The sequence below is a fragment of the Pseudomonas sp. GW821-FHT11G12 genome (genome assembly GCF_058808055.1).
The window spans coordinates 1-54,644 of the sequence record NZ_JBXARH010000008.1; the positions used below are offsets into that span (position 1 = coordinate 1).

The 54,644-nt window shown below is 57.0% G+C and carries 63 protein-coding genes and 4 tRNA genes; 56 read left to right on the forward strand and 11 right to left on the reverse strand.

The features are described from left to right. Positions 1-150: 150 nt before the first annotated feature. The 50 genes from birA (at position 151) to bfr (ending at position 36,707) form a co-directional block, all read left to right on the forward strand. Positions 151-1,104: a bifunctional biotin--[acetyl-CoA-carboxylase] ligase/biotin operon repressor BirA gene (gene birA, locus AC1RR7_RS21470; RefSeq protein ID WP_493066426.1), complete on the forward strand. Its 954-nt coding sequence runs from the start codon at positions 151-153 to the stop codon at positions 1,102-1,104. Next, complete coding sequence (locus tag AC1RR7_RS21475; protein ID WP_493158401.1) at positions 1,094-1,843, forward strand: pantothenate kinase; 750 nt, start codon at positions 1,094-1,096, stop codon at positions 1,841-1,843. Before birA ends, AC1RR7_RS21475 begins: the two co-directional genes overlap by 11 nt. Before the next feature lie 7 nt (positions 1,844-1,850). Beyond that, positions 1,851-2,276 (forward strand): hypothetical protein, encoded by a 426-nt coding sequence (locus tag AC1RR7_RS21480; RefSeq protein WP_096823090.1) that lies wholly within the window; start codon positions 1,851-1,853, stop codon positions 2,274-2,276. A 143-nt stretch (positions 2,277-2,419) separates the two neighbouring features. Further along, a tRNA-Tyr gene (locus tag AC1RR7_RS21485) sits at positions 2,420-2,504 on the forward strand. A gap of 25 nt (positions 2,505-2,529) precedes the next feature. Beyond that, positions 2,530-2,603 (forward strand) — tRNA-Gly (locus AC1RR7_RS21490). 26 nt (positions 2,604-2,629) lie between these two features. Beyond that, a tRNA-Thr gene (locus AC1RR7_RS21495) sits at positions 2,630-2,705 on the forward strand. Positions 2,706-2,789: 84 nt separating this feature from the next. Then, positions 2,790-3,983, forward strand: coding sequence for an elongation factor Tu (gene tuf, locus AC1RR7_RS21500; protein WP_024014521.1), 1,194 nt, complete (start codon positions 2,790-2,792; stop codon positions 3,981-3,983). Between the two features lie 53 nt (positions 3,984-4,036). Next, a tRNA-Trp gene (locus AC1RR7_RS21505) sits at positions 4,037-4,112 on the forward strand. Between the two features lie 45 nt (positions 4,113-4,157). Continuing rightward, positions 4,158-4,526: a preprotein translocase subunit SecE gene (secE, locus tag AC1RR7_RS21510; RefSeq protein WP_011063783.1), complete on the forward strand. Its 369-nt coding sequence runs from the start codon at positions 4,158-4,160 to the stop codon at positions 4,524-4,526. Between the two features lie 9 nt (positions 4,527-4,535). Continuing rightward, positions 4,536-5,069, forward strand: a complete 534-nt coding sequence (gene nusG, locus AC1RR7_RS21515) for a transcription termination/antitermination protein NusG (protein WP_007957598.1) — start codon at positions 4,536-4,538, stop codon at positions 5,067-5,069. A 117-nt stretch (positions 5,070-5,186) separates the two neighbouring features. Continuing rightward, positions 5,187-5,618: a 50S ribosomal protein L11 gene (gene rplK, locus AC1RR7_RS21520; protein ID WP_003228756.1), complete on the forward strand. Its 432-nt coding sequence runs from the start codon at positions 5,187-5,189 to the stop codon at positions 5,616-5,618. Next, a complete protein-coding gene (gene rplA, locus AC1RR7_RS21525) occupies positions 5,618-6,313 on the forward strand; it encodes a 50S ribosomal protein L1 (RefSeq protein ID WP_003186095.1) in 696 nt (231 codons plus the stop codon). The genes rplK and rplA overlap by 1 nt, the downstream gene beginning before the upstream one ends. Before the next feature lie 197 nt (positions 6,314-6,510). Beyond that, a complete protein-coding gene (gene rplJ, locus AC1RR7_RS21530) occupies positions 6,511-7,011 on the forward strand; it encodes a 50S ribosomal protein L10 (RefSeq protein WP_085613345.1) in 501 nt (166 codons plus the stop codon). A 74-nt stretch (positions 7,012-7,085) separates the two neighbouring features. Then, complete coding sequence (gene rplL / locus AC1RR7_RS21535) at positions 7,086-7,451, forward strand: 50S ribosomal protein L7/L12 (RefSeq protein ID WP_007962228.1); 366 nt, start codon at positions 7,086-7,088, stop codon at positions 7,449-7,451. 220 nt (positions 7,452-7,671) lie between these two features. Continuing rightward, positions 7,672-11,745, forward strand: coding sequence for a DNA-directed RNA polymerase subunit beta (gene rpoB, locus AC1RR7_RS21540; protein ID WP_096823077.1), 4,074 nt, complete (start codon positions 7,672-7,674; stop codon positions 11,743-11,745). 63 nt (positions 11,746-11,808) lie between these two features. Beyond that, positions 11,809-16,008, forward strand: a complete 4,200-nt coding sequence (rpoC, locus tag AC1RR7_RS21545) for a DNA-directed RNA polymerase subunit beta' (protein WP_096823078.1) — start codon at positions 11,809-11,811, stop codon at positions 16,006-16,008. Between the two features lie 215 nt (positions 16,009-16,223). Further along, positions 16,224-16,595: a 30S ribosomal protein S12 gene (rpsL, locus tag AC1RR7_RS21550; RefSeq protein WP_003186084.1), complete on the forward strand. Its 372-nt coding sequence runs from the start codon at positions 16,224-16,226 to the stop codon at positions 16,593-16,595. A 108-nt stretch (positions 16,596-16,703) separates the two neighbouring features. Continuing rightward, positions 16,704-17,177 (forward strand): 30S ribosomal protein S7, encoded by a 474-nt coding sequence (rpsG, locus tag AC1RR7_RS21555; protein ID WP_007916467.1) that lies wholly within the window; start codon positions 16,704-16,706, stop codon positions 17,175-17,177. A 30-nt stretch (positions 17,178-17,207) separates the two neighbouring features. Next, the gene (gene fusA / locus AC1RR7_RS21560; protein WP_096823079.1) at positions 17,208-19,313 is read left to right on the forward strand and encodes an elongation factor G; all 2,106 of its coding nucleotides are present in this window, start codon (positions 17,208-17,210) and stop codon (positions 19,311-19,313) included. 31 nt (positions 19,314-19,344) lie between these two features. Beyond that, positions 19,345-20,538, forward strand: coding sequence for an elongation factor Tu (tuf, locus tag AC1RR7_RS21565; protein ID WP_024014521.1), 1,194 nt, complete (start codon positions 19,345-19,347; stop codon positions 20,536-20,538). Positions 20,539-20,695: 157 nt separating this feature from the next. Continuing rightward, positions 20,696-21,007, forward strand: coding sequence for a 30S ribosomal protein S10 (gene rpsJ, locus AC1RR7_RS21570; RefSeq protein WP_003186070.1), 312 nt, complete (start codon positions 20,696-20,698; stop codon positions 21,005-21,007). A gap of 80 nt (positions 21,008-21,087) precedes the next feature. Then, positions 21,088-21,723, forward strand: coding sequence for a 50S ribosomal protein L3 (gene rplC / locus AC1RR7_RS21575; protein ID WP_007955641.1), 636 nt, complete (start codon positions 21,088-21,090; stop codon positions 21,721-21,723). Between the two features lie 12 nt (positions 21,724-21,735). Further along, positions 21,736-22,338 carry a 50S ribosomal protein L4 gene (gene rplD / locus AC1RR7_RS21580; protein WP_003228735.1) on the forward strand — a complete coding sequence of 201 codons (603 nt, stop codon included), beginning with the start codon at positions 21,736-21,738 and terminating at the stop codon, positions 22,336-22,338. Further along, positions 22,335-22,634, forward strand: coding sequence for a 50S ribosomal protein L23 (rplW, locus tag AC1RR7_RS21585; RefSeq protein ID WP_002555488.1), 300 nt, complete (start codon positions 22,335-22,337; stop codon positions 22,632-22,634). Before rplD ends, rplW begins: the two co-directional genes overlap by 4 nt. 14 nt (positions 22,635-22,648) lie before the next feature. Next, positions 22,649-23,473, forward strand: a complete 825-nt coding sequence (gene rplB / locus AC1RR7_RS21590) for a 50S ribosomal protein L2 (RefSeq protein ID WP_003186055.1) — start codon at positions 22,649-22,651, stop codon at positions 23,471-23,473. A gap of 16 nt (positions 23,474-23,489) precedes the next feature. After that, positions 23,490-23,765: a 30S ribosomal protein S19 gene (rpsS, locus tag AC1RR7_RS21595; RefSeq protein WP_011336172.1), complete on the forward strand. Its 276-nt coding sequence runs from the start codon at positions 23,490-23,492 to the stop codon at positions 23,763-23,765. An 11-nt stretch (positions 23,766-23,776) separates the two neighbouring features. Further along, entirely contained in the window at positions 23,777-24,109 is a 333-nt protein-coding gene (rplV, locus tag AC1RR7_RS21600) for a 50S ribosomal protein L22 (RefSeq protein ID WP_003103908.1), read from the forward strand. Between the two features lie 13 nt (positions 24,110-24,122). Beyond that, on the forward strand, positions 24,123-24,809 hold the full coding sequence (gene rpsC, locus AC1RR7_RS21605) for a 30S ribosomal protein S3 (protein ID WP_003176422.1): 687 nt from the start codon (positions 24,123-24,125) through the stop codon (positions 24,807-24,809). A 12-nt stretch (positions 24,810-24,821) separates the two neighbouring features. Then, the gene (rplP, locus tag AC1RR7_RS21610) at positions 24,822-25,235 is read left to right on the forward strand and encodes a 50S ribosomal protein L16 (protein ID WP_003228729.1); all 414 of its coding nucleotides are present in this window, start codon (positions 24,822-24,824) and stop codon (positions 25,233-25,235) included. Then, on the forward strand, positions 25,235-25,426 hold the full coding sequence (rpmC, locus tag AC1RR7_RS21615; protein WP_002555481.1) for a 50S ribosomal protein L29: 192 nt from the start codon (positions 25,235-25,237) through the stop codon (positions 25,424-25,426). Before rplP ends, rpmC begins: the two co-directional genes overlap by 1 nt. A gap of 2 nt (positions 25,427-25,428) precedes the next feature. Continuing rightward, the gene (rpsQ, locus tag AC1RR7_RS21620) at positions 25,429-25,695 is read left to right on the forward strand and encodes a 30S ribosomal protein S17 (RefSeq protein ID WP_003194644.1); all 267 of its coding nucleotides are present in this window, start codon (positions 25,429-25,431) and stop codon (positions 25,693-25,695) included. 23 nt (positions 25,696-25,718) lie between these two features. After that, positions 25,719-26,087, forward strand: a complete 369-nt coding sequence (gene rplN / locus AC1RR7_RS21625) for a 50S ribosomal protein L14 (RefSeq protein WP_002555479.1) — start codon at positions 25,719-25,721, stop codon at positions 26,085-26,087. Between the two features lie 11 nt (positions 26,088-26,098). Next, complete coding sequence (gene rplX / locus AC1RR7_RS21630) at positions 26,099-26,413, forward strand: 50S ribosomal protein L24 (RefSeq protein ID WP_003186046.1); 315 nt, start codon at positions 26,099-26,101, stop codon at positions 26,411-26,413. Between the two features lie 20 nt (positions 26,414-26,433). Further along, complete coding sequence (rplE, locus tag AC1RR7_RS21635) at positions 26,434-26,973, forward strand: 50S ribosomal protein L5 (protein WP_003210069.1); 540 nt, start codon at positions 26,434-26,436, stop codon at positions 26,971-26,973. 13 nt (positions 26,974-26,986) lie between these two features. Beyond that, on the forward strand, positions 26,987-27,292 hold the full coding sequence (rpsN, locus tag AC1RR7_RS21640) for a 30S ribosomal protein S14 (RefSeq protein WP_003228726.1): 306 nt from the start codon (positions 26,987-26,989) through the stop codon (positions 27,290-27,292). A gap of 209 nt (positions 27,293-27,501) precedes the next feature. Continuing rightward, positions 27,502-27,894 (forward strand): 30S ribosomal protein S8, encoded by a 393-nt coding sequence (gene rpsH, locus AC1RR7_RS21645; RefSeq protein ID WP_003228724.1) that lies wholly within the window; start codon positions 27,502-27,504, stop codon positions 27,892-27,894. Between the two features lie 12 nt (positions 27,895-27,906). Further along, positions 27,907-28,440 carry a 50S ribosomal protein L6 gene (gene rplF / locus AC1RR7_RS21650; RefSeq protein WP_025129400.1) on the forward strand — a complete coding sequence of 178 codons (534 nt, stop codon included), beginning with the start codon at positions 27,907-27,909 and terminating at the stop codon, positions 28,438-28,440. Between the two features lie 10 nt (positions 28,441-28,450). After that, positions 28,451-28,801, forward strand: coding sequence for a 50S ribosomal protein L18 (gene rplR / locus AC1RR7_RS21655; RefSeq protein ID WP_003186037.1), 351 nt, complete (start codon positions 28,451-28,453; stop codon positions 28,799-28,801). Positions 28,802-28,804: 3 nt separating this feature from the next. Further along, complete coding sequence (gene rpsE / locus AC1RR7_RS21660) at positions 28,805-29,305, forward strand: 30S ribosomal protein S5 (protein WP_007955637.1); 501 nt, start codon at positions 28,805-28,807, stop codon at positions 29,303-29,305. 2 nt (positions 29,306-29,307) lie between these two features. Next, complete coding sequence (rpmD, locus tag AC1RR7_RS21665) at positions 29,308-29,484, forward strand: 50S ribosomal protein L30 (RefSeq protein WP_003176408.1); 177 nt, start codon at positions 29,308-29,310, stop codon at positions 29,482-29,484. Between the two features lie 3 nt (positions 29,485-29,487). Further along, positions 29,488-29,925, forward strand: coding sequence for a 50S ribosomal protein L15 (gene rplO, locus AC1RR7_RS21670; protein ID WP_003228720.1), 438 nt, complete (start codon positions 29,488-29,490; stop codon positions 29,923-29,925). Continuing rightward, complete coding sequence (gene secY, locus AC1RR7_RS21675) at positions 29,926-31,254, forward strand: preprotein translocase subunit SecY (RefSeq protein WP_003228718.1); 1,329 nt, start codon at positions 29,926-29,928, stop codon at positions 31,252-31,254. 27 nt (positions 31,255-31,281) lie between these two features. Further along, complete coding sequence (gene rpmJ, locus AC1RR7_RS21680) at positions 31,282-31,398, forward strand: 50S ribosomal protein L36 (RefSeq protein WP_002555468.1); 117 nt, start codon at positions 31,282-31,284, stop codon at positions 31,396-31,398. 130 nt (positions 31,399-31,528) lie between these two features. Then, on the forward strand, positions 31,529-31,885 hold the full coding sequence (gene rpsM / locus AC1RR7_RS21685; RefSeq protein ID WP_009045849.1) for a 30S ribosomal protein S13: 357 nt from the start codon (positions 31,529-31,531) through the stop codon (positions 31,883-31,885). 30 nt (positions 31,886-31,915) lie between these two features. Then, positions 31,916-32,305, forward strand: a complete 390-nt coding sequence (gene rpsK, locus AC1RR7_RS21690; protein WP_002555466.1) for a 30S ribosomal protein S11 — start codon at positions 31,916-31,918, stop codon at positions 32,303-32,305. 18 nt (positions 32,306-32,323) lie between these two features. Beyond that, complete coding sequence (gene rpsD / locus AC1RR7_RS21695) at positions 32,324-32,944, forward strand: 30S ribosomal protein S4 (protein WP_003176404.1); 621 nt, start codon at positions 32,324-32,326, stop codon at positions 32,942-32,944. Positions 32,945-32,966: 22 nt separating this feature from the next. Beyond that, on the forward strand, positions 32,967-33,968 hold the full coding sequence (locus tag AC1RR7_RS21700; protein WP_003186012.1) for a DNA-directed RNA polymerase subunit alpha: 1,002 nt from the start codon (positions 32,967-32,969) through the stop codon (positions 33,966-33,968). A gap of 42 nt (positions 33,969-34,010) precedes the next feature. Further along, positions 34,011-34,397, forward strand: a complete 387-nt coding sequence (gene rplQ / locus AC1RR7_RS21705) for a 50S ribosomal protein L17 (RefSeq protein WP_007955635.1) — start codon at positions 34,011-34,013, stop codon at positions 34,395-34,397. Between the two features lie 238 nt (positions 34,398-34,635). Continuing rightward, a complete protein-coding gene (locus AC1RR7_RS21710) occupies positions 34,636-36,090 on the forward strand; it encodes a catalase (protein WP_493158402.1) in 1,455 nt (484 codons plus the stop codon). A 149-nt stretch (positions 36,091-36,239) separates the two neighbouring features. Continuing rightward, positions 36,240-36,707, forward strand: coding sequence for a bacterioferritin (gene bfr, locus AC1RR7_RS21715; protein WP_085733015.1), 468 nt, complete (start codon positions 36,240-36,242; stop codon positions 36,705-36,707). Between the two features lie 65 nt (positions 36,708-36,772). On the opposite strand, the gene uvrA is transcribed toward bfr, so the two are convergent. Then, positions 36,773-39,607, reverse strand: coding sequence for an excinuclease ABC subunit UvrA (gene uvrA, locus AC1RR7_RS21720; RefSeq protein ID WP_192559116.1), 2,835 nt, complete (start codon positions 39,605-39,607; stop codon positions 36,773-36,775). A gap of 191 nt (positions 39,608-39,798) precedes the next feature. Between uvrA and AC1RR7_RS21725 the strand changes: the two genes are divergently transcribed. The 3 genes from AC1RR7_RS21725 to AC1RR7_RS21735 all read left to right on the forward strand — a co-directional run bounded on the left by AC1RR7_RS21725 (position 39,799) and on the right by AC1RR7_RS21735 (position 43,195). After that, entirely contained in the window at positions 39,799-41,196 is a 1,398-nt protein-coding gene (locus tag AC1RR7_RS21725; protein WP_102620888.1) for an MFS transporter, read from the forward strand. Positions 41,197-41,205: 9 nt separating this feature from the next. Then, on the forward strand, positions 41,206-41,724 hold the full coding sequence (locus tag AC1RR7_RS21730) for a single-stranded DNA-binding protein (RefSeq protein WP_007966163.1): 519 nt from the start codon (positions 41,206-41,208) through the stop codon (positions 41,722-41,724). A gap of 265 nt (positions 41,725-41,989) precedes the next feature. After that, entirely contained in the window at positions 41,990-43,195 is a 1,206-nt protein-coding gene (locus AC1RR7_RS21735) for an acyltransferase family protein (RefSeq protein WP_096820727.1), read from the forward strand. Between the two features lie 65 nt (positions 43,196-43,260). Here the strand turns inward: AC1RR7_RS21735 and AC1RR7_RS21740 are convergent, their stop codons facing one another. From AC1RR7_RS21740 to AC1RR7_RS21770, 7 genes are all read right to left on the reverse strand, one after another. Continuing rightward, a complete protein-coding gene (locus AC1RR7_RS21740) occupies positions 43,261-44,418 on the reverse strand; it encodes a glutathionylspermidine synthase family protein (protein WP_096820926.1) in 1,158 nt (385 codons plus the stop codon). A gap of 2 nt (positions 44,419-44,420) precedes the next feature. Next, on the reverse strand, positions 44,421-45,116 hold the full coding sequence (locus AC1RR7_RS21745; protein ID WP_273538181.1) for a DUF1190 domain-containing protein: 696 nt from the start codon (positions 45,114-45,116) through the stop codon (positions 44,421-44,423). A 17-nt stretch (positions 45,117-45,133) separates the two neighbouring features. After that, on the reverse strand, positions 45,134-45,559 hold the full coding sequence (locus tag AC1RR7_RS21750; protein ID WP_273538179.1) for a DUF350 domain-containing protein: 426 nt from the start codon (positions 45,557-45,559) through the stop codon (positions 45,134-45,136). Between the two features lie 13 nt (positions 45,560-45,572). Further along, a complete protein-coding gene (locus AC1RR7_RS21755; protein ID WP_096820729.1) occupies positions 45,573-46,208 on the reverse strand; it encodes a DUF2491 family protein in 636 nt (211 codons plus the stop codon). A gap of 123 nt (positions 46,209-46,331) precedes the next feature. Beyond that, on the reverse strand, positions 46,332-47,030 hold the full coding sequence (locus AC1RR7_RS21760; RefSeq protein ID WP_273538177.1) for a PspA/IM30 family protein: 699 nt from the start codon (positions 47,028-47,030) through the stop codon (positions 46,332-46,334). A 17-nt stretch (positions 47,031-47,047) separates the two neighbouring features. Continuing rightward, entirely contained in the window at positions 47,048-47,716 is a 669-nt protein-coding gene (locus AC1RR7_RS21765; RefSeq protein WP_096820731.1) for a YjfI family protein, read from the reverse strand. Positions 47,717-47,870: 154 nt separating this feature from the next. Beyond that, positions 47,871-48,425: a cysteine hydrolase family protein gene (locus AC1RR7_RS21770; protein ID WP_096820732.1), complete on the reverse strand. Its 555-nt coding sequence runs from the start codon at positions 48,423-48,425 to the stop codon at positions 47,871-47,873. A 101-nt stretch (positions 48,426-48,526) separates the two neighbouring features. Between AC1RR7_RS21770 and AC1RR7_RS21775 the strand changes: the two genes are divergently transcribed. From AC1RR7_RS21775 to AC1RR7_RS21785, 3 genes are all read left to right on the forward strand, one after another. Further along, positions 48,527-49,522 carry a GlxA family transcriptional regulator gene (locus tag AC1RR7_RS21775; RefSeq protein WP_493158403.1) on the forward strand — a complete coding sequence of 332 codons (996 nt, stop codon included), beginning with the start codon at positions 48,527-48,529 and terminating at the stop codon, positions 49,520-49,522. A gap of 178 nt (positions 49,523-49,700) precedes the next feature. Then, entirely contained in the window at positions 49,701-50,810 is a 1,110-nt protein-coding gene (locus AC1RR7_RS21780; RefSeq protein WP_493158404.1) for a DUF3182 family protein, read from the forward strand. After that, a complete protein-coding gene (locus AC1RR7_RS21785) occupies positions 50,800-51,558 on the forward strand; it encodes an alpha/beta hydrolase family protein (protein WP_007955615.1) in 759 nt (252 codons plus the stop codon). Before AC1RR7_RS21780 ends, AC1RR7_RS21785 begins: the two co-directional genes overlap by 11 nt. On the opposite strand, the gene AC1RR7_RS21790 is transcribed toward AC1RR7_RS21785, so the two are convergent. From AC1RR7_RS21790 to AC1RR7_RS21800, 3 genes are read right to left on the reverse strand one after another with little or no spacing between them, the layout of a single operon-like run. Beyond that, on the reverse strand, positions 51,546-52,547 hold the full coding sequence (locus AC1RR7_RS21790; protein WP_493158406.1) for a lysylphosphatidylglycerol synthase domain-containing protein: 1,002 nt from the start codon (positions 52,545-52,547) through the stop codon (positions 51,546-51,548). The genes AC1RR7_RS21785 and AC1RR7_RS21790 overlap by 13 nt on opposite strands. Next, positions 52,544-53,830 carry a cardiolipin synthase ClsB gene (gene clsB, locus AC1RR7_RS21795; RefSeq protein WP_493158407.1) on the reverse strand — a complete coding sequence of 429 codons (1,287 nt, stop codon included), beginning with the start codon at positions 53,828-53,830 and terminating at the stop codon, positions 52,544-52,546. Before clsB ends, AC1RR7_RS21790 begins: the two co-directional genes overlap by 4 nt. Then, entirely contained in the window at positions 53,827-54,624 is a 798-nt protein-coding gene (locus tag AC1RR7_RS21800) for an endonuclease/exonuclease/phosphatase family protein (RefSeq protein WP_493158408.1), read from the reverse strand. The genes clsB and AC1RR7_RS21800 overlap by 4 nt, the downstream gene beginning before the upstream one ends. Between the last annotated feature and the right edge of the window lie 20 nt (positions 54,625-54,644).

Here is a 54,644-nt window from a genome sequence, read left to right on the forward strand (position 1 = left end):
AGTAGGTCATCGTCAAGATTAAATTCCGAAACCCCAATTGCGAAAGCAGTTGGGGTTTTGTTTTGCCCGCAGGAAAGCGGGTTGTTTGAATTCTATGCAACAGCTCGGTGCATGGCTATTATTCGGGCCTCATTCCGAGGCGAGACCTGCATGCTGACGTTGTTGAACCTTCTGAAGGATGGGCGATTCCATTCCGGTCAGGCTCTGGGAGTTGCCCTGGGAATTAGTCGAAGTGCAGTGTGGAAGCAGCTTCAACACCTGGAGGCTGAGCTTGGGCTATCCATACATAAAGTCCGGGGGCGGGGCTACCAGTTGGCCTCGCCACTGGAGTTGCTTGACTCGCTCAAGATAGAGGAAAGTCTTGCCGGCTGGCCTGTGAGTGTCTTCGACTCCATCGACTCTACTAACGCAGAATCGTTGCGTGCCGTTGACCGGGGTCAAATGGCGCCCTTTCTGGTACTGGCTGAGCGACAAATATCCGGACGTGGTCGTAGAGGTCGCAAATGGGTAAGTCCGTTTGCCGAGAACCTCTATTACAGTCTCGTATTGCGTATTGATGGTGGGATGCGTCAACTTGAAGGACTAAGTCTTGTTGTCGGTCTCGCGGTCATGCAAACCCTCCGTGCGCTTGGGGTGTCGGGTGCGGGGCTGAAGTGGCCCAATGACGTTTTGGCTGGGCGCAAAAAAATCGCCGGGATCTTGCTGGAACTGGTCGGAGATCCGGCAGACGTGTGTCATGTAGTGCTGGGTGTTGGCATTAACGTGAACATGCAGGCCACTGACGAGGTTGATCAGCAATGGACCTCGATACGGCTCGAGTCGGGAAAAACTTGTGATCGCAATGTTCTGGTGGTTGAGCTGAGCAAACAGTTGCAGCTTTATCTGCAGCGTCATCAATCAGGAGGTTTCTCTGCGCTTCAGGCGGAGTGGGAAGCGAATCACTTATGGCAGGGACTGCCGGTTTCTCTCACGGCGGGTGTCAATCAGATAGATGGCGTGGTGCTGGGGATCGATAATCAAGGTGCGCTACGGCTGAAGGTGGATGGCGTGGAGAAAGTCTTTAGTGGTGGTGAGCTCAGCTTGAGGTTGCGTGATGATTCTTGAGCTTGATTGCGGAAACAGTTTTATCAAGTGGCGGGTGCTGGATGCCGAGGCAGGTGCCCTGGTCGCGGAAGGGGTGGTCGACTCCGATGAGGCATTGGTCAGCGGCCTTCGTTCGCTCGATAAATTGTCTCTCGGCAAATGCCGCCTTGTCAGTGTGAGAACTGAAGATGAGACCAATTTGCTGATTGGTTTTCTCAAGCGTGAGTTCGATATTTCCGTTGTCTGTGCGACACCTGCTCGCGAAATGTCCGGCGTCAAAAATGGTTACGAAGACTACGAGCGTTTAGGCCTTGATCGTTGGCTGGCGATGCTCGGTGGTTTTCATCTGGCTGGTGGGGCTTGCCTGGTTCTCGATTTCGGGACAGCGGTGACTGCTGATTTCATCTCGTCGGATGGTGAGCACCTGGGAGGCTTCATTGGTCCTGGTATGCCGCTAATGCGCAATCAATTGCGTACGCATACTCGAAAGATTCGCTATGGCGATCTGGCGGCGGAACGGGCATTGGCGAGTCACGCTCCTGGGCGCAATACGGTCGAGGCAGTGGAGCGTGGCTGTTCGTTGATGCTCAGAGGATTCGTATTGACGCAGTTGGAGATGGCGCGCTCCTACTGGGGTGAAAGCTTCAGTGTCTTCATCACAGGTGGTGATGCCGAGTTGGTGTCGGATGTCGTGCCTGAGGCTCGGGTCGTTTCCGATTTGGTGTTCGTAGGTTTGGCTATGGCATGTCCTTTGTCCTGAGGTTTGTATGCGTTGGTTGTTTCTCCTGCTTCTGGTACTCAATGTGTTTTATTACGTCTGGCATCAGCAGGAGGCTCCATTGCGTGCAAAGGACGTCACGCCTCTCAGTCTTTATCGTGGTTCGCAGCAGGATATCCGTTTGCTGAGTGAGGCTGGTGATGCCTCGCGAGGTGCGAAGGCTGATGGGCAGTGTCTATATATAGGTGGTTCGGGTCGTCCTGAAACTGCGCAGGCACTGGAACAGCGCCTGAGTGAGCTTGGTGCGAAAGCTCAGCCCTTGCCGAAAGACCTTTCCAGCAATGCATATTGGTTCCGAATCACGCCTGAAACCCAGCGTTTCCTGGGCGATACTCAGTTGCAAAACCTTTCCAAGGAATTCAATGAGTTAAAACACAAAATAATGCTGTGCGAGGGGGTTGCACCTGCGGAATAGTTTGCATAGAATGGCGCCCGCTCCACAGCGAAGACCTGAAAAGGTTGAAGCGGTAGGGCGATGTCAAAGCAGCTAACCTCAGGTTTTTAAATGAGAAAATGCTTGACAAGGGTTTGGCATAGTATAGAATGCCGGCCTGATTAGGAGGGGTTCCCGAGCGGCCAAAGGGATCAGACTGTAAATCTGACGTCTACGACTTCGAAGGTTCGAATCCTTCTCCCTCCACCAGATTTTAGCGTGAGCTGCAGGCTCCGCGGGTATAGTTTAGTGGTAGAACCTCAGCCTTCCAAGCTGATGATGCGGGTTCGATTCCCGCTACCCGCTCCAAGTTTGCAGGTTGTGCAAAGTGTTACGCTCTTGTAGCTCAGTTGGTAGAGCACACCCTTGGTAAGGGTGAGGTCAGCGGTTCAAATCCGCTCAAGAGCTCCATATAACAAGGCAGATATGAAAATATCTGCCTTTGTTTTAATGGCTAGGGTTGTTTGCTTATTTCTTCTGTGAGGGGTGATATCGATGGCTAAGGAAAAATTTGATCGTTCCCTACCGCACGTCAACGTCGGAACTATCGGTCACGTTGACCACGGTAAAACCACTCTGACCGCTGCTCTGACTCGCGTCTGCTCCGAAGTTTTCGGTTCGGCCGTAGTTGAATTCGACAAGATCGACAGCGCTCCAGAAGAAAAAGCTCGTGGTATCACCATCAACACCGCGCACGTTGAGTACAACTCGACTATTCGTCACTACGCTCACGTTGACTGCCCAGGTCACGCTGACTACGTGAAGAACATGATCACCGGTGCTGCCCAGATGGACGGCGCGATCCTGGTTTGCTCGGCCGCTGATGGTCCGATGCCACAAACCCGTGAGCACATCCTGCTGTCCCGTCAGGTAGGCGTTCCGTACATCGTGGTTTTCCTGAACAAGGCTGACCTGGTAGACGACGCTGAGCTGCTGGAACTGGTTGAGATGGAAGTTCGCGACCTGCTGTCGACCTACGACTTCCCAGGCGACGACACTCCGATCATCATCGGTTCGGCTCGTATGGCGCTGGAAGGCAAAGACGACAACGAAATGGGCACCACTGCCGTTCGTAAACTGGTTGAAACTCTGGATACCTACATCCCTGAGCCAGTTCGTATGATCGACAAGCCATTCCTGATGCCAATCGAAGACGTATTCTCGATCTCGGGTCGCGGTACTGTTGTGACTGGTCGTATCGAGCGCGGTATCGTTCGCGTTCAAGATGCTCTGGAAATCGTTGGTCTGCGTGATACCACCACCACCACCTGCACCGGTGTTGAGATGTTCCGCAAGCTGCTGGACGAAGGTCGTGCTGGCGAGAACTGCGGCGTTCTGCTGCGTGGCACCAAGCGTGACGACGTTGAGCGTGGTCAGGTTCTGGTTAAGCCGGGTTCGGTTAAGCCGCACACCAAGTTCACCGCAGAAGTTTACGTTCTGAGCAAGGAAGAAGGCGGTCGTCACACTCCGTTCTTCAAAGGCTACCGTCCACAGTTCTACTTCCGTACTACTGACGTGACTGGTAACTGCGAGCTGCCAGAAGGCGTTGAAATGGTAATGCCAGGTGACAACATTCAGATGACTGTTACCCTGATCAAAACCATCGCGATGGAAGACGGTCTGCGTTTCGCTATCCGTGAAGGCGGTCGTACCGTCGGCGCTGGCGTCGTAGCCAAAATCATCGAGTAAGTAGTTGTAATGTATTTTTCGGGCCGGCATAATGGTCGGCCTGATTTTGTTTTAGGTCAGTAGCTCAATTGGCAGAGCGACGGTCTCCAAAACCGTAGGTTGGGGGTTCGATTCCCTCCTGACCTGCCAGATTCACTCGGTGTGTCTGGCTTTCTTTTCACAGGATCTTCATAGATGACTCCTAAGGCTGAAGCTCAAGGCTCTCGCTTCGATCTGCTTAAGTGGCTTGTAGTGGTCGCTTTGGTGATTGTTGGCGTTGTAGGCAATCAGTATTACTCTGCTTCGCCGATCCTGTACCGCGTACTCGCATTGCTTGTCATTGCTGCTGTAGCTGCCTTTGTAGGCCTGCAGACTGCCAAGGGCAAGTCTTTCTTTGTACTGGTTAAGGAAGCTCGCACCGAGATTCGTAAAGTCGTATGGCCAACTCGCCAAGAAACCACGCAGACCACGTTGATTGTTGTGGCTGTTGTTCTGGTTATGGCGTTGCTGTTGTGGGGGCTTGATTCCCTGCTCGGCTGGCTTGTTTCCTTGATTGTCGGCTAAGGGTGTCCCGTGGCTAAGCGTTGGTACGTTGTGCATGCTTATTCGGGTTACGAGAAGCATGTAATGCGCTCGCTGATCGAGCGTGTAAAGCTGGCTGGCATGGAAGATGGCTTCGGCGAAATTCTGGTTCCCACTGAAGAAGTGGTTGAAATGCGTAATGGCCAGAAGCGCAAAAGCGAACGTAAGTTCTTCCCTGGCTATGTGCTGGTCCAGATGGATATGAACGAGGGTACTTGGCACTTGGTCAAGGATACTCCTCGGGTGATGGGTTTTATCGGCGGTACTGCTGATAAGCCTGCACCAATCACTGATAAAGAAGCAGAGGCGATCCTGCGTCGCGTTGCTGACGGTAGCGACAAGCCGAAGCCGAAGACATTGTTCGAGCCAGGTGAAACCGTTCGTGTCAATGACGGTCCTTTCGCTGACTTTAACGGTGTTGTTGAAGAAGTTAACTACGAAAAGAGCCGGATCCAAGTGGCGGTGCTCATTTTCGGTCGCTCTACTCCGGTAGAGTTGGAGTTCAGTCAGGTCGAAAAGGTCTAACTGGACAAGCATCCCAACCCCGCAGCCCTAGGCTGTGGGGTTTTGTCGTCACTGGGATAAACGCGCAAGTAACCGGGGAGCCTTTCGAGGCGATCGAACCCGTAATTGGAGTGCCTCATGGCCAAGAAGATTACCGCTTACATCAAGCTGCAAGTGAAGGCCGCTCAGGCTAACCCAAGTCCACCTGTTGGTCCTGCTCTGGGTCAGCACGGCGTGAACATCATGGAATTCTGCAAAGCTTTCAACGCCCGTACCCAGGGCCTGGAAGCTGGTCTGCCGACTCCAGTGATCATCACTGTCTACAGCGACCGTAGCTTCACTTTCGAAACCAAATCCACCCCTGCTTCGGTTCTGCTGAAGAAGGCGGCCGGTCTGACCAGCGGTTCCGCTCGTCCGAACACCGTTAAGGTTGGCACTGTTACCCGTGCTCAGCTGGAAGAAATCGCGAAAACCAAAAACGCGGATCTGACTGCAGCTGATATGGATGCAGCCGTGCGTACTATCGCCGGTTCTGCTCGTAGCATGGGCCTTAACGTGGAGGGTGTGTAATGGCTAAGCTGACCAAGCGTCAAAAGGCTATCGCCGGCAAAATCGAAGCAGGCAAGGCCTACAACTTTGTAGACGCCGCTGCACTGCTGGCCGAGCTGTCGACTGTCAAGTTCAGCGAGTCGTTTGACGTTGCTGTAAACCTGGGCGTAGACCCGCGTAAATCCGATCAGGTCGTTCGTAGCGCTACTGTGCTGCCACACGGCACTGGCAAGACCGTTCGCGTTGCTGTGTTCACCCAGGGTCCAGCTGCTGAAGCCGCTCTGGCTGCCGGCGCTGACCGTGTAGGTATGGACGACCTGGCTGCCGAAATGAAAGGCGGCGACCTGAACTATGACGTAGTGATCGCATCCCCGGATGCCATGCGCGTTGTAGGTCAACTGGGTCAGATCCTCGGTCCACGTGGCCTGATGCCTAACCCGAAAGTCGGCACCGTAACTCCAGACGTAGCCACCGCGGTTAAAAACGCCAAGGCTGGTCAGGTTCGTTATCGCACCGACAAAAACGGCATCATCCACACTTCCGTTGGCAAGATCGGCTTCGATGCCGTCAAGCTGAAGGAAAACGTTGAAGCCCTGATCGCTGATCTGAAGCGTATCAAGCCAGCTTCCTCGAAAGGTATCTACGTCAAGCGCGTTACCCTGAGCACCACTATGGGCCCAGGTCTGGTTATCGACCAGAGCTCGCTGGACGCGTAAGACAAAATTGGCACGAGTTGTCGTGCCAATCGAAAGATTGGGGTCCCTGCCTGGCGGGGGCTATCCAAGACCGTAGGCGGCGCAAGTCTTAAACCTCAAGCCTACGCAGATGGTGCTCCCGGTTCCTTACCGAATCAGACACCAAAACGACATTCGGTTTCGATCGAGTGAAACGGTAACAAGCAGGAGTTAAACCCGTGGCAATTAATCTCGAAGACAAGAAGGCCATCGTCGCTGAAGTCAACGAGGCTGCCAAAGTCGCTCTGTCCGCTGTCGTGGTTGATGCCCGTGGCGTAACAGTAGGCGCAATGACCGGACTCCGTAAAGAGGCTCGTGAAGCTGGCGTTTACGTACGTGTTGTACGTAACACCCTGCTCAAGCGCGCTGTTGCTGACACTCAATACAGTGTCCTCAACGACGTGTTCACCGGCCCGACCCTGATCGCATTCTCGAACGAACATCCGGGCGCTGCTGCTCGTATTTTCAAAGAGTTTTCGAAGGGTCAGGACAAGTTCGAGATCAAGGCAGCTGCGTTCGAGGGCAAGTTCCTCGCAGCTAATCAGATCGACGTTCTGGCAACTCTGCCGACCCGTGACGAAGCAATTTCCCAGCTGATGAGCGTGATTCAAGGCGCTACCAGCAAATTGGCTCGTACTCTGGCGGCAATTCGCGACCAGAAAGAAGCCGCTGCAGCCTAAGGCTCGTCAGCTTCTCGCGTTTTTTGTTTATTTCGATGGTCGCGTAGGCCGTCCCCCAATTCAGGAATTGAGTCATGTCTCTGACTAACGAACAAATCATCGAAGCAATCGGCCAGAAATCCGTAGTGGAAATCGTTGAGCTGATCAAAGCGATGGAAGAAACCTTCGGTGTTACCGCTGCTGCTGCTTCGGCTGGCCCAGCTGTAGCTGCTGCTGCTGTTGAAGAGCAAACCGAGTTCAACGTTGTTCTGCTGGAAGCTGGCGAGAAGAAGGTTAACGTGATCAAGGCAGTTCGTGAACTGACCGGTCTGGGCCTGAAAGAAGCCAAAGAGAAAGTAGACGGCGCTCCTCAGGTTGTAGCTGAAGGCGTTTCGAAAGAAGCTGCTGAAGACGCCAAGAAGAAGCTGGAAGAAGCAGGCGCTAAAGTCGAGCTGAAATAAGTATCGACTTTGCTCCTCCAGCCCGAGCGTCAAGCGACAGGCTGATGGCTGGTGGCTCTTGCCACCGGCCTTTTTCCGTTATTGGCAGCCGACTGGGTCGGTGCTGATAACGAGCTGTAACCACCCGATGCGGTGGCGCAAACCATGGGGTTTGCACGATTTTCTGGCTGCTCCCGTCGGGAGGGGCCAAACAAGCAGGTGACCAAGCTGGGGAACGCTGATGGCTTACTCATATACTGAGAAAAAACGTATCCGCAAGGACTTTAGCAAGTTGCCGGACGTCATGGATGTGCCTTACCTCCTGGCCATCCAGCTGGATTCGTATCGTGAATTCTTGCAAGCGGGAGCGACTAAAGATCAGTTCCGCGACGTGGGCCTGCATGCGGCCTTCAAATCCGTTTTCCCGATCATCAGCTACTCCGGCAATGCTGCGCTGGAGTACGTCGGTTATCGCCTGGGCGAACCGGCATTTGATGTCAAAGAATGCGTATTGCGCGGTGTAACTTTCGCCGTACCTTTGCGGGTAAAAGTGCGCCTGATCATTTTCGACAAAGAGTCGTCGAACAAAGCGATCAAGGACATCAAAGAGCAAGAAGTCTACATGGGTGAAATCCCCCTGATGACTGAGAACGGTACCTTCGTAATCAACGGTACCGAGCGTGTAATCGTTTCCCAGTTGCACCGCTCCCCGGGCGTGTTCTTCGACCACGACCGTGGCAAGACGCACAGCTCCGGCAAACTGCTGTACTCCGCGCGCATCATTCCTTACCGCGGTTCGTGGCTGGACTTCGAGTTCGACCCGAAGGACTGCGTATTCGTACGTATCGACCGTCGTCGCAAGCTGCCGGCCTCGGTTTTGCTGCGCGCGCTCGGCTATACCACCGAAGAAGTACTGGACGCGTTCTACACCACCAACGTATTCCACGTTAAGGGCGAAACCCTGAGCCTGGAACTGGTGCCTCAGCGCCTGCGTGGTGAAGTTGCAGTCCTCGACATCCAGGACGACAAAGGCAAGGTAATTGTCGAGCAGGGTCGTCGTATCACTGCCCGTCACATCAACCAGCTGGAAAAAGCCGGGATCAAAGAGCTGGACGTGCCTCTGGACTACGTCCTGGGTCGCACCACCGCCAAGGTCATCGTGCATCCGGCTACCGGCGAAATCCTGGCAGAGTGCAACACCGAGCTGTCGACTGAAGTCCTGGCGAAAATCGCCAAGGCCGGCGTCGTTCGCATCGAAACGCTGTACACCAACGACATCGACTGCGGTCCGTTCGTCTCCGACACTCTGAAGATCGACTCCACCAGCAACCAATTGGAAGCGCTGGTCGAAATCTATCGCATGATGCGTCCAGGCGAGCCGCCAACCAAAGACGCTGCCGAAACCCTGTTCAACAACCTGTTCTTCAGCCCTGAGCGTTATGACCTGTCTGCGGTCGGCCGGATGAAGTTCAACCGTCGTATCGGTCGTACCGAGATCGAAGGTTCGGGCGTGCTGTGCAAGGAAGACATCGTCGCGGTACTGAAGACTCTGGTCGACATCCGTAACGGTAAAGGCATCGTCGACGACATCGACCACCTGGGTAACCGTCGTGTTCGCTGCGTAGGCGAAATGGCCGAGAACCAGTTCCGCGTTGGCCTGGTACGTGTTGAGCGTGCGGTCAAAGAGCGTCTGTCGATGGCCGAAAGCGAAGGCCTGATGCCGCAAGACCTGATCAACGCCAAGCCTGTGGCTGCGGCGGTGAAGGAGTTCTTCGGTTCCAGCCAGCTCTCGCAGTTCATGGACCAGAACAACCCGCTGTCCGAGATTACCCACAAGCGTCGTGTTTCTGCACTCGGCCCTGGCGGTCTGACTCGTGAGCGCGCGGGCTTCGAAGTTCGTGACGTACACCCGACTCACTACGGTCGTGTCTGCCCGATTGAAACGCCGGAAGGTCCGAACATCGGTCTGATCAACTCCCTGGCTGCTTACGCTCGCACCAACCAGTACGGCTTCCTCGAGAGCCCGTACCGTGTGGTGAAAGAGGGTGTGGTTACCGACGAGATCGTGTTCCTGTCCGCTATTGAAGAAGCCGATCACGTGATCGCGCAGGCTTCGGCGACCATGAACGACCAGAAAGTCCTGATCGACGAACTGGTAGCCGTACGTCACCTGAACGAGTTCACCGTCAAGGCGCCTGAAGAAGTCACCTTGATGGACGTTTCGCCGAAGCAGGTAGTTTCGGTTGCAGCGTCGCTGATTCCGTTCCTCGAGCACGACGACGCCAACCGTGCGTTGATGGGTTCGAACATGCAGCGTCAAGCTGTACCAACCCTGCGTGCTGACAAGCCGCTGGTAGGTACCGGCATGGAGCGTAACGTGGCTCGCGACTCCGGCGTTTGCGTCGTGGCTCGTCGTGGCGGCGTGATCGACTCCGTTGATGCCAGCCGTATCGTGGTTCGTGTTGCCGATGACGAAGTTGAAACCGGCGAAGCTGGTGTCGACATCTACAACCTGACCAAGTACACCCGCTCGAACCAGAACACCTGCATCAACCAGCGTCCGCTGGTGAGCAAAGGTGATCGCGTTCAGCGTAGCGACATCATGGCCGACGGCCCGTCCACCGATATGGGTGAACTGGCACTGGGTCAGAACATGCGCATCGCGTTCATGGCATGGAACGGCTTCAACTTCGAAGACTCCATCTGCCTGTCCGAGCGTGTGGTTCAGGAAGACCGCTTCACCACGATCCACATCCAGGAACTGACCTGCGTGGCTCGTGACACCAAGCTTGGCCCAGAGGAAATCACTGCGGACATCCCGAACGTGGGTGAAGCTGCACTGAACAAGCTGGACGAAGCCGGTATCGTTTACGTAGGTGCTGAAGTTGGCGCAGGCGACATCCTGGTAGGTAAGGTCACTCCGAAAGGCGAGACCCAACTTACTCCGGAAGAAAAACTGCTGCGTGCGATCTTCGGTGAAAAAGCCAGCGACGTTAAAGACACTTCCCTGCGTGTACCTACCGGTACCAAAGGTACTGTCATCGACGTGCAGGTCTTCACTCGTGACGGCGTTGAGCGTGATGCTCGTGCCCTGTCGATCGAGAAGACCCAGTTGGACGAGATCCGCAAGGATCTGAACGAAGAGTTCCGCATCGTTGAAGGCGCGACCTTCGAACGTCTGCGTTCCGCTCTGGTAGGCCACAAGGCTGAAGGCGGCGCGGGCCTGAAGAAAGGTCAGGACATCACCGACGAAGTACTCGACGGTCTTGAGCATGGTCAGTGGTTCAAACTGCGCATGGCTGAAGATGCTCTGAACGAGCAGCTCGAGAAGGCTCAGGCCTACATCGTTGATCGTCGCCGTCTGCTGGACGACAAGTTCGAAGACAAGAAGCGCAAACTGCAGCAGGGCGATGACCTGGCTCCAGGCGTGCTGAAGATCGTCAAGGTTTACCTGGCAATCCGTCGTCGCATCCAGCCGGGCGACAAGATGGCCGGTCGTCACGGTAACAAAGGTGTGGTCTCCGTGATCATGCCGGTTGAAGACATGCCGCACGATGCCAATGGCACACCGGTCGACGTGGTCCTCAACCCGCTGGGCGTACCTTCGCGTATGAACGTTGGTCAGATCCTTGAAACCCACCTGGGCCTCGCGGCCAAAGGCCTGGGCGAGAAGATCAACCGGATGGTCGAAGAGCAGCGTAAAGTCGCTGAATTGCGTACCTTCCTGGACGAGATCTACAACCAGATCGGCGGTCGTAACGAAGATCTGGACAGCTTCTCCGATCAGGAAATCCTGGATCTGGCGAAGAACCTGCGTGGCGGCGTTCCAATGGCCACTCCAGTGTTCGACGGTGCCAAGGAAAGCGAAATCAAGGCCATGCTGAAACTGGCGGACCTGCCAGAAAGCGGCCAGATGCAGCTGACCGACGGCCGTACCGGCAACAAGTTCGAGCGTCCAGTTACCGTTGGCTACATGTACATGCTGAAGCTGAACCACTTGGTAGACGACAAGATGCACGCGCGTTCTACCGGTTCGTACAGCCTGGTTACCCAGCAGCCGCTGGGTGGTAAGGCACAGTTCGGTGGTCAGCGTTTCGGGGAGATGGAGGTCTGGGCACTGGAAGCATACGGTGCTGCTTACACTCTGCAAGAAATGCTCACAGTGAAGTCGGACGATGTGAACGGCCGGACCAAGATGTACAAAAACATCGTGGACGGCGATCACCGTATGGAGCCGGGCATGCCCGAGTCCTTCAACGTGTTGATCAAGGAAATTCGTTCCCTCGGCATCGATATCGATCTGGAAACCGAATAACACGTGACGCGATCGAGAGCGGGGCAGGATTGCCCGCTCTCTGCTCCGCCAGGAGGAAAGGCCTTGAAAGACCTACTGAATTTGCTGAAAAACCAGGGTCAAGTCGAAGAGTTCGACGCCATCCGTATCGGATTGGCCTCGCCTGAGATGATCCGCTCGTGGTCGTTCGGTGAAGTTAAAAAGCCGGAAACCATCAACTACCGTACGTTCAAACCCGAGCGTGACGGTCTGTTCTGCGCCAAGATCTTTGGCCCGGTAAAGGATTACGAGTGCCTGTGCGGTAAGTACAAGCGCTTGAAGCATCGTGGTGTGATCTGCGAGAAGTGCGGCGTTGAAGTTGCACTGGCCAAGGTTCGTCGAGAGCGCATGGCGCACATCGAGCTGGCTTCGCCGGTTGCCCATATCTGGTTCCTGAAATCGCTGCCGTCCCGTATCGGCCTGCTGATGGACATGACCCTGCGTGATATCGAACGCGTTCTCTACTTCGAGAGCTATGTCGTTATCGATCCGGGCATGACCACTCTTGAAAAAGGTCAGCTGCTGAACGATGAGCAGTACTTCGAAGCGCTGGAAGAGTTCGGTGATGACTTCGACGCCCGCATGGGTGCTGAAGCTGTCCGTGAACTGCTGCACGCTATCGACCTGGAACACGAGATCGGCCGTCTGCGTGAAGAGATTCCGCAAACCAACTCCGAAACCAAGATCAAGAAGCTGTCCAAGCGTCTGAAGTTGATGGAAGCCTTCCAGGGTTCCGGCAACCTGCCAGAGTGGATGGTGCTGACCGTTCTGCCGGTTCTGCCGCCAGACCTGCGTCCACTGGTTCCGCTGGATGGCGGTCGTTTCGCGACTTCCGACCTCAACGATCTGTATCGTCGAGTGATCAACCGTAACAACCGTTTGAAGCGCCTGCTGGATCTGTCCGCTCCGGACATCATCGTGCGCAACGAAAAGCGTATGTTGCAGGAAGCTGTCGACGCACTGCTTGACAACGGTCGTCGTGGCCGCGCTATCACCGGTTCGAACAAGCGTCCTCTGAAATCCCTGGCTGACATGATCAAGGGTAAGCAAGGTCGTTTCCGTCAGAACTTGCTCGGTAAGCGTGTTGACTACTCCGGTCGTTCGGTAATTACCGTAGGCCCGACCCTGCGTCTGCATCAGTGCGGTCTGCCGAAGAAGATGGCTCTCGAGCTGTTCAAACCGTTCATTTTCGGCAAGCTGGAAATGCGTGGTCTGGCGACCACCATCAAAGCGGCCAAGAAAATGGTCGAGCGCGAGCTGCCGGAAGTTTGGGACGTTCTCGCTGAAGTGATTCGCGAACACCCGGTTCTTCTCAACCGTGCACCGACCCTTCACCGTCTGGGTATCCAGGCGTTTGAGCCGGTACTGATCGAAGGTAAGGCTATCCAGCTGCACCCGCTGGTCTGCGCCGCGTACAACGCCGACTTCGACGGCGACCAAATGGCCGTGCACGTACCGCTGACGCTGGAAGCCCAGCTCGAAGCGCGTGCGTTGATGATGTCGACCAACAACATTCTGTCGCCAGCCAACGGTGAGCCAATCATCGTTCCGTCGCAGGACGTTGTATTGGGTCTGTACTACATGACTCGTGAAGCGATCAACGCCAAGGGCGAAGGTCGTGTGTTCGCGGATCTGCAGGAAGTTGACCGTGTGTTCCGTGCCGGCGAAGCCGCGCTGCACGCCAAGATCAAGGTTCGTATCAACGAAACCGTGAACGATCGTGACGGCAACAGCGTGAGCGGTACCCGTATCGTCGACACCACTGTCGGCCGTGCGCTGCTGTTCCAGGTTGTGCCAAAAGGTCTGTCGTTCGACGTCGTCAACCTGCCGATGAAGAAAAAGGCGATCTCCAAGCTGATCAACCAGTGCTACCGCGTGGTTGGTCTGAAAGAGACCGTGATCTTCGCTGACCAGTTGATGTACACCGGTTTTGCCTACTCGACCATCTCCGGCGTTTCCATCGGTGTTAACGACTTCGTTATCCCGGATGAAAAAGCCCGCATCATCGGTGCAGCCACCGACGAAGTGAAAGAGATCGAGAGCCAGTACGCCTCCGGCCTGGTAACCCAGGGCGAGAAGTACAACAAAGTGATCGACCTTTGGTCGAAAGCGAACGACGAAGTCTCCAAGGCGATGATGGCCAACCTCTCGAAAGAGAAAGTCATCGACCGTCACGGCGTCGAAGTCGATCAAGAGTCGTTCAACTCGATGTACATGATGGCTGACTCGGGTGCGCGGGGTTCCGCAGCACAGATCCGTCAGTTGGCCGGTATGCGTGGTCTGATGGCCAAGCCGGACGGTTCCATCATTGAAACGCCGATTACTGCGAACTTCCGTGAAGGTTTGAGCGTACTTCAGTACTTCATCTCCACTCACGGTGCTCGTAAAGGTCTGGCGGATACCGCGTTGAAAACTGCGAACTCCGGTTACCTGACTCGTCGTCTGGTAGACGTTGCGCAGGATCTGGTTGTAACCGAGATCGATTGCGGCACCGAACACGGTCTGCTGATGACTCCGCACATTGAAGGCGGTGACGTTGTAGAGCCGTTGGGTGAGCGCGTATTGGGTCGTGTTATCGCCCGTGACGTATTCAAGCCGGGTACCGAGGACGTCATCGTTCCTGCTGGCACCCTGGTAGACGAGAAGTGGGTCGAGTTCATCGAGCTGAACAGCATCGACGAAGTGATCGTGCGTTCGCCGATCAGCTGCGAAACCCGCTATGGCATTTGCGCCAAGTGCTACGGCCGTGACCTGGCTCGTGGTCACCAGGTGAACATCGGTGAAGCGGTCGGCGTTATCGCTGCCCAGTCCATCGGTGAGCCGGGTACCCAGCTGACGATGCGTACGTTCCACATCGGTGGTGCGGCAAGCCGTACTTCCGCAGCCGACAGCGTTCAGGTGAAGAATGGCGGTACCGTCCGTCTGCACAACCTGAAACACGTTGAGCGTGTGGATGGCAACCTGGTTGCTGTGTCCCGTTCCGGTGAGCTGGCAATCGCTGATGACTTCGGTCGTGAGCGCGAGCGTTACAAGCTGCCGTACGGTGCTGTGATTTCGGTTAAAGAAGGTGACAAGGTCGACGCTGGCGCAATCGTGGCCAAGTGGGATCCGCACACTCACCCGATCGTTACCGAAATGAAAGGTACCGTGACCTACGTGGGCATGGAAGAAGGCATCACGATCAAGCGTCAGACTGACGAATTGACCGGTATGACCAACATTGAAGTACTCGATGCCAAAGACCGTCCGGCTGCCGGCAAGGACATCCGTCCTGCGGTGAAGATGGTCGATGACAACGGCAAGGATCTGTTGCTGCCAGGCACTGACGTTATCGCTCAGTACTTCCTGCCAGCCAACGCCCTGGTCGGTGTTGCGGACGGTGCGAAGATTGCGATCGGTGACGTTATCGCTCGTATCCCGCAAGAAACTTCGAAAACCCGTGACATCACCGGTGGTCTGCCGCGTGTTGCCGACCTGTTCGAAGCCCGTCGTCCGAAAGAAGCGTCGATTCTGGCTGAAGTCAGCGGCACCATCGCGTTCGGTAAAGAGACCAAGGGCAAGCGCCGTCTGGTCATCACTCCGAACGACGGTAGCGATCCGTATGAAGAGCTGATTCCGAAGTGGCGTCACCTGAACGTGTTCGAAGGCGAACAGGTAAACCGCGGCGAAGTTATCTCCGACGGCCCGAGCGATCCGCACGACATCCTGCGTCTGCTGGGTGTGAGCGCGCTGGCCAAGTACATCGTTAACGAGATCCAGGACGTTTACCGTCTGCAAGGCGTGAAGATCAACGACAAGCACATCGAGACCATCCTGCGTCAGATGCTGCGTAAAGTTGAGATCTCCGAGTCCGGCGACTCCAGCTTCATCAAGGGCGACCAGATGGAACTGACTCACGTACTGGTAGAGAACGAGCGTCTGAACGCGGAAGACAAATTTGTCTCCAAGTTCACCCGCGTTCTGCTGGGTATCACCAAGGCGTCGTTGTCGACCGAATCGTTCATCTCCGCGGCTTCCTTCCAGGAAACCACCCGCGTACTGACCGAAGCGGCCGTAACCGGCAAGCGCGATTACCTGCGCGGCCTGAAAGAAAACGTGGTCGTGGGTCGTCTGATCCCGGCTGGTACCGGTCTGGCTTATCACAGCGAGCGTAAACGTCGCCGTGATGCAGACAAACCGTTGCGCGTAAGCGCCAGTGAAGTGGAAGCTGCACTGACCGAAGCGCTGAACTCGAGCGGTAACTGAGTTCTGCGAAAAATGAGCTAAGGCCCTGATCGAACCGTTCATCGAATCGAGACAATTTGTCGAGGTTCGACGAGCGGGGAGGTCGGGGCCTTGCCTTGACTGGGGACAAGATCCTCTTTAGACTCTTGATCCCCTAAATTTGGCGGGAATTCGTTCCTGCCATTTTGCTTTTCTTGCAAGACAATAGCGTCGCAAGACAACAGTGGAGCTAGTAGATGGCAACTATCAACCAGCTGGTACGTCAGCCGCGTAAGCGTATCGTCGAGAAATCCGACGTACCTGCGCTGCAGAACTGCCCGCAACGTCGTGGCGTGTGCACCCGTGTGTACACCACTACGCCGAAAAAACCTAACTCGGCACTGCGTAAAGTATGCCGTGTGCGTCTGACCAACGGTTTCGAGGTTTCCTCGTACATCGGTGGTGAAGGCCACAACCTGCAAGAGCACAGCGTGGTACTGATCCGCGGCGGTCGTGTAAAAGACTTGCCAGGTGTTCGTTACCACACCGTTCGCGGCTCCCTGGATACTTCCGGTGTTAAAGGTCGTAACCAAGGTCGTTCGAAGTACGGTACCAAGCGTCCGAAGTAATCGGCCGTTTTGCAGATTTTCATTTTATTGAGTCGATAAGAGTAAGGTCGGGCGCGCATCCTCTGGATCTGTCCCGAGCTAACCTGAAGACCGTTTGAGGGCTTATCAATGCCAAGACGTCGCGTAGCAGCAAAGCGTGAGATTCTGGACGATCCGAAATACGGAAGCCAAATCCTCGCCAAATTCATGAACCACGTTATGGAAAGCGGCAAGAAAGCCGTTGCCGAGCGTATCGTTTATGGTGCCCTGGAAACCGTTGCGACCCGTAAGGCTGGCACCGATCCCCTGGAACTCTTCGAAAAAGCACTCGACGCCATCGCTCCGCTGGTCGAAGTGAAGTCGCGCCGCGTTGGTGGTGCTACTTACCAGGTTCCGGTCGAAGTTCGTCCGTCCCGTCGTAACGCTCTGGCAATGCGCTGGTTGGTAGACTTCGCCCGTAAGCGCGGCGAGAAGTCTATGGCTCTGCGCTTGGCTGGCGAGCTGCTGGATGCTGCTGAAGGTAAAGGTGCTGCTGTTAAGAAGCGTGAAGACGTGCACCGTATGGCCGAAGCTAACAAAGCTTTCTCGCACTACCGCTTCTAATTTTAGCTTCACTAATTTTGCGAGGGCTTTATGGCTCGTACTACTCCGATTAGTCGCTACCGTAACATCGGTATCGTCGCTCACGTGGATGCTGGTAAAACCACCACCACCGAGCGCGTCCTTTTTTACACTGGCAAAAGTCACAAAATGGGCGAGGTGCATGACGGCGCCGCGACCACAGACTGGATGGTTCAGGAGCAGGAGCGTGGTATTACCATTACTTCTGCTGCCATTACCGCCTTCTGGAAAGGTTCCGAGAAGCAGTACGCTCACGAGCATCGCTTCAACGTAATCGATACCCCGGGCCACGTAGACTTCACCATTGAAGTAGAACGTTCCCTGCGCGTACTCGACGGCGCTGTCGTTGTGTTCTGCGGTACTTCGGGTGTTGAGCCTCAGTCGGAAACCGTATGGCGTCAGGCCAACAAATACGGCGTTCCACGTCTTGTTTACGTAAACAAGATGGACCGTGCTGGTGCCAACTTCCTGCGCGTGATCGGTCAGATCAAACAGCGTCTGGGTCACACTCCGGTGCCGATCCAGCTGGCTATCGGTTCGGAAGACAACTTCCAGGGCCAGATCGACCTGATCAACATGCAAGCCGTTTACTGGAACGACTCTGACAAGGGTATGGTTCCGGTTCGCAAGGAAATTCCTGCGGACATGGCTGAGCTGGCTGCTGAGTGGCGCAACAACATGGTTGAGGCTGCTGCCGAAGCCAACGAAGACCTGATGAACAAGTACCTGGAAGGCGAAGAGCTGTCGATCGAAGAGATCAAGGCTGCTCTGCGTGCACGTACTATCGCCGGCGAAATCGTTCTGGCTGTTTGCGGTTCTTCCTTCAAGAACAAGGGTGTTCCCCTGGTTCTCGACGCCGTTATCGACTTCCTGCCTGCTCCGACCGACATTCCTGCTATCAAGGGTTCCAACCCTGATAACGAGGAAGAGGAAATGGAGCGTCACGCAAGCGACGACGAGCCGTTCGCGGCCTTGGCGTTCAAGATCGCTACCGACCCATTCGTGGGTACCTTGACCTTCGTCCGCGTTTACTCGGGCGTGTTGAACTCCGGCGACGGCGTGATCAACTCGGTTAAAGGCAAGAAAGAGCGCGTGGGTCGTATGGTGCAAATGCACGCAAACGCCCGTGAAGAGATCAAGGAAGTACGCGCTGGCGACATCGCGGCCCTGATCGGCATGAAGGACGTCACCACTGGTGAAACCCTCTGCAACGCTGACAAGCCAATCATCCTGGTTCGCATGGACTTCCCGGAGCCGGTTATTTCGGTTGCCGTAGAGCCTAAGACCAAGGATGACCAGGAAAAAATGGGTATCGCTCTGGGCAAGCTTGCTCAGGAAGACCCGTCTTTCCGCGTTAAAACTGATGAAGAGACTGGTCAAACGATCATCTCCGGCATGGGCGAGCTGCACCTGGACATCCTGGTTGACCGGATGCGCCGTGAGTTCAACGTCGAAGCCAACATCGGCAAGCCTCAAGTTTCGTACCGTGAGCGCATCACGAAGAACTGCGAAATCGAAGGCAAGTTCGTTCGTCAATCCGGTGGTCGTGGTCAGTTCGGTCACTGCTGGATCCGTTTTGCTCCTGCTGACGAAGGTCAGGAAGGTCTGCAATTCGTGAACGAAGTAGTAGGTGGTGTGGTTCCTAAGGAATACATCCCGGCTATCCAGAAGGGTATCGAAGAGCAGATGAAGAACGGCGTTGTTGCCGGCTATCCGCTGATCGGCCTGAAGGCTACCGTGTTCGATGGTTCTTACCACGACGTCGACTCCAACGAGATGGCGTTTAAAGTGGCTGCTTCCATGGCGACCAAGCAACTGGCCCAGAAGGGCGGTGGTGAGCTGCTTGAGCCGATCATGGCGGTAGAGGTTGTTACGCCTGAAGACTATATGGGTGATGTGATGGGCGACCTTAACCGTCGTCGCGGCATGATCCAGGGTATGGAAGACACAGTGTCCGGCAAGGTTATCCGTGCCGAGGTTCCACTGGGTGAGATGTTCGGTTATGCGACCGACGTCCGTTCCATGTCTCAGGGTCGCGCAAGCTACTCTATGGAATTCAAAAAATACGATACGGCTCCGTCGCACATCGTCGAATCCGTTACCAAAAAACAAGGCTGATTCAGCCCCTTTAGGCTAGGAGTTAATTGTCGTGGCTAAAGAAAAATTTGATCGTTCCCTACCGCACGTAAACGTTGGCACCATCGGTCACGTTGACCACGGTAAAACCACTCTGACCGCTGCTCTGACTCGCGTCTGCTCCGAAGTTTTCGGTTCGGCCGTAGTTGAATTCGACAAGATCGACAGCGCTCCAGAAGAAAAAGCTCGTGGTATCACCATCAACACCGCGCACGTTGAGTACAACTCGACTATTCGTCACTACGCTCACGTTGACTGCCCAGGTCACGCTGACTACGTGAAGAACATGATCACCGGTGCTGCCCAGATGGATGGCGCGATCCTGGTTTGCTCGGCCGCTGATGGTCCGATGCCACAAACCCGTGAGCACATCCTGCTGTCCCGTCAGGTAGGCGTTCCGTACATCGTGGTTTTCCTGAACAAGGCTGACCTGGTAGACGACGCTGAGCTGCTGGAACTGGTTGAGATGGAAGTTCGCGACCTGCTGTCGACCTACGACTTCCCAGGCGACGACACTCCGATCATCATCGGTTCGGCTCGTATGGCGCTGGAAGGCAAAGACGACAACGAAATGGGCACCACTGCCGTTCGTAAACTGGTTGAAACTCTGGATACCTACATCCCTGAGCCAGTTCGTATGATCGACAAGCCATTCCTGATGCCAATCGAAGACGTATTCTCGATCTCGGGTCGCGGTACTGTTGTGACTGGCCGTATCGAGCGCGGTATCGTTCGCGTTCAAGATGCTCTGGAAATCGTTGGTCTGCGTGACACCACCACCACCACCTGCACCGGTGTTGAGATGTTCCGCAAGCTGCTGGACGAAGGTCGTGCTGGCGAGAACTGCGGCGTGCTGCTGCGTGGCACCAAGCGTGACGACGTTGAGCGTGGTCAGGTTCTGGTTAAGCCGGGTTCGGTTAAGCCGCACACCAAGTTCACCGCAGAAGTTTACGTTCTGAGCAAGGAAGAAGGCGGTCGTCACACTCCGTTCTTCAAAGGCTACCGTCCACAGTTCTACTTCCGTACTACTGACGTGACTGGTAACTGCGAGCTGCCAGAAGGCGTTGAAATGGTAATGCCAGGTGACAACATTCAGATGACTGTTACCCTGATCAAAACCATCGCGATGGAAGACGGTCTGCGTTTCGCTATCCGTGAAGGCGGTCGTACCGTCGGCGCTGGCGTCGTAGCAAAAATCATCGAGTAATCTCTTTTTTGAGATAGCTTTGATGAGTTGAAAAAGCCCCCGCTTAGCGGGGGCTTTTTTATTGGGTTGACACCTATCTGGGGCGTCTATAGAATTGCGCCTCCTTTTAACGGGCGTATTGCGCCCGGTGGGAATAGCAGCCGGAGTCTGAAATCCAATGCAAAATCAGCAAATCCGTATCAGGTTGAAGGCTTTTGACCATCGCCTGATCGACCAATCAACCCAGGAAATCGTGGAAACCGCGAAACGTACTGGTGCTCAAGTGCGTGGTCCAATTCCACTGCCTACCCGTAAAGAGCGGTTTACCGTTCTGGTTTCCCCGCACGTCAACAAAGACGCGCGTGACCAGTACGAAATCCGCACTCATAAGCGCGTTCTGGACATCGTCCAGCCAACGGATAAAACCGTTGATGCACTTATGAAGCTTGATCTTGCGGCCGGTGTGGAAGTGCAGATCAGCCTCGGCTAAGACTCGGTCTTAGTCGTGTAACGCTCTGAAATGGGCGGCCATAGCGGGTGAAAGCCCCGTACACTCATGAGGTTTACAACATGACTATTGGTGTAGTCGGTCGTAAAGCGGGTATGACCCGTATTTTCACCGAAGAAGGTGTCTCCATTCCGGTCACGGTCATTGAGATCGAGCCGAATCGCGTCACCCAGTTCAAAACTGAAGAAACCGATGGCTATCGTGCAGTGCAAGTCACTGTCGGCGAGCGTCGTGCTTCCCGTGTAACAGCTGCTCAGGCTGGCCACTTCGCTAAAGCGAACGTTGCCGCTGGTCGTACCGTAATGGAATTCCGCCTTGAAGAAGGCGAGTACCAGGCCGGCGATCTGATCAACGCTGAAATCTTCGCCGCTGGTCAACTGGTTGATGTAACCGGTCAGTCCAAAGGTAAAGGCTTCCAGGGTACGATCAAGCGTTGGAATTTCCGCGGGCAAGATAACACCCACGGTAACTCCGTATCCCACCGCGTCCCAGGCTCTATCGGCCAGTGCCAGACTCCTGGTCGTGTATTCAAGGGCAAAAAAATGTCCGGTCATATGGGCGCTGAGCGCGTGACCGTGCAGTCCCTGGAAGTAGTGCGCGTGGACGCTGAACGCAATCTGTTGTTGGTCAAGGGTGCTGTTCCTGGCGCTACTGGCGGCAACCTGGTTGTACGTCCAGCAGCCAAGGCTCGCGGTTAAGGGGAAGCTGACATGCAATTAAATGTAAATGACGCTCAAGCGATCGAAGTTTCCGAACTGACATTTGGCGGCGAGTTCAACGAGACGCTGGTTCACCAAGCAGTCGTGGCCTACATGGCCGGCGGCCGTCAAGGTAGCAAGCAGCAAAAGACCCGTTCCGACGTTCGTGGTGGCGGTAAGCGCCCATGGCGTCAGAAAGGTACTGGCCGTGCTCGTGCCGGTACTATCCGTAGCCCAATCTGGCGCGGCGGCGGTACCACTTTCGCAGCTCGTCCACAAGATCACTCCCAGAAGCTGAACAAGAAGATGTACCGCGCAGCAATGCGTTCCATCCTTGCTGAGCTGGTGCGTACTGATCGTCTGGTTGTGGTTCAGGATTTCGCAGTTGAAACTCCGAAAACCAAAGACCTGCTGGGCAAACTGAACAACATGAGCCTGACCGACGTTCTGATCGTGTCGGACGCTGTTGATCAGAACCTGTACCTGGCTGCTCGCAACCTGCCACACGTAGATGTACGTGACGTGCAAGGTTCCGATCCAGTTAGTCTGATCGCATACGACAAGGTGTTGATCACCGTGTCGGCCGTGAAGAAATTCGAGGAGCTGCTGGGATGAACCAGGAACGCGTATTTAAAGTTCTGCTTGGCCCGCACGTTTCCGAGAAGGCTACGGTTCTGGCAGACAAGAAAGGCCAGTTCGTTTTCAAGGTTGCTACTGACGCAACCAAGCTGGAAATCAAGAAGGCCGTCGAAAGCCTGTTCAGCGTGAAAGTTGAGCGTGTTACTACCCTGAACGTTCTGGGTAAGAGCAAGCGCACCGCTCGCGGTCTGGGCAAGCGTAATGACTGGAAGAAGGCAGTTATCTCCCTTCAGCCAGGCCAAGATCTCGATTTCAGCAGCAGTGCTGAGTAAGGAAGGGGTGCATCATGGCAATCGTTAAATGCAAACCGACTTCCCCTGGCCGCCGTTTTGTGGTCAAGGTGGTCAACCAGGAGCTGCATAAAGGCGCTCCTCACGCACCGCTGCTCGAGAAAAAATCGAAGTCTGGTGGTCGTAACAACAATGGCCGTATTACCACTCGTCACATCGGTGGTGGTCATAAGCAGCATTATCGTCTGGTCGACTTCCGTCGCAACGACAAAGATGGCATCGCTGCCACTGTCGAGCGTATCGAATACGATCCAAACCGTACTGCTCACATCGCTCTGCTGCTGTACGCAGATGGCGAGCGTCGCTACATCATCGCCCCTAAAGGCGTGAGCGCTGGCGACCAGCTGATCGCAGGTGCTCTGGCACCGATCAAGCCGGGCAACGCTCTGCAACTGCGCAACATTCCAGTTGGTAGCACCGTACACGGCATCGAACTGAAGCCAGGTAAAGGCGCACAAATCGCTCGTTCCGCTGGTGCTTCGGCTCAGCTGATCGCTCGTGAAGGCGTTTACGTGACCCTGCGTCTGCGTTCCGGTGAAATGCGTAAAGTACTGGCTGAATGCCGTGCGACCCTGGGCGAAGTCTCGAACTCCGAGCACAGCCTGCGTTCGCTGGGTAAAGCTGGTGCTAAGCGCTGGCGTGGCGTTCGCCCAACCGTTCGTGGTGTTGCCATGAACCCGGTTGACCACCCACATGGTGGTGGTGAAGGTCGTACCTCTGGTGGTCGTCATCCGGTATCGCCATGGGGCTTCCCGACTAAGGGCGCGAAGACTCGTGGTAATAAGCGTACCGACAAAATGATCGTCCGTCGTCGCAAGTAAATAGAGGGATACGACAGTGCCACGTTCTCTGAAAAAAGGTCCTTTTATTGATCTTCACCTACTGAAGAAGATCGAAGTGGCGGCGGAAAAGAACGATCGCAAACCAATTAAGACTTGGTCGCGTCGTTCGATGATCCTGCCACAAATGGTCGGTCTGACCATCGCAGTACACAACGGTCGTCAGCACGTCCCAGTTCTCGTTAACGAAGACATGGTCGGCCACAAACTGGGCGAGTTCGCCGGTACCCGCAACTATCGCGGGCACGTGGCAGACAAGAAAGCCAAGCGTTAAGGGGTAAGGAAATGGAAGTAGCCGCTAAGTTGTCGGGCGCTCGAATCTCCGCCCAGAAAGCCCGCTTGGTCGCCGACCAGATCCGCGGGAAGAAGGTGGGCGAAGCGCTCAACCTGTTGGCTTTCAGCAGTAAGAAAGCCGCCGAGATCATGAAAAAAGTGCTGGAGTCGGCCGTAGCCAACGCCGAGCATAACGAAGGCGCAGACGTTGATGACCTGAAGGTCAGCACCGTTTTCGTCAACGAAGGGCGTTCGCTGAAGCGCATCATGCCACGTGCCAAAGGCCGTGCTGATCGCATCGTCAAGCGGTCTTGCCATATCACTGTCAAGGTTGCTGACAAGTAACGGAGTCGAAGAGATGGGTCAGAAAGTACATCCCATTGGCATTCGCCTGGGAATCGTCAAGGAGCACACCTCCGTCTGGTACGCAGACGGTCGGACTTATGCGGACTACTTGTTCGCTGATCTGAAGGTGCGTGAATACCTCCAAGACAAACTAAAAAGCGCGTCCGTAAGCCGTATCGATATCCATCGTCCGGCCCAAACTGCACGCATCACCATCCACACCGCTCGTCCAGGTATCGTTATCGGGAAGAAAGGTGAAGATGTTGAGAAACTGCGTCAGGACCTGACCAAGCAAATGGGTGTGCCTGTGCACATCAATATCGAAGAGATCCGCAAGCCGGAACTCGACGGTATGCTGGTTGCGCAGAGCGTAGCTCAGCAGCTGGAGCGTCGCGTAATGTTCCGTCGCGCTATGAAGCGCGCTGTACAGAACGCCATGCGCATTGGTGCCAAAGGCATCAAAATCCAAGTGAGCGGTCGTCTCGGCGGTGCTGAAATCGCACGTACTGAATGGTATCGCGAAGGTCGTGTGCCACTGCACACCCTGCGTGCCGACATCGACTATGCCAACTACGAAGCTCACACCACTTACGGTGTGATCGGTGTAAAGGTTTGGATCTTCAAGGGCGAAGTAATTGGTGGTCGCCAAGAAGAACTGAAACCACAAGCACCAGCGCCTCGTAAAAAAGCTGCTAAGTAAGGGGTACGCCAAATGTTGCAACCAAAGCGTACGAAGTTCCGCAAGCAGATGACCGGCCACAACCGTGGTCTGGCACTGCGCGGTAGCAAAGTCAGCTTCGGCGAGTTCGCGCTGAAGTCTGTAGCTCGTGGTCGTCTCACCGCTCGTCAGATCGAGTCAGCGCGTCGTGCTCTGACCCGTCATGTAAAACGTGGCGGCAAGATCTGGATCCGTGTATTCCCGGACAAGCCGATCTCCAAGAAACCTCTCGAGGTTCGTATGGGTAAAGGTAAGGGTAACGTGGAGTACTGGGTTGCCCAGATTCAGCCAGGCAAAGTCCTGTATGAAATCGAGGGTGTTTCTGAAGAGCTGGCGCGTGAGGCTTTCGCCCTGGCTGCTGCAAAGCTGCCGCTCGCCACCTCCTTTGTTAAACGGACGGTGATGTGATGAAAGCGAATGAACTTCGTGAAAAATCCGCACAGCAGCTGAACGAGCAACTGCTCGGCTTGCTGCGCGACCAGTTCAATCTGCGTATGCAGAAAGCAACTGGCCAGTTGGGGCAGTCTCATCTGCTCTCGCAAGTTAAGCGTGACATCGCTCGCGTGAAGACTGTGCTCAACCAGCAGGCAGGTAAGTGATCATGGCTGAAGCCGAAAAAACTGTCCGTACGCTGACTGGCCGTGTTGTCAGCGACAAGATGGACAAAACCATCACCGTTCTGATCGAGCGTCGCGTTAAGCACCCGATCTACGGTAAATACGTTAAGCGTTCGACTAAGCTGCACGCGCACGACGAAACCAATCAGTGCCACATCGGCGACAAAGTCACTATTCGTGAAACTCGTCCGATGGCCAAGACCAAGTCTTGGGCGCTGGTTGATGTTCTCGAACGCGCTGTGGAAGTCTAAGGGCTAGGGGTCGGAGAAATTATATGATTCAGACTCAATCCATGCTCGATGTGGCCGATAACAGCGGCGCTCGCCGCGTTATGTGCATCAAGGTGCTGGGTGGCTCCCATCGTCGTTACGCTGGTATCGGTGACATCATCAAAGTTACCGTGAAGGAAGCAATTCCTCGCGGTAAGGTGAAAAAAGGCCAAGTGATGACTGCTGTTGTAGTCCGCACTCGTCACGGCGTACGTCGTGCTGATGGCTCCATTATCCGCTTTGATGGCAACGCTGCTGTTCTTCTGAACAACAAGCAAGAGCCGATCGGCACCCGTATCTTTGGGCCAGTGACCCGTGAACTTCGTACTGAGAAGTTCATGAAGATCGTCTCGCTCGCCCCAGAAGTGCTGTAAGGAGATCCGACATGCAAAAGATTCGTCGTGACGACGAGATCATCGTGATCGCCGGCAAAGACAAAGGTAAGCGCGGTAAGGTGCTGAAGGTTCTTGCTGACAACCGTCTGGTTGTTGGTGGTCTGAACCTGGTCAAGCGTCATACCAAGCCTAACCCGATGTCGGGCGTACAGGGCGGTATCGTCGAGAAAGAAGCGCCACTGCACGCTTCTAACGTCGCCATCTTCAACGGCGAAACCAACAAGGCTGACCGCGTTGGTTTCAAAGTAGAAGACGGTAAAAAAATTCGTGTCTTCAAGTCGACCCAAAAAGCGGTTGATGCTTGAACACTGCTAGGTAGAAGACCATGGCACGACTAAAAGAGATTTACCGGAAGGAAATCGCTCCGAAACTTAAGGAAGAACTTAAGCTTTCGAACGTGATGGAAGTTCCGCGCGTTACCAAAATCACCCTGAACATGGGTCTGGGCGAAGCGATCGGCGACAAAAAAGTCATCGAGCACGCTGTTGCTGACCTGGAAAAGATCACCGGCCAGAAAGTCGTTGTGACCTACGCTCGCAAATCCATCGCTGGCTTTAAAGTCCGTGAAGGTTGGCCGATCGGCGTCAAAGTGACCCTGCGCCGTGAGCGTATGTACGAGTTCCTGGATCGTCTGCTGTCGATCTCCCTGCCTCGGGTTCGCGACTTCCGCGGCCTGAATGCCAAGTCCTTCGATGGTCGTGGCAACTACAGCATGGGCGTGAAAGAGCAGATCATTTTCCCGGAAATCGACTACGACAAGATCGATGCTCTCCGCGGTCTGGACATTACCCTGACCACCACTGCCAAGAACGATGATGAAGGCCGCGCTCTGCTGCGTGCTTTCAAATTCCCGTTCCGCAACTGATTGGAGTAGGAAAATGGCCAAGAAGAGCATGAAGAACCGTGAGCTGAAGCGTCAGCTCACCGTTGCCAAGTACGCCACCAAGCGTGCAGCGCTGAAAGCTATCATCGTTGATCTGAACGCAAGTCCAGAAGCGCGTTGGGAAGCTACCGTAGCTCTGCAGAAGCAGCCACGTGATGCAAGCGCTTCGCGCATGCGTAACCGCTGCCGCCTGACTGGTCGTCCGCACGGCGTTTACCGCAAGTTCGGCCTGGGCCGTAACAAGCTGCGTGAAGCTGCAATGCGTGGTGACGTTCCAGGTCTGGTTAAAGCCAGCTGGTAATTGCTGTCAAAGTCTCGATGGTCGGGTTCGCAAGAACCTGACCATCGGTGGCCTTGAACATGAATCAAGCCCCTTTTGGGGCTTGATTCATTTCTGGGGTATGTCTAGAATGACCGGCTCGCCTGAGCCCGTGTTTTTTATGCCCGGAATTTCTCGGCGACAAGTAGTAGCCGCAAGGCTAATTTTTCTGTATTAGGAGCGTCTAGCCCATGAGTATGCAGGACCCGTTAGCGGACATGCTAACTCGAATCCGTAATGCCCAGATGGCTGAAAAGTCCGTCGTAAGCATGCCTTCTTCCACGTTGAAGGTGGCTGTAGCTAAAGTCCTGAAGGACGAAGGTTACATCGCGGGTTATCAGATCAGCAGCGAAACAAAACCACTGCTGTCTATCGAGCTGAAATATTTCGAAGGCCGTCCGGTCATCGAAGAAGTCAAGCGCGTTAGCCGTCCAGGCCTGCGTCAGTACAAGTCCGTCGAAGATCTGCCAAAAGTACGTGGCGGTCTCGGTGTGTCTATCGTCTCCACCAACAAAGGTGTGATGACTGATCGTGCTGCGCGCGCTGCCGGTGTCGGCGGCGAAGTTCTTTGCACTGTGTTCTAAGGGGGGATAAGCATGTCTCGCGTCGCTAAGAACCCCGTTAAGCTGCCAGCCGGTGTCGAAGTCAAATTCGCAGGCCAACAGCTTTCGGTGAAGGGTGCCAAGGGCACTCTCGAACTGAACGTCCATTCGTCCGTTGAGATCGTTGAAGAAGCCGGTGAGCTGCGTTTTGCTGCTCGCAATGGCGATCAACAAACTCGCGCAATGGCCGGTACCACTCGTGCGTTGGTTAACAACATGGTCCAGGGCGTAAGCCAAGGCTTTGAGCGCAAGCTCCAGCTGGTCGGTGTTGGTTACAAAGCGCAAGCAAAAGGCACAGTGCTGAACCTGGCTCTTGGCTTCTCGCACCCAGTGGATTATGAACTGCCGGAAGGCATCACCGCTGAGACCCCTAGCCAGACCGATATCCTGATCAAGGGCATCGACAAGCAGCTGGTAGGTCAAGTGGCCGCCGAGATCCGCGACTTCCGTCCACCAGAGCCGTACAAAGGCAAAGGTGTGCGCTACGCGGACGAAGTCGTCCGTCGTAAAGAAGCCAAGAAGAAGTAGGGCATAGCAAATGACCGACAAAAAAGTTACTCGACTGCGTCGCGCTCGCAAAGCACGCCTGAAAATGCACGAACTCGAAGTCGTGCGTCTCTGCGTGTTCCGCTCGTCGCAGCACATCTACGCCCAGGTCATTTCGGCCGACGGCAACAAAGTCCTGGCAAGCGCCTCGACTTTGGATAAAGAACTGCGTGATGGCGCCACTGGCAACATCGACGCGGCCACTAAGGTTGGCCAGCTGGTCGCTACGCGTGCTAAGGCCGCTGGCGTCTCGCAGGTGGCTTTCGACCGCTCTGGCTTCAAGTACCACGGCCGCGTTAAAGCGCTGGCTGATGCTGCTCGTGAAGCTGGGCTGGAGTTCTAAGTTATGTCAAATAACGACCAAAAGCGCGACGAAGGCTACATTGAGAAGCTGGTTCAAGTTAACCGCGTAGCCAAAACCGTTAAAGGCGGCCGTATCTTCACTTTCACCGCGTTGACCGTGGTTGGTGATGGTAAAGGGCGTGTTGGCTTCGGCCGTGGCAAGTCGCGTGAAGTGCCTGCTGCGATCCAGAAGGCAATGGAAGCTGCTCGCCGCAACATGATCCAGGTTGATCTGAACGGCACCACTCTGCAGTACGCAATGAAGTCCGCTCACGGCGCTTCGAAGGTGTACATGCAGCCTGCTTCTGAAGGTACCGGTATCATCGCTGGCGGCGCTATGCGTGCTGTCCTCGAAGTTGCTGGCGTTCAGAACGTTCTGGCCAAGTGCTACGGCTCGACTAACCCTGTAAACGTGGTTCACGCCACTTTCAAGGGTCTGAAGGCTATGCAGTCTCCTGAGTCCATCGCAGCCAAGCGTGGCCTGCGTGTTGAGGAGATCAAGTAATCATGGCTACCGTTAAAGTTACGCTGATCAAAAGCATGACCGGCCGCATCCCTAACCACAAACTGTGCGTTAAGGGTCTGGGTCTGCGTCGCATCGGTCACACTGTAGAAGTCCAGGATACTCCCGAGAATCGCGGGATGATCAACAAGGCTTACTACATGCTGCGTGTCGAGGGTTAATCGATGAAACTCAATGATCTGAGTCCAGCGCCGGGTTCCCGTCGCGAAAAGCATCGTCCGGGCCGTGGTATCGGTAGTGGTTTGGGTAAGACTGGTGGCCGTGGTCACAAAGGTCAGACCTCCCGCTCCGGTGGCACTATTGCTCCAGGCTTTGAAGGCGGTCAACAGCCGCTGCATCGTCGCCTGCCGAAGTTCGGTTTCGTTTCCCTGAAGGCCATGGACCGCGCAGAAGTGCGTCTGTCCGAGCTGGCTAAAGTGGAAGGCGACATCGTCACCGTGCAGTCCCTGAAAGATGCCAACGTGATCAATGTCAACGTACAGCGTGTGAAAATCATGCTGTCCGGTGAAGTGACTCGCGCTGTCACTATCGGCAAGGGAATCGGCGCCACCAAAGGTGCGCGTGCGGCTATCGAAGCAGCTGGCGGCAAGTTCGAGGAATAAATGGCTAAGCAAGGTGCTCTCTCTGCGCTCGGCAAAGGCGGTATGTCTGAACTCTGGGCTCGTCTGCGTTTTCTGTTCCTGGCGATTATCGTCTACCGAATAGGCGCACACATCCCGGTTCCAGGTATCAACCCGGACCGACTCGCGGACCTGTTTCGACAGAATGAGGGGACCATTCTTAGCTTGTTCAACATGTTTTCCGGCGGCGCGCTGGAGCGGATGAGCATTTTTGCACTGGGGATCATGCCGTACATTTCGGCATCGATCATCATGCAACTGATGACAGCCGTCAGCCCGCAGCTGGAGCAGTTGAAGAAGGAAGGTGAAGCTGGCCGTCGCAAGATCAGCCAGTACACCCGCTACGGCACCGTCGTCCTCGCTCTCGTCCAGGCCATTGGCATGTCCATTGGTCTGGCGGGGCAGGGCGTTGCGTTCACTGGTGACTTTGGCTTCCATTTCGTCGCGGTATCCACTTTTGTGGCTGGTGCGATGTTCATGATGTGGCTGGGTGAGCAGATTACTGAGCGTGGTGTAGGCAACGGTATCTCGATGTTGATTTTTTCGGGTATCGTCGCCGGTCTTCCGAGAGCAATCGGGCAGTCTTTCGAGTCTGCGCGTCAGGGTGATATCAACATCTTCGCCTTGGTTGCCATCGGTTTGCTGGCAGTAGCGATTATCGGTTTCGTGGTGTTCATTGAGCGTGGTCAGCGTCGTATCGCCGTTCACTACGCCAAGCGTCAGCAAGGCCGCAAGGTTTTCGCTGCGCAGACTAGCCACTTGCCGCTGAAGGTGAACATGGCCGGTGTTATTCCGGCTATTTTCGCGAGCAGCATTTTGCTGTTCCCGGCTTCGCTGGGTGCCTGGTTCGGTCAGTCTGAAGGTATGGGCTGGTTGCAGGACATCTCGCAGTCGATCGCTCCTGGTCAGCCGTTGAATATTCTGCTGTTTAGTGCAGGGATTATTTTCTTCTGCTTCTTCTATACGGCGTTGATGTTCAATCCGAAAGACGTAGCGGAAAACCTGAAGAAGTCCGGTGCCTTTATTCCGGGCATCCGTCCAGGTGAGCAGTCCGCGCGCTACATTGATGGCGTTCTGACTCGCTTGACCATGTTCGGTGCTCTTTACATGACGGCCGTGTGCCTGTTGCCCCAGTTCCTGGTGGTTGCAGCAAACGTTCCGTTCTACCTTGGCGGGACCTCGTTGCTGATCGTGGTCGTGGTTGTGATGGACTTCATGTCCCAAGTACAATCGCACCTCGTTTCGCACCAGTACGAATCCCTGATGAAGAAAGCCAACCTGAAGGGTTACGGCAGCGGCATGTTGCGCTGAGTACCCATAAGGTTCGAGGAGTTGGTGATGAAAGTTCGTGCATCGGTGAAAAAGCTGTGCCGTAACTGCAAGATTATTCGCCGCGAAGGTGTTGTTCGAGTAATTTGCAGCGCGGAACCGCGTCACAAACAGCGCCAAGGCTGAGTGTGATTGTGCTTCAAGCCCGGCAGCTAGTGCGCTGCCGGGTTGATTATTTGTTATTACAGCGATATTATCTCGCGCCCTATTTCTTGGCTTCCGGGGCGTAGGTAGCTGTCAATTGGAGTCCCACTGAATGGCCCGTATTGCAGGCGTTAACATTCCAGATAACAAGCATACTGTTATCTCGCTGACCTACATCTATGGTGTTGGTCGCACTACTGCACAGAAGATTTGTGCAGAGACTGGGGTAAACCCAGCCGCAAAGATCAAGGATCTGAGCGACGAGCAGATTGAACAGCTGCGTGGCGAAGTGGCGAAGTTCACCACTGAAGGTGACCTGCGTCGCGAAATCAACATGAAAATCAAGCGCTTGATGGACCTCGGTTGCTATCGCGGTCTGCGTCATCGTCGTGGTCTGCCAGTACGCGGTCAGCGTACCAAGACCAACGCGCGTACCCGTAAAGGTCCGCGTAAGCCGATCCGCAAGTAATCGCCCCAGCGAATCGACAGGAATTTAATCATGGCAAAACCTGCTGCTCGTCCTCGTAAAAAAGTTAAAAAGACAGTGGTTGATGGCATCGCCCACATCCATGCTTCTTTTAACAACACCATCGTGACCATTACCGACCGTCAAGGTAACGCTCTTTCCTGGGCTACCTCCGGTGGTTCGGGTTTCCGCGGTTCCCGCAAGTCCACCCCGTTCGCTGCTCAAGTAGCTGCTGAGCGTGCTGGTCAAGCTGCGCTGGAATACGGCCTGAAAAACCTCGACGTGAACGTCAAGGGTCCAGGTCCAGGTCGTGAATCCGCAGTCCGCGCTTTGAACGGCTGTGGCTACAAGATCGCCAGCATCACCGACGTGACGCCAATCCCGCACAACGGGTGCCGTCCGCCGAAGAAGCGCCGCGTGTAATCCAGGAGATTGTAAAGAATGGCTCGTTACATTGGTCCAAAATGCAAACTCGCTCGTCGCGAAGGCACCGATCTCTTCCTGAAGAGCGGCGTGCGCGCGATCGAATCGAAGTGCAACATTGAAGCAGCACCTGGTATCCACGGCCAACGCCGCGGTCGCCAGTCCGACTACGGCACCCAACTGCGTGAAAAGCAGAAGGTCCGTCGTATCTACGGCGTTCTCGAGCGTCAATTCAGCGGCTACTACAAAGAAGCTGCTGGCAAGAAAGGTGCAACCGGTGAAAACCTGCTGCAACTGCTCGAATGCCGTCTGGACAACGTCGTATACCGTATGGGCTTTGGTTCGACTCGTGCCGAATCCCGTCAGCTGGTATCGCACAAGTCGATCAGCGTTAACGGTCAGACCGTAAACGTTCCTTCGTACCAGGTTCGTGCTGGTGACGTGGTCGCTGTTCGCGAGAAAGCAAAAAATCAACTTCGCATTGTCCAAGCTCTCGATCTGTGTGCTCAACGTGGCCGCGTAGAGTGGGTAGAAGTAGACACTGAGAAGAAGTCGGGCGTTTTCAAGAACGTTCCTGCTCGCAGTGATCTGTCCGCCGACATCAACGAAAGCCTGATTGTCGAGCTCTACTCCAAGTAAGGGCTAGAAAATAGGTGCATCCATGCAGATTTCGGTAAATGAGTTCCTGACACCCCGCCATATTGATGTGCAGGTTGTCAGTCCAACCCGCGCCAAGATCACTCTCGAGCCTCTCGAGCGTGGTTTCGGCCACACCCTGGGCAACGCGCTGCGCCGCATCCTGTTGTCCTCAATGCCCGGCTGCGCAGTAGTCGAGGCCGAGATTGACGGTGTGCTCCACGAGTACAGCGCCATCGAAGGTGTACAGGAAGACGTAATTGAAATCCTGTTGAACCTTAAAGGTCTGGCTATCAAGCTGCACGGCCGTGACGAAGTTACGCTGACCTTGTCGAAGAAGGGTTCGGGGGTGGTTACCGCTGCCGATATTCAGCTGGATCATGATGTCGAGATCGTTAATCCCGATCACGTAATCGCTAACCTGGCGTCTAACGGCGCCCTGAACATGAAGCTCACCGTAGCTCGTGGTCGTGGTTATGAACCAGCAGACTCGCGTCAGAGCGATGAAGACGAAAGCCGCAGCATCGGTCGCTTGCAGCTTGACTCTTCGTTCAGCCCGGTTCGCCGTATCGCATACGTGGTGGAAAACGCCCGTGTCGAACAGCGTACCAACCTGGACAAGCTGGTTATTGATCTGGAAACCAACGGTACTCTGGATCCTGAAGAGGCTATCCGTCGTGCTGCAACCATCCTGCAACAGCAGTTGGCTGCGTTCGTCGACCTCAAAGGTGACAGTGAGCCAGTGGTTGTCGAGCAGGAAGACGAGATCGATCCGATCCTGCTTCGCCCGGTTGACGATCTGGAACTGACTGTACGTTCGGCTAACTGCCTTAAGGCGGAAAACATCTATTACATCGGTGACCTGATCCAGCGCACCGAAGTAGAGCTGTTGAAGACTCCGAACCTGGGCAAGAAATCCTTGACTGAAATCAAGGACGTTCTGGCCTCCCGCGGTCTGTCCCTCGGCATGCGCCTCGACAACTGGCCGCCTGCAAGTCTTAAGAAGGACGACAAGGCGACTGCCTGATCGTCGTAATCACCGAACGTAGTGTTTGGTAAGGAATGAACCATGCGTCATCGTAAAAGTGGTCGCCACCTGAGCCGCACCAGCTCGCACCGCAAGGCCATGTTCCAAAACATGGCAGTGTCGCTGTTCGAGCACGAGCTGATCAAAACTACTCTGCCAAAAGCCAAAGAACTGCGCCGCGTTGCCGAGCCGCTGATCACTCTGGCCAAGACAGACAGCGTTGCTAACCGTCGTCTGGCTTTCGACCGTACTCGTTCGAAAGCTATCGTTGGTAAGCTCTTCAACGACCTGGGCAAGCGTTACGCTACCCGTGAGGGTGGCTACCTGCGCATCCTCAAGTGCGGTTTCCGCGCTGGCGACAACGCGCCTATGGCGTACGTCGAACTGGTTGATCGTGCTGTCGGCGGTGAAGCTGTATCCGCTGAGTAAGACGTCAGTCTGAAACAAAAAACCGGGCCTAGTGCCCGGTTTTTTGTGCCCGCAAGAAATGCGCGGTTCGTACAAGCTTCTACCCTGTTTGTGTCTGCACTATGTGTTGGGATTTATCGTTAGCTTTTTTCTATTGATGACCATGAGTTAATGAATTTGTGGCTGTCATGTTGATGATCGATACTCCCCAACAAGCCGATTAGCCGGCAGTTCAAGACTGACAGAGGAAGAAGATCGCATGAGCCAGAACAAGACGCTTACGACTGCCAGCGGCGCGCCAGTCGCCGATAACCAGAACTCCCGCTCTGCCGGGCCGCGTGGTCCGTTGCTGCTCGATGACTTTCACTTGATCGAGAAGCTTGCCCATTTCAACCGTGAAAATATTCCTGAGCGCCGCGTGCACGCCAAGGGCTCGGGCGCCTACGGTACTTTCACCGTCACTCGCGATATCACGCAGTACACCAGCGCCAAGCTGTTCTCTGCGGTAGGCAAGCAGACACCAACCTTTCTGCGTTTTTCCACGGTGGGTGGTGAGCGTGGCTCGGCTGACACCGAGCGCGATCCTCGTGGCTTTGCCCTGAAGTTCTACACCGAAGAAGGCAACTGGGACATCGTCGGCAACAATACGCCAGTGTTCTTCATTCGCGATCCGCTGAAATTCCCTGACTTTATCCATACCCAGAAACGCCTGCCGCAAAGCAACCTGAAAAGTGCGCAGATGATGTGGGATTTCTGGTCGCACTCGCCTGAGGCACTGCACCAGGTCACCATTCTGTTTTCTGACCGGGGTATTCCTGACGGCTACCGCCACATGCACGGCTTCGGCAGCCACACGTACAGCTTGATCAGTGAGCAAGGCGAGCGTCATTGGGTGAAGTGGCACTACAAAACCAAGCAAGGGATCAAGAACCTTGCGCCGGCAGATGCGGCACGCCTGGCGGGTACCGATCCTGATTACGCGCAACGTGATCTGTTCGAGGCCATTGAGCGCGGCGACTTCCCGAAATGGAGCGTGTGCATCCAGATCATGACCGAAGCCCAGGCCGCAGCACATTACGAGAACCCGTTCGACGTGACCAAGACCTGGTCGCAGAAGGAGTTCCCTTTGATCGAAGTCGGTGAGCTGGAGTTGAATCGCAACCCGCTGAACTACTTCGCCGAAGTCGAGCAAGCTGCATTCGGCCCGAGCAATATGGTCCCGGGTGTTGGTCTTTCGCCGGATCGCATGCTGCAAGGTCGCGTGTTTGCCTACGCCGATGCGCATCGCTATCGCGTAGGCACCAATCACCAGCAACTGCCAGTGAACGCCCCACGCAGTCCAGTGAATACCTACCAGCGTGATGGTTCGATGGCTTTTGGCAGCAACGGTGGTGCGACGCCTAACTACGAGCCGAACAGCTACGTAGAGTCGCCAAAGCAGGCGCCGCATTACGCTGAGCCTGCGCTGGCCTTGAGTGGCGCGGCTGATCGCTACGATCACCGCGAAGACACCGACTACTACAGCCATGCCGGTGCGCTGTTCCGTTTGATGAGCAACGAACAGAAAGCGCTGTTGGTCAGCAACATCGCCGGTGCGATGACGGGGGTTTCGAGTGATGTCGTCGACCGCCAGCTGCAGCATTTCTACAAGGCCGACCCGGCGTATGGAGAAGCAATCGCAAAGCTGCTCAACGTACAGCTTAACGAAGTCTAAACGAGAAGCAGAACCGCCCTCATTAGGGCGGTTTTTGCGTTATTTAACCTGCTTTTCTCAGAATATCTTCGCTTTTATTGCGCGAAGTGAGTGACCTCGCAGTCAGGTTGGTTCAAACTACAGACTTTCAAGAAGGGAGATGTAGGGCGATGCAAGGCCACCCAGACGTTATCGATTACCTCAACACGTTGCTGACCGGCGAACTGGCCGCGCGTGACCAATATTTCGTTCACTCGCGGATGTATGAGGACTGGGGATTCACCAAGCTCTACGAACGAATCAACCACGAGATGGAAGAAGAAGCCGGTCATGCTGACGCTTTGATGCGCCGCATTCTGATGCTGGAAGGTACACCGCGCATGCGTCCTGATGATCTGGACGTCGGCACCACGGTGGAGACCATGCTCGAAGCGGATCTGCGCCTTGAGTACAAGGTGCGTGCCGCGCTGTGCAAAGGCATTGAGCTATGCGAAAAGAATGGCGACTACGTAAGCCGCGATATCCTCAAGCTTCAGCTGCATGACACTGAAGAAGATCACACCTACTGGCTAGAAAAGCAGTTGGGCCTGATCAAGCTGATCGGCATTCAGAACTACCTGCAATCTCACACATCCTGATTGCGTCAGATACAAAAAAGCCCCTGTCACTGGTGAAGTGACAGGGGCTTTTTCATGCCTGGCAATCAGGCTCGATCGCGGATCAGCAGCGGCTTGAGGTAATGGCCAGTGTGAGATTGCTTCATCTCGGCCACTTCCTCCGGTGTGCCGGTGGCGATGATCTGTCCACCTTTCGAACCCCCTTCGGGGCCGAGATCCACCAGCCAGTCGGCCGTCTTGATCACGTCGAGGTTATGCTCGATCACCACGACAGTGTTGCCGTGGTCACGCAGGCGATGCAGCACGTCGAGCAGTTGCTGGATGTCCGCGAAGTGCAGGCCTGTGGTCGGCTCATCGAGGATGTACAAGGTCTTGCCAGTGTCGCGCTTCGACAGTTCGCGAGACAGCTTGACCCGCTGCGCCTCACCGCCGGACAGCGTGGTCGCCGACTGACCGAGCTTGATGTACGACAGACCCACATCCATCAGTGTTTGCAGCTTGCGCGCCAGCGCCGGCACCGCGTCGAAGAACTCCCGCGCTTCCTCGATGGTCATCTCAAGGGTTTCGTGGATGCTCTTGCCCTTGTATTTGATCTCCAGGGTTTCGCGGTTGTAGCGTTTGCTCTTGCACACGTCGCACGGTACGTAGATGTCCGGCAGAAAGTGCATTTCCACCTTGATCAGGCCGTCGCCCTGGCAAGCCTCGCAGCGTCCGCCCTTGACGTTGAACGAGAAGCGCCCCGGGCCATAACCACGGGAGCGGGACTCGGGCACGCCGGCGAACAGTTCGCGAATCGGCGTGAACAGCCCGGTATAGGTCGCCGGGTTGGAGCGCGGTGTACGACCGATAGGGCTTTGGTCGATATCCACGACCTTGTCCAGATGCTCCAGGCCCTTGATGCTGTCGTGGGCTGCCGCTTCCAAAGTGGTTGCGCCATTGAGTGCCGTGGCGCTCAGCGGGAACAGTGTGTTGTTGATCAGCGTCGACTTGCCCGATCCGGAGACGCCAGTCACGCACGTCAGCAGGCCGATCGGGATCTCCAGGTCCACGTTGCGCAGGTTGTTGCCGCGCGCGCCCTTGAGCGACAGCACCTGTTTCTTGTTGCGCGGCGTGCGCTTGGCCGGCACTTCGATCTTGACCCGGCCCGACAGGTATTTACCGGTCAGCGAGTCCGGGTGTGCCATGACTTCGGCCGGCGTGCCTTCGGCGACGATCTGCCCGCCATGAACGCCGGCGCCCGGGCCGATATCGACCACATAGTCGGCCAGCCGGATCGCGTCTTCGTCGTGCTCGACCACGATCACGGTGTTGCCGATGTCGCGCAGGTGCTTGAGGGTGCCGAGCAGGCGATCGTTGTCGCGCTGGTGCAGGCCGATGGACGGTTCGTCGAGAATGTACAGGACGCCGACCAGGCCGGCGCCGATCTGGCTGGCCAGACGGATCCGCTGGGCTTCGCCGCCGGACAATGTGTCGGCACTGCGATCCAGCGACAGGTAATCCAGCCCCACGTTGACCAGGAACTGCAGACGCTCGCGGATCTCCTTGAGGATCTTGTCGGCGATTTCACCGCGCCGGCCAGTCATCTTCAGCTCGCCGAAGTAGTCGCAGGCATCGCCGATCGGCAGGTTGGTCACCGCCGGCAGGGTTTTCTCGCCCACCCACACATGCCGAGCTTCGCGACGCAAACGTGTACCACGGCAGTCCGGGCAGGACTGGGTGCTGAGGAACTTCGCCAGTTCTTCACGCACGCTGGCCGATTCGGTTTCGCGGTAACGACGCTCCAGGTTCGGCACGATGCCTTCGAACGGGTGCGAGCGTTTGACGATGTCGCCCCGGTCGTTGAGGTATTTGAAATCGACGTTCTGCGAGCCGCTGCCGTGCAGGATGTGCTTCTGCTGATCGGCCGGCAGTTCGTTGAACGGTTGCTCCAGGCTGAAGCCGTAATGCGCAGCCAGCGAGCCGAGCATCTGGAAGTAATAGACGTTGCGCCGGTCCCAGCCGCGAATCGCGCCCTCGGCCAGCGTGAGTTCACCGTTGACCAGACGCTTGATGTCGAAGAACTGCTTCACGCCCAGACCGTCACAGGTCGGGCAGGCGCCGGCCGGGTTGTTGAAGGAAAACAGCTTGGGTTCCAGTTCGCTGATCGCATGGCCGCAGATCGGGCAGGCGAAGCGCGCGGAGAAGATCATCTCTTCGCCCGGTTCGTCGTCCATCGGCGCTACCAGGGCGATGCCGTCCGCCAGCTTCAACGCGGTCTCGAAGGATTCGGCCAGACGCTGTTGCAGGTCGGCGCGCACCTTGAAGCGGTCAACCACGACTTCGATCGTGTGCTTCTTCTGCTTATCCAGTTTTGGCAGCTCGTCCAGCTCGCAGAGCCGACCGTTGACCCGGGCCCGGACGAAACCCTGGGCACGCAGTTCTTCGAATACCGAAAGGTGCTCGCCCTTGCGCTCACGGATCACCGGGGCCAGCAGCATCAGTTTGCTGCCTTCCGGCTGAGCCAGCACCAGGTCGACCATCTGGCTGACGGTCTGGGCTTCCAGCGGGATGTCGTGATCCGGGCAGCGCGGTGTGCCGACGCGTGCATAGAGCAGACGCAGGTAGTCGTAGATTTCGGTGATGGTGCCGACCGTGGAGCGCGGGTTGTGCGAGGTCGACTTCTGTTCGATGGAGATCGCCGGCGACAGACCTTCGATGGTGTCGACGTCGGGTTTTTCCATCATCGACAGGAACTGCCGGGCATAGGCCGACAGGGATTCGACATAGCGGCGCTGACCTTCGGCGTACAGCGTGTCGAAGGCCAGGGACGACTTGCCGGATCCGGACAGGCCGGTGATGACGATCAGTTTGTCCCGTGGCAGGGTCAGGTCGATGTTCTTCAGGTTGTGGGTACGGGCCCCACGTATCAGGATCTTGTCCAAAGTGGCCTCGCTCGGCGGGCGTCGAAAACACAGGAGTATACGGCCAAATACTGGATGGATGCACACTATCAAATGAAGGGATTTCTGCCTTACATGAAGAGAGTTTCATCTGTACGTGGCAAAGCGTCGCGATATACCCCGTCTTTCGATGGGACTGGTAGAATCGCCGCCGGTTCACACGAGGTTTTTCCATGCACGATCCCCACAGCGAACGCATGAGTGGCAGCGAGACCCGCGCGGCGAGCGGTCTGGCCCTGGTGTTCGCCTTCCGTATGCTTGGCATGTTCATGGTGCTGCCGGTACTGGCAACCTATGGCATGGATCTGGCGGGAGCGACCCCGGCCCTCATCGGGCTGGCGATTGGCGCTTACGGCTTGACCCAGGCGATTTTCCAGATTCCGTTCGGGATCATTTCCGACCGCATAGGCCGTCGTCCGGTGATTTACCTGGGGCTGATCGTCTTCGCCCTCGGCAGTGTGCTGGCGGCCCAGGCCGACTCGATCTGGGGCGTGATTGCCGGCCGGGTCCTGCAGGGTGCCGGCGCGATTTCAGCGGCGGTCATGGCGTTGCTGTCCGATCTGACTCGCGAACAGCACCGCACCAAAGCGATGGCCATGATCGGCATGACCATCGGCCTGTCGTTCGCCGTGGCCATGGTGGTCGGTCCGCTGCTGACCCGCGCATTCGGTCTGTCCGGCCTGTTCCTCGCCACTGGCGGGATGGCACTGGTCGGCATCGTGATCGTGATGTTCATGGTGCCGAAGTCCACCGGGCCGCTGAGTCATCGTGAGTCCGGCGTGGCGCGTCAGGCGTTGATGCCGACGCTCAAACACCCGGACCTGCTGCGGCTGGACCTGGGCATTTTTGTGTTACATGCGATGTTGATGTCGAGCTTCGTCGCGCTGCCCCTGGCGCTGGTCGAAAAGGCCGGTCTGCCCAAGGAACAGCACTGGTGGGTCTACCTCACAGCCTTGCTGATCTCGTTCTTCGCCATGATCCCGTTCATCATCTACGGCGAGAAGAAACGCAAAATGAAACGAGTTTTGCTCGGCGCCGTGATGACGCTGATGTTCACTGAGCTATTCTTCTGGCAGTTCGGTGACAGCCTGCGGGCTCTGGTGATCGGGACGGTGGTGTTCTTCACCGCGTTCAATCTGCTGGAGGCTTCGCTGCCGTCGCTGATCAGCAAGGTTTCACCGGCAGGTGGCAAAGGCACGGCCATGGGCGTGTACTCCACCAGCCAGTTCCTCGGTTCTGCACTCGGCGGGATTCTCGGCGGCTGGATGTTCCAGCATGGCGGTCTGTCGGTTGTGTTCCTCGGATGTGCCGGGCTGGCTGCACTTTGGCTGGCCTTTGCTGTTACCATGCGCGAACCTCCCTACGTGACGAGCCTGCGTCTGCCGTTGTCGCCCGAAGCGATCCGCGAAGCGGGTCTGGTCGAGCGCCTCAAGGCCCTCGTAGGGGTAACTGATGCAGTCATAGTCGCTGATGAAGCGGCGATCTACATCAAACTGGACACCGAATTAATGGATCGCACCACTCTTGAGCGCCTGGTGAACAACCCGGTGCAGACTGCGTGCGAAGCCTAGGAGAACGTTATGGCCCGTGGGGTTAACAAAGTCATTCTGGTCGGTACTTGCGGCCAGGATCCCGAAGTACGCTACCTGCCCAACGGTAACGCCGTGACCAACCTGAGTCTGGCGACCAGCGAGCAGTGGACCGACAAGCAGACCGGTCAGAAGGTCGAGAAGACCGAGTGGCACCGTGTATCGATGTTCGGCAAGGTTGCCGAAATCGCCGGCGAATACCTGCGCAAGGGTTCGCAGGTGTACATCGAAGGCAAGCTGCAGACCCGTGAGTGGGAAAAAGACGGTATCAAGCGTTACACCACCGAAATCGTGGTCGACATGCAAGGCACCATGCAACTGCTGGGCGGCCGTCCACAACAGGGCGACCAACAAGGCGGTGGCAACAACTATCAGCAGCAGGCGCCACGCCAGCAGGCTCCGCGTCCGCAGCAGTCGGCACCTCAGCAGCGTCCGGCCCCGGCTCCACAGCAGGCCGCACCGCAACCAGCTCCGGATTTCGACAGCTTCGATGACGATATCCCGTTCTGATTGAAGCGCCCGAACCCTTTCCGGTTTGCATTCGAAGCCCCCGCATTGCGGGGGCTTCGTCGTTTCTGGCGTCGTAAACATCTTTTGGATGATCGTGAGCTGACTGATCGGTCCCGGCAGTCAGGGCAATAAAGTTTCGCGTAGAGTCTTGAAGGCCGCGGCAAGCCAATCCATGATCGGTCCGGCGCTTTCGAGCCCGTCCATTTTGCAAGAGCGGGCTCCCCGGCGTCGGGTGTCAGTTCCACCACAAGAACAAGAGAAAACAATGAGCAGTAGTAAGAACAAGGAAATCGAGTACCTGCGCGGCGTGGCTATCCTGATGACGGTGTTTGCTCACAGCTCGCTGTTACTGCCGTTCCATGCCGAGTTCATGGAAAAGCTGTTCAACGTCTATTCCCCTTGGTCGGGGGTGGATCTGTTTTTCTGTATTTCAGGTTTTGTCGTCAGCAAGGCCTATCTCGACTATTTCGACAAGAACCGCGAGCAAAACCGGTTCGGCCTCGCCGCCACTTCATTCTGGATTCGTCGCGCCTATCGTCTGCTGCCTACGGCGTGGCTGTGGGTACTGATCCCGTTGGCGTTTTCGATCTTTTTCAACCAGTCGAATGCCTTCCAGTCGTGGTTCGAGAATCTGCGCAGCTTCACCGCCGTCGCGACGTTCACGGGGAATCTGGCGAACCAGTACGGTGTACTGCTGGGGCCGAACTCGGTGTACTGGAGCCTGGCGCTGGAGGAGCAGTTCTACTTCATTTTCCCGCTGTTCCTGCTGCTGATCACCTCCACGCGCTGGCGGGTGATCACCTTGATCGCGTTGATTGCCGTGCAATTCCCCTTCAATCGCTATGCGTTTGGCGGGCCATTGGCCGGCATGCTGTTCTCGTTCCGTCTGGATGCGATGATGTGGGGCATTTTGCTGTGCCTGTTCACGCGCACATCGCTGTACAAGGACATTGAACCCACGGCATTGGGGGCCAGCTTGTTCAAGCGGCTGGCGCTCACGCTGTTCCTGCTTTACATGCTCGGTGCCATTGCCGGTCAGATGGTCGCCATGCCGATCGCGGTGGGGCTGATCGCAATCAATGCGTTGATTCTCGTCTGGCTTTCCAGCTACCAGAAGGGCTACATCTACTGCCCGGCGATTTTGAGTGGGCTCGGGCAATGGCTGGGGTCGCGCTCGTATGCCTTGTACGTTGTGCATATGTTCGCCTACCACCTGAGCACCGAGATCTGGAGCCGGGTGGCCAGCGAACGGGGTGTCGCGTTGGGTGCGGAGTTCACCGTGCCGATGTTGCTGACCTCGTTTGCAATCATGCTGGTGTGCAGCGAGTTGAACTATCGTTTTGTCGAAACCCCATTGCGTCGTCGCGGTGCGGAAATCGCACGCCGGAGAATGGTCGGGGTCAGCACCGTCGAGCCGGTCAAGGAAAAGCGAGCGTCCGAGGTACCGGTGCGTACGACCGAATTGTCGTAATCGATGCCGGAAACGAAAAACCCGTAGCGCGCAAACGCTACGGGTTTTTTATTGCCAGCCTCGAATCAGTCAAGAATCAGATGCGGTAAAAACCGGCTCGAATCCTTGGTGATCAGACTGTTGTCTTCGCGCACGCCTATTCCTGCGGCCTGATCACCAATCACCCAGGAGCCGATCAGCGTGTAGCTGTCATCGAACTTGGGCAGCGGCGCAAATTCCTGCAGGATGAAGGGCGCGTCCGTGTAGGGGCCGTCCTCTTTGACGACCAGACCGTCGGCGGTTTGCAGCTCGATGTTGGCGCCTTCACGGGAAAAGTACGGTTTGCGTACCCAGCCCTTGGGCACCGCGCTGCCCGGATTCGGGTCAAGATGCGCCGCCAGCAGGTTCGGATGGCCCTTGTGCAGCTCCCAGAGCAGGGGCAGGGCGCCCTTGTTGGAGAGAATGGATTTCCAGGCCGGTTCGAAAAACTGCGTGTCGCATTCGGCGATGGCTGCGCCGAACGGCTCGTGGAAAATGAACTCCCAGGCGTGCAGCTTGAACAGGTGCGGGATCCAGCGATCTTCAAGATCGACAAAACGTCCCTCGGGAGTCAGGCCGATGTCTTCGATATCGATGTGCCGTGATTCGATGCCGACCTTTTCCGCGATCAGTCGCAGGTAGTCCGTGGTGCCCTTGTCCTCGACCGAGCCTTTCATCGAGGCAAAGTAGAACGGGCGCTTGAGCTTCAGCTGGGCAAAGGCTTCGTGCAGGCGGGTGTCGATGCTGTTGAACTGGTCGGCATGGCGCGGCAGCATTCCGCGCTCGATGCATTGCTCCAGCCAGCCCCACTGGAACGCCGCTGCTTCGTACAGGCTGGTGGGCGTGTCGTAGTTGAGCTCCAGCAACTTTGCCGGGCCGTTGCCGCTGTAGGAGAAGTCCATGCGTCCGTACAGATGCGGATGACCTTCCAGCCAGGACGTTCGGATCATGTCGTAGTACGACGCGGGGATGCTCAGGCGATCGAGCAACTCTTCGCTGTGGACGACGCGGTCGACCAGATCCATGCACATCTCGTGCAGTTCGGTGGTCGGATCCTCGAGATCGTTTTCAATCTGCGCGAGCGTGAACTGGTAGTACGCGCGTTCGTCCCAATAGGGTTCGTCGTCGATGGTGTGAAACAGGAAGCCGAGACTTTCGGCGGTCTGTTTCCAGTCGGGGCGCTCAGCGCAATGGATCTTCTTCATGATCAGCTGCTCGAACTGCCCCAGCCGCCCCAACCGCTGCGTGCACTGGACTGGCTGCCGAAACCGCCACGGGAAGTCGAAGATGCCACGTTGACCGATTTGCTTCGGGAGCTGGTGTAGTCCGAATCGTTTCGAGTCGTCGGAGCCGATTCGATCCGGCGGTTCAGCGTCGAAGTGTCGTACGTCTGGCGTGTGTCACGATCGCGATAGACCGTCCGCGTGTCGCTTGCGCGATTGTTGCTCATGGCATTACCGATCAGCCATCCGCTGAGCCAGCCGTTACCACCGCCACCGCCACTGGAACCATGGGAAGTGCTCTGTGTGGTCTGGGCAGGTGCCGGGTCACCCGCTGGCATCTGCGCATTGGCGATCGCATCGAGGTTCTGCGCCGGCTCAACGTTCTGTGGCACCTTGAAGCCACCCAGCTTCGGCACAAAGCGGCCGTCGGAATTTTTCTGACACCAGCCGGCAGCGAAGTCTGCGTCGCACTGCGCTTTATCGTCATAGGCCGGGGCGATGCGCCGGTGTTCGGTCAGGGCCGCGACGTAGGCGTTCGAGCAGGCATCGGCGGCCACTTCGGCATCAACGCACTGTTCCACGCTCTGGAAGTTGCGTTGTTCCTGGGCGGCCACTTCGCCGGAAATCGCCAGCGCCACGGAGGCCGCCAGGGACAGTTGAACGTACTTGCTTCGTTTCATCTCAGGCTTCCTGCCGATCAGTAGGACGGTGTCATGCACGCGGCGTTGAGCATGCCGACGCTGATCGCCACCGCCGCGACATAGATGCCGGCGGCGACTTCACCATTGGCGATGCGTTGGGACGTGCCTTTGAGCACCAGGCCGGTCGCCAGGAATGCCAGCAATTGCACCGCAGCGGCGATCACCGCCCAGAGCACGAAATCGAGGACGTTGATCGAGTGGGCGATGATGTTGCTCGCCGGAATCGCGAAACCGATGATCGCACCCGACAGGGCGATGGCGGCAGCGTTGTTGCCGCCGCGGATCAGATCGAATTCCTTGTGCGGCGTGATGCGGGTGTAGACGAACTGAAACAGCATGAACAGCAGCACGGCGCCGATCAGGTAGGCGGCGAAACCGACCAGCGCGGCCTTGTTCAGGGAAACGGACAGCACTTCCAGCATGGGGAACTTCCTTTTAAATGGTGCTCAGATCGGTGGTGTACAGCGAGATGCCCAGCGATGTGCTCAGGCTGACGGTGCCTTCTTCGTCCTGTTCGACGGAGAACAGCAGCAGCTCACGACGGTCGGTCAGGCCGGTTTCCCGGGCGTACAGCATCGAATGGTGTTCGATGGTGTAGGACTCGTCGGGATTGATCACTTGTTCGGTGAGCGGGACCAGTTCGGTCTGGCCGCGTTCGGTGCCCCATTCACGGGTGAAGGACACGCCCTCATGGGTGTAGGCCGGCAGGCCGATCAGGCTGTTCGGGCCCGCCAGGCGCTGCAGCTCGGCGTCACTGTTGACCGTGACGTAGCTGACGTAATTGAACAGCGTCACCGATTCGATCTGATCGTCGCCGGTGACGTGGACCTGCAGCCAGAAATCTTCGTTGTTCAGGTAATAGCGATGCAGCTTGTTCGACTGGCCGAGGTCGATCCAGCCGGCGCTCCAGATGGCCTGGGCATCGGGAACCCGTACCGAGGTGCTGCCATCGAGCAGCAGGCCGAGTGTCGAATCGAACCGGATCCCCTTGCCCTGCGCCAGGCCAAGCGGGCCGCCGACAGCTTCAGGTGTTGGAGCCGGGGTCCCCAGCAAGTTCTTTAACCATCCCATGGGTACATTCCTTGAAGCGGGTGGAGGTGTTCGTTGGCAAAACGCCGCTAGTGTACCGGCCTCGTGACAAACGAGCAGGCGAAAAAGAAGGGCACCCGGTGCCCTTCTTTTCTCTGGCTGCCCTTACTGGGCCGACTTCTGCTTCAGTCGCTCGAGGATCGCGTTGGCGCTGCCCTCGTTCGGCGTGATGCCGGCGTCGCGCAGTTTGCGCTCCAGGTCGTTGCCGGTCGTGGCATCGGCCAGTTCGTCCTGAGCGTTCAGCTCGGCGGCGCGTTGCTTTTGCTTCTCCTGCAGACGGTTCAGGGTGCCGACTGCGGTTTCCAGCTTGCCGTTGGCGCCGCCGCTGGCGATGGAGGCGCTGACCTGCGCTTTCTGCACGCTTTCACGGGCCTTGGCCATGTCCACTTGCTGACGCAGGCTCTTGATCCGCGCTTCGGCCTTGTTGATGTCCTTGCGCATGTTTTCGGCGTAGGTGCCGAACTCGTCGCTCTGGGCCTTCTCGGTGGTCAGGTCGTTGGTCAGGGTCGAAATAGCCTCGGCCACTTCCATCGCCAGGTCTTCACGGCCGGCGTTCAGGGCAGAGACTGCCTTGGCTTCCAGATCCTTGATCTTGGCGTCGTACTCGCTCACGCGGTCGGCGGACAGCTTGTGCTTGGCCATGATGGTGACCAGTTCGCGACGGGCGTTGGACAGGGCGCTGTCGGCGTCACGGATTTCCTGATCGAGGATGCGCAGGGCCTGTTGATCGACGATCGCTTCGCCGACTTCATTGGCGCCGCCGCGCAGCGCGGTGAACAACTTGTTCCAGATGGACTGAGTCATTGGACTTTCCCTGTTGATTACTTGAAGAAATGTTCGAAGGCTTCGCTGGCGCGCTGCACGTTATCGACCAGGGTTTTCACCTCGGTGACCACGTTGGTCAGGCTCGAATCTGCACTCAGCGCGCCGAACATGTTGTAGACAGTCTGGCCGTTGGGCATGGTCTCGATGCCGATCGACGACAGCGGGAACATTTCCCGGCTGCGCAGGACCGCATCGTTGAAGGTGCGCACGTCGGTGATCGAATCGATGTCCACCAGCACGGTGTCGACGATGATCTGCTGACCCGCGATGGCGATGTGAATCGGCAGGCCGCCGAATTCGTTCATTTCCAGCTTGAGGCTGGGTTCGGCGCTCTGGATCAGGGACAGGGTGATTTCTTGCGAAGCCACTTCGTCCAGTGCCTTGAAAGCGTTGTAGAGGCTATCGATGTTCCAGTTGTTGCCTGCGCTCATGTAATTCTCCGACATGAAAGAGCCAGCCAGAATCGGTTGGCGTAGCTGTTGCTCCATTTGCTTGAGCAAGCTTCGGTTCTCCGGAAGCACCCAAGTTTCGTGTTTCACATAACCGGCGGCCGCCAGGCCCGCACGCATCTGCTTCATATAGAAACTCGATGGTTTTTTCACGGACGTTGTCGAGCGTACTCCCTTCGGGCTCTCCGATTTTGTTGCTGGGGAGTTGCTTTTCATGGCGATGACTCTGTTATGAATAACTCACGCGTGAGCCACACTACAACCAATTCAAAGTGCCATCAATGGCTCACGCGTGAGATTTTTTCAGTGCACGAAAACAGGCCCGCAACATGGCGGGCCTGTGTCTATTGCGAAGGTTCGCGTACGAGAATTAACGGCTGGCGGCGAGGAACTCGTCTGCGGAGACCACGCTGGCGTAGGCAAAACCCAGCGATGACATGAATGCTGCGTGTACATAGGCCGCCGGCACGGTCAGGCCATTGAATTCCAGATCGCGGGTGGCGCAGGCATCGTGGATCACCGTGACGGTGTAACCCAGATCCGCCGCCGCACGGGTGACGCCATCGATGCACATGTGGCTCATGCTGCCGACCACCACCAGTTCCTTGATGTCTTGCTCATCAAGGATCGATTGCAGTTCGGTTTCGCGGAACGAGTTGACGAAGTGCTTGAGCACCACCGGTTCGTCGGCGCGGTTGAGCACCTTGGAATGCAACTTGGCACCCTCGGAGCCCGGGGTGAAGAACGGCGCATCCGCCGAGGTGAATTCGTGACGGATATGGATCACCGGCTCACCCGCTTCACGGAACGCTGCGATCAGTCGGGCGGCGTTGTCGGCAGCGGCGTCGACGCCAGCCAGTGGCCACTTGCCTTGGGGGAAGTAGTCGTTCTGGATATCGACTACGATGAGTGCTTGCCTGGCCATGGGTGTGTCCTCGAAGTGTTTGTTGGGTGTGGAATCAGTATCGGCGCCAGCTACGTCTTCGAGGATTGGCCGCACCGACAATAGACAGGGGAAAACTGACAATGGGTGTTGAAAGGGCCGTTGCCGAATTGGGCGTGCTGATTTATCCCGGTGCGCAACTGGCGGCGGTGCATGGTTTGACCGACCTGTTCGGCGTGGCCGACCGGATCGCGGTCGAGCATCAGGCCGCGCAATTGCCAAGGCTGCGGGTGAGTCACTGGCAGGTCGAAAACGAACAGGCTCCGGTCAGGGTTTACGACAGTCATCCTGCAGCCGAAACAGGCTTGCTGGCGGTGCTGATCCCACCTTCGATCGCCGGGTTCAGTGCAGAGCAGACATCACCGGGATTGCTGCAATGGCTGCGCGATCAGCATGCCCGTGGCGCGACGCTGGGCGGCGTCTGCGTGGGCTCGTGGCTGCTGGCCGAAAGCGGCCTGCTCAACGGTCGCAGCGCCACCACTCACTGGACCTCGGCCAAGGCGTTTGCCGAGCGTTATCCAGACATCAAGCTCAAGGCCGACACACCGATTGTCGATGACGGCGACCTGATCACCACCGCCGGGCTGATGGCCTGGTCAGAGCTGGGGTTGCGGCTGGTCGATCGTCTGCTCGGGCCGAGCATCGCCAGCGCCACTGCGCGGTTCCTGGTGATGGAACACAGCGACAGCGCCAGTGCCTGCGGCAGCAATTTCGCGCCGATCCTCAGCCATGGCGATGCATCGATTCTCAAGGTCCAGCACTGGCTGCAAAGCACCGGTGCGACTGACGTTTCGCTGGCCTCGATGGCTGAGCGCTCGGGGCTGGAGGAGCGCACATTCCTGCGTCGTTTCCGTGCCGCGACCGGCCTGAAACCCACCGAGTACTGTCAGCACCTGCGGGTCGGCAAGGCACGGGAAATGCTCGAGTTCACCAACAGCACCATCGACCATATCGCGTGGACGGTGGGATATCAGGATCCGGGTGCATTTCGCGCCATCTTCAAGAAAATCACCGGGCTGGCGCCGAGCGATTATCGGGCGCGGTTTGGCGTGACACCGCCGACGGCGCTGGCGAGATAGCGTCTGACGGTCGTGCAAAATGCCGGGGCCATGGCGCCGGTCGTGCAGATTGAAACGGGCGGGGTGCCAGTACGAAAAGGCTAATTCACTGATTTGCGTGGGGTTTCGCGCAGCAGCTGTTTGGCCTGTTCTCTGCACCCTCTGACCTACATTCATCTTGCCGCTGGAAGGGGGACGCATGACCCCGACACCTCGCAACAAAATAGTGGTCGCCCATTCCGTACGCCCCGACGCACCACAACACGAAGTGCAGACCAACAAGGCGCTGGCCCGCTGGCTGGCGCAGATTCTCGGGCTGAAATTCGGTGGCAGCTACGACGCGCAAAAGCATCGTGGTCGCGACCTGTATCTGCTGCCGACCCAAACCATCGTCGGCGCCGCCAAGGCCCATGAACTGGGCATCAAAGGCCCGGACGATCTGTGGGGCGGTTTCGTCGAGCACGATTTCATTTGCACCAAAGCCATCAGCCACGGTTTGCGCAGTCATCTGGCCCGCGCGCCGCAAGGCTGGTCGCCGCTGTTTTCCGAGCGCACGCGCAATGTCGTGCTCGACGGGCTCAGCGTGTTTGATCTGAAAGATGCACGACCCGCCGCCGAACATCTGCTGTACAGCGGCCCGATCCGTCTCAAACCGATTCATGCGTGCGCCGGCCGCGGACAGGAAGTGATCAAGAGCCTCGACGCTTTCGACGAGATCCTCGCTCGCCCGGACATTGCAAAACAGTTCAGCGAACGCGTGGTGCTGGAGCAGGACTTGAGCCAGGTAGTTACCCACAGCGTCGGTCAGTCATTCATCGGCGACCGGGTGCTCAGTTACTGCGGTGATCAATACTTGACCGAAGACACCCACGGCGAAGGCGTGTACGGCGGCTCGAATTTGCTGGTGGTGCAGGGCGGCTACGAGGAGCTGCTGACACTGGATCTGCCGGACGATGTGCGGCTGGCCATCGAGCAGGCGCAGGTTTTCGACCGCGCGGCGGATGAAGCCTATCCACGGTTCTACGCTTCGCGGCGCAATTACGACATCGCCCAGGGGCTGGGCAGCGATGGTCAGCAGCGCAGCGGCGTGCTCGAACAATCCTGGCGCATGGGCGGCGCGAGCAGCGCGGAAGTGGCGGCGTTGCAGAGCTTCGTCAACGATCCGTCGATGTGCGCGATCCGCGTGTCGTCGGTGGAAACCTACATCGACCAGGCCCTGCCGGCGGATGCTATCGAGGTCTATCGCGGTCCGGCCGAGAACAGCGACTTTCTCCTCAAATACGTAACGGTCAAATCCTATGACGGCTAGAAGCGAAAGCATTCAGATCGACATTGATGACGAGCAGATGAGCGGGACGTTCCTCAGTCCCAAATCGAAAGTCCCCGGCGTGTTGTTCGTGCACGGTTGGGGCGGTAGCCAGGAGCGAGATCTGGAACGGGCCAAAGGCATCGCCGGCCTGGGCTGCGTGTGCCTGACGTTCGATCTGCGCGGGCACACCGGCGGTACCGGCATTCCGCTGAGCCGGGTCACCCGTGAAGACAACCTGCGCGACTTGCTGGCGGCCTACGACCGGCTGCTCGCGCACCCGGCGCTGGACACCTCGGCCATCGCGGTGGTCGGCACCAGCTACGGCGGTTATCTCGCTTCGATCCTCACTTCATTGCGCCCGGTGCGCTGGCTGGCGCTGCGGGTGCCGGCGCTTTATCGCGACGAACAATGGCACACGCCCAAGCGCGATCTGGACAAGGCTGACCTGCGCGATTATCGCGGTACGCTGGTGCGCGCCGACAGCAATCGGGCGCTGCATGCCTGCTCGCAATTCACCGGCGACGTGCTGCTGGTGCAATCGGAAACCGATGACTACGTGCCCCACGCGACGATCATGAGTTATCGCGCCGCGTGCCAGCAGACCCACTCGCTGACTCACCGCATCATCGACGGCGCCGACCATGCCCTGAGCGATCCAACTTCTCAGCAGGCCTACACCTCGATCCTGGTCGACTGGATCACCGAAATGGTGGTGGGCGAACGGTTGAGCATCATTCAGTCGCGCTGATCAGATTTGGGTTTCTTCTCGATCCGCAATGCCTTGGCCTTGGCTTCCACCACCAGGTACATCAGCACGGTAATCAGCAGCGGCAGCAGGAAATAGATCGCCCGATAGGCCAGCAAGCCTGCCACCAGACTGCCGCGCGAAGCCTCGTGTTGCAGCAGCGCCACGAACACCGCTTCGAGTACGCCGAGCCCGGCCGGAATGTGGGTGATGACCCCGGCAATCGCGCTGATCAACAGCACCCCGAGCACCAGTGGATAGTCGAGCTTGCCCGGCAGCAAGGTGAAAATCACCGCCGCCATCAACGACCAGTTCAGCGCGCCGAGCAACAGTTGCAGGACGGCCATGCGCAACGACGGCAGATTGATTTCCACCCCGCGAATCGACCACTCGCGCCGCCGGGAAAACTGGCAGGCGACCAAGTAACCGGCACTCAGCAACAGCAGCAAAACGCCGATGCCCTGCAACGCATCGCTGCTGACTTTCCAGCCCGGCGGCATGCTGACCAGACCGCTGCTGAACACCGCGCCGGCGATGGTCATGTAGCCGAACCAGTTGGTGGCCAGGCTCAGCCCGAGGATCTTGGCGATGTTGCTTTTGCTCACGCCGAGCCGTGAGTACAACCGATAGCGCATGGCAATCCCGCCGACCCACGCGCTCAGATTGAGGTTGAACGCGTAACTGATGATGCCCACCGGCAGGATCTGTTTCCAGGTCAGCTCCTGGCGGATGTAAGTGCGGCCGATCAGATCGAAACTGGCGTACACCAGAAAGCTCAACAGCGTCAGGCTGGAAGCGATGATCAGCGTGCGCACCTTGAAGTCGGCGAGGGTTTGCAGCACTTCAGCCCATTCGATGCGACTGGCGAACATTGTCAGCAGGACGATCAGCGCGAGGAAAAAAAGGAGCGTCAGCGGACGCTTCCAGCGGCTCCAGCGAGATGTGGCAGCGGCTTTCACATGTGTGGCGGCGGGAGCATCGGAGCGGCTCATGACGGATCGCTCCCAGCAGTGCGGATGAAGGGTTTCAACCGTGGTTTGTGCGCCGGCAGCCAGCCGGCCATGGCCGGGAAATGGCGCAGGAAATGAAACACCAGAAACCCCACGGTCATGTGCCAGAGGCGCCCGCGCGGAGCCTGATCAACGTCCATCGCTTTGCAGTGGTTTTGGCTGAGATCTTCCAGACGGCGAAACAGCTCCTGATTGAAGGCCCGGTCGCGGATCAACACGTTGGCTTCCAGGTTCAGTGACAGGCTCAGCGGATCAAGATTGCTCGACCCCACGGTGCTCCATTCCTCATCCACCAGCGCGACTTTGCCGTGCAGCGGACGCTCGCAATATTCGTGGATCTGCACCCCGGCCTTGAGCAGGTAGTCATAGGTCATGCGCGCCGCAAGTTTGGCCACCAGCATGTCCGGCTGGCCCTGCAGGATCAGCCGCACATCGACGCCGCGCCGGGCCGCGTTACGAATCTCGCGCAGCAAGCGGTAACCGGGAAAGAAATACGCGTTGGCGATCACTACCCGACGCCGGGCGCGGCGCAACACCTGCAAATAAACGTCTTCGATATCGGTGTGGTGCTGGTCGTTGTCGCGAAATACCAATCGCACCTGACCGTCATGTTCGGTGAACGCCATCTCCGCCCGCCGCTGGCGTCGACGCTGCCACCAGAACCGCGCCCGGCCGGGACGACCGCTTTGCAGCAGGGCGAAGTGATGGATGTCGGCCACCGCCGGGCCCTGAACTTGCACCGCGTAATCCTGCTTCGCCTCGGGGCCGAAATCCGCCAGGTGATCGCCGGAAAAATTGATCCCGCCGACGAACGCAATCAGCCCGTCGACCACCACGATCTTGCGGTGCAGGCGCCGGAACCAGTTGGTGCGAAAACCCAGGCGTTTGGGCGCTGGGTCGAAGATTTGCAGGTGCACACCGGCCTCGCTCAACGCGGTGAGATAGCCGGTGCTCAGTTCGCCACAGCCGAAGCCGTCGAGGCTGACGGTGGTGCGCACGCCACGCCGGGCGGCGTCGATCAGAATCTGCTGCAACTCGTTGCCGACCTTGTCTTCGAAAACGATGAAGGTCTCCAGCAGGATTTCACTCTTCGCCGTGCGCATGGCATCGAAGACTCGCGGGAAATAATCCTCGCCGTTTTCCAGCAGTTCGACGCGGTTGTTGCCCTGCCAGCCATAGTCGACATCGACGTGACCGGGCTCGCGGATCGGTGGGGTGATGGTGATCGGTTCCACGGCGGATTTTTCCAGCGGCGCGCTGCTCATAGTTCGATCTCCACGGACAGCGGCACATGATCGGAAAGGTGTGACCAGGGTCGGTTGGCGAGCACCTTCGGCTGGCTGGTCTTGAGGTTGCGCACGTAGATCCGGTCCAGCCGCAACGCCGGCCAACGCGCCGGAAAACTGCGCGCCGGTTTGCCCTGCTGCTCGGCAAACACTTCACGCAGACCGCAAGGTTCCAGTAGCGCATCGGCGCGCTGGCGCCAGTCGTTGAAGTCGCCGGCGACGATTACCGGTGCATCGTCGGGCAGGTCGGCGAGGCGTTTTCGCAGCAGTTTCAGCTGTGCGTTGCGATGACTTTCACGCAGGCCCAGGTGCACGCAGATCGCGTGCAATTCGCGAGCGTCTCCCGGCAGGCGCAGCACGCAATGCAACAGGCCACGGTTTTCATGACCGCTGATGGAAACGTCGAGGTTGTCGTGGCGCACGATCTGGAATTTCGACAGCAGGGCATTGCCGTGATCGCCCTCCGGGTACACCGCGTTGCGCCCGTAGGCGAACTGCGGCCACAGACTGTCGGCGAGGAACTCGTATTGCGGCATCGTCGGCCAGTTGTTGTAGCGCTTGGGGTGGTGTTCGTGGGTGCCGTGGACTTCCTGCAGGAACACCACGTCGGCGGACACGCTGCGGACCGCTTCGCGCAGTTCCGGGAGAATGAAGCGGCGGTTCAGCGCGGTGAAGCCCTTGTGGGTGTTGACCGTCAGTACCGTGAAACGACGCACCGTGGTGATGACGGTGGCGTGTTCATCGGTGACGCCGACCGGCTCGGGAATGCTCATGACGGCATGCCCGCAGGGGG

Excerpts from the sequence above, each read along its gene's own strand:
- rplP (WP_003228729.1), top strand. The coding sequence starts at position 24,822 with ATGTTGCAACCAAAGCGTACGAAGTTCCGCAAGCAGATGACCGGCCAC.
- AC1RR7_RS21475 (WP_493158401.1), top strand. The coding sequence starts at position 1,094 with ATGATTCTTGAGCTTGATTGCGGAAACAGTTTTATCAAGTGGCGGGTG.
- rpsJ (WP_003186070.1), top strand. The coding sequence starts at position 20,696 with ATGCAAAATCAGCAAATCCGTATCAGGTTGAAGGCTTTTGACCATCGC.
- AC1RR7_RS21755 (WP_096820729.1), bottom strand. The coding sequence starts at position 46,208 with ATGGGATGGTTAAAGAACTTGCTGGGGACCCCGGCTCCAACACCTGAA.
- AC1RR7_RS21785 (WP_007955615.1), top strand. The coding sequence starts at position 50,800 with ATGACGGCTAGAAGCGAAAGCATTCAGATCGACATTGATGACGAGCAG.
- AC1RR7_RS21775 (WP_493158403.1), top strand. The coding sequence starts at position 48,527 with ATGGGTGTTGAAAGGGCCGTTGCCGAATTGGGCGTGCTGATTTATCCC.
- AC1RR7_RS21745 (WP_273538181.1), bottom strand. The coding sequence starts at position 45,116 with ATGAAACGAAGCAAGTACGTTCAACTGTCCCTGGCGGCCTCCGTGGCG.
- AC1RR7_RS21770 (WP_096820732.1), bottom strand. The coding sequence starts at position 48,425 with ATGGCCAGGCAAGCACTCATCGTAGTCGATATCCAGAACGACTACTTC.
- AC1RR7_RS21765 (WP_096820731.1), bottom strand. The coding sequence starts at position 47,716 with ATGAAAAGCAACTCCCCAGCAACAAAATCGGAGAGCCCGAAGGGAGTA.
- rplQ (WP_007955635.1), top strand. The coding sequence starts at position 34,011 with ATGCGTCATCGTAAAAGTGGTCGCCACCTGAGCCGCACCAGCTCGCAC.
- rplA (WP_003186095.1), top strand. The coding sequence starts at position 5,618 with ATGGCTAAGCTGACCAAGCGTCAAAAGGCTATCGCCGGCAAAATCGAA.
- AC1RR7_RS21725 (WP_102620888.1), top strand. The coding sequence starts at position 39,799 with ATGCACGATCCCCACAGCGAACGCATGAGTGGCAGCGAGACCCGCGCG.
- rplO (WP_003228720.1), top strand. The coding sequence starts at position 29,488 with ATGAAACTCAATGATCTGAGTCCAGCGCCGGGTTCCCGTCGCGAAAAG.
- rpsE (WP_007955637.1), top strand. The coding sequence starts at position 28,805 with ATGTCAAATAACGACCAAAAGCGCGACGAAGGCTACATTGAGAAGCTG.
- rpsL (WP_003186084.1), top strand. The coding sequence starts at position 16,224 with ATGGCAACTATCAACCAGCTGGTACGTCAGCCGCGTAAGCGTATCGTC.
- rplE (WP_003210069.1), top strand. The coding sequence starts at position 26,434 with ATGGCACGACTAAAAGAGATTTACCGGAAGGAAATCGCTCCGAAACTT.
- rpsM (WP_009045849.1), top strand. The coding sequence starts at position 31,529 with ATGGCCCGTATTGCAGGCGTTAACATTCCAGATAACAAGCATACTGTT.
- rpoB (WP_096823077.1), top strand. The coding sequence starts at position 7,672 with ATGGCTTACTCATATACTGAGAAAAAACGTATCCGCAAGGACTTTAGC.
- birA (WP_493066426.1), top strand. The coding sequence starts at position 151 with ATGCTGACGTTGTTGAACCTTCTGAAGGATGGGCGATTCCATTCCGGT.
- rpsD (WP_003176404.1), top strand. The coding sequence starts at position 32,324 with ATGGCTCGTTACATTGGTCCAAAATGCAAACTCGCTCGTCGCGAAGGC.
- rplD (WP_003228735.1), top strand. The coding sequence starts at position 21,736 with ATGCAATTAAATGTAAATGACGCTCAAGCGATCGAAGTTTCCGAACTG.
- rpsK (WP_002555466.1), top strand. The coding sequence starts at position 31,916 with ATGGCAAAACCTGCTGCTCGTCCTCGTAAAAAAGTTAAAAAGACAGTG.
- rpmD (WP_003176408.1), top strand. The coding sequence starts at position 29,308 with ATGGCTACCGTTAAAGTTACGCTGATCAAAAGCATGACCGGCCGCATC.
- AC1RR7_RS21790 (WP_493158406.1), bottom strand. The coding sequence starts at position 52,547 with ATGAGCCGCTCCGATGCTCCCGCCGCCACACATGTGAAAGCCGCTGCC.
- AC1RR7_RS21760 (WP_273538177.1), bottom strand. The coding sequence starts at position 47,030 with ATGACTCAGTCCATCTGGAACAAGTTGTTCACCGCGCTGCGCGGCGGC.
- rplK (WP_003228756.1), top strand. The coding sequence starts at position 5,187 with ATGGCCAAGAAGATTACCGCTTACATCAAGCTGCAAGTGAAGGCCGCT.
- clsB (WP_493158407.1), bottom strand. The coding sequence starts at position 53,830 with ATGAGCAGCGCGCCGCTGGAAAAATCCGCCGTGGAACCGATCACCATC.
- secY (WP_003228718.1), top strand. The coding sequence starts at position 29,926 with ATGGCTAAGCAAGGTGCTCTCTCTGCGCTCGGCAAAGGCGGTATGTCT.
- AC1RR7_RS21740 (WP_096820926.1), bottom strand. The coding sequence starts at position 44,418 with ATGAAGAAGATCCATTGCGCTGAGCGCCCCGACTGGAAACAGACCGCC.
- AC1RR7_RS21480 (WP_096823090.1), top strand. The coding sequence starts at position 1,851 with ATGCGTTGGTTGTTTCTCCTGCTTCTGGTACTCAATGTGTTTTATTAC.
- rpsN (WP_003228726.1), top strand. The coding sequence starts at position 26,987 with ATGGCCAAGAAGAGCATGAAGAACCGTGAGCTGAAGCGTCAGCTCACC.
- AC1RR7_RS21700 (WP_003186012.1), top strand. The coding sequence starts at position 32,967 with ATGCAGATTTCGGTAAATGAGTTCCTGACACCCCGCCATATTGATGTG.
- rpsH (WP_003228724.1), top strand. The coding sequence starts at position 27,502 with ATGAGTATGCAGGACCCGTTAGCGGACATGCTAACTCGAATCCGTAAT.
- AC1RR7_RS21750 (WP_273538179.1), bottom strand. The coding sequence starts at position 45,559 with ATGCTGGAAGTGCTGTCCGTTTCCCTGAACAAGGCCGCGCTGGTCGGT.
- rpmJ (WP_002555468.1), top strand. The coding sequence starts at position 31,282 with ATGAAAGTTCGTGCATCGGTGAAAAAGCTGTGCCGTAACTGCAAGATT.
- rplF (WP_025129400.1), top strand. The coding sequence starts at position 27,907 with ATGTCTCGCGTCGCTAAGAACCCCGTTAAGCTGCCAGCCGGTGTCGAA.
- bfr (WP_085733015.1), top strand. The coding sequence starts at position 36,240 with ATGCAAGGCCACCCAGACGTTATCGATTACCTCAACACGTTGCTGACC.
- rpsG (WP_007916467.1), top strand. The coding sequence starts at position 16,704 with ATGCCAAGACGTCGCGTAGCAGCAAAGCGTGAGATTCTGGACGATCCG.
- rplC (WP_007955641.1), top strand. The coding sequence starts at position 21,088 with ATGACTATTGGTGTAGTCGGTCGTAAAGCGGGTATGACCCGTATTTTC.
- AC1RR7_RS21710 (WP_493158402.1), top strand. The coding sequence starts at position 34,636 with ATGAGCCAGAACAAGACGCTTACGACTGCCAGCGGCGCGCCAGTCGCC.
- rplR (WP_003186037.1), top strand. The coding sequence starts at position 28,451 with ATGACCGACAAAAAAGTTACTCGACTGCGTCGCGCTCGCAAAGCACGC.
- rplW (WP_002555488.1), top strand. The coding sequence starts at position 22,335 with ATGAACCAGGAACGCGTATTTAAAGTTCTGCTTGGCCCGCACGTTTCC.
- rplX (WP_003186046.1), top strand. The coding sequence starts at position 26,099 with ATGCAAAAGATTCGTCGTGACGACGAGATCATCGTGATCGCCGGCAAA.
- AC1RR7_RS21730 (WP_007966163.1), top strand. The coding sequence starts at position 41,206 with ATGGCCCGTGGGGTTAACAAAGTCATTCTGGTCGGTACTTGCGGCCAG.
- rpsC (WP_003176422.1), top strand. The coding sequence starts at position 24,123 with ATGGGTCAGAAAGTACATCCCATTGGCATTCGCCTGGGAATCGTCAAG.
- rplV (WP_003103908.1), top strand. The coding sequence starts at position 23,777 with ATGGAAGTAGCCGCTAAGTTGTCGGGCGCTCGAATCTCCGCCCAGAAA.
- rplL (WP_007962228.1), top strand. The coding sequence starts at position 7,086 with ATGTCTCTGACTAACGAACAAATCATCGAAGCAATCGGCCAGAAATCC.
- rplN (WP_002555479.1), top strand. The coding sequence starts at position 25,719 with ATGATTCAGACTCAATCCATGCTCGATGTGGCCGATAACAGCGGCGCT.
- rplB (WP_003186055.1), top strand. The coding sequence starts at position 22,649 with ATGGCAATCGTTAAATGCAAACCGACTTCCCCTGGCCGCCGTTTTGTG.
- AC1RR7_RS21735 (WP_096820727.1), top strand. The coding sequence starts at position 41,990 with ATGAGCAGTAGTAAGAACAAGGAAATCGAGTACCTGCGCGGCGTGGCT.
- fusA (WP_096823079.1), top strand. The coding sequence starts at position 17,208 with ATGGCTCGTACTACTCCGATTAGTCGCTACCGTAACATCGGTATCGTC.
- rpsQ (WP_003194644.1), top strand. The coding sequence starts at position 25,429 with ATGGCTGAAGCCGAAAAAACTGTCCGTACGCTGACTGGCCGTGTTGTC.
- AC1RR7_RS21800 (WP_493158408.1), bottom strand. The coding sequence starts at position 54,624 with ATGAGCATTCCCGAGCCGGTCGGCGTCACCGATGAACACGCCACCGTC.
- tuf (WP_024014521.1), top strand. The coding sequence starts at position 2,790 with ATGGCTAAGGAAAAATTTGATCGTTCCCTACCGCACGTCAACGTCGGA.
- rpmC (WP_002555481.1), top strand. The coding sequence starts at position 25,235 with ATGAAAGCGAATGAACTTCGTGAAAAATCCGCACAGCAGCTGAACGAG.
- AC1RR7_RS21780 (WP_493158404.1), top strand. The coding sequence starts at position 49,701 with ATGACCCCGACACCTCGCAACAAAATAGTGGTCGCCCATTCCGTACGC.
- secE (WP_011063783.1), top strand. The coding sequence starts at position 4,158 with ATGACTCCTAAGGCTGAAGCTCAAGGCTCTCGCTTCGATCTGCTTAAG.